This window comes from Agromyces sp. GXS1127 (genome assembly GCF_050565425.1).
GTDB lineage: Bacteria > Actinomycetota > Actinomycetes > Actinomycetales > Microbacteriaceae > Agromyces.
In genome coordinates this window covers 1-57,671 of sequence record NZ_JBOCIG010000001.1, presented here as the reverse complement: position 1 = coordinate 57,671, position 57,671 = coordinate 1, and the positions used below count along the sequence as shown (strand labels likewise).

General features: G+C 70.9%; 47 protein-coding genes (1 of these 47 running past the window's edge). 22 read left to right on the top strand and 25 right to left on the bottom strand.

From position 1 onward, the window contains the following. The 3 genes in view from ACQ393_RS00235 to gabT are tightly spaced (at most 44 nt apart) and all read right to left on the bottom strand, a layout consistent with a single transcriptional unit that may run on beyond the window. Positions 1-1,009, bottom strand: the 5' portion of a protein-coding gene (locus ACQ393_RS00235; RefSeq protein ID WP_430644805.1) for an NAD-dependent succinate-semialdehyde dehydrogenase. Its footprint begins 458 nt before the window's first position; only the first 1,009 of its 1,467 coding nucleotides appear in the window; it begins with the start codon at positions 1,007-1,009; the stop codon falls past the left edge of the window. A 44-nt stretch (positions 1,010-1,053) separates the two neighbouring features. After that, the gene (locus tag ACQ393_RS00230) at positions 1,054-2,406 is read right to left on the bottom strand and encodes a Glu/Leu/Phe/Val family dehydrogenase (RefSeq protein ID WP_430644804.1); all 1,353 of its coding nucleotides are present in this window, start codon (positions 2,404-2,406) and stop codon (positions 1,054-1,056) included. Next, entirely contained in the window at positions 2,403-3,761 is a 1,359-nt protein-coding gene (gene gabT / locus ACQ393_RS00225) for a 4-aminobutyrate--2-oxoglutarate transaminase (protein WP_430644803.1), read from the bottom strand. The genes ACQ393_RS00230 and gabT overlap by 4 nt, the downstream gene beginning before the upstream one ends. A gap of 129 nt (positions 3,762-3,890) precedes the next feature. Here gabT and ACQ393_RS00220 point away from each other — a divergent pair, with 129 nt between their 5' ends. From ACQ393_RS00220 to ACQ393_RS00210, 3 genes are all read left to right on the top strand, one after another. Next, a complete protein-coding gene (locus ACQ393_RS00220) occupies positions 3,891-5,444 on the top strand; it encodes a PucR family transcriptional regulator (protein ID WP_430644802.1) in 1,554 nt (517 codons plus the stop codon). Between the two features lie 108 nt (positions 5,445-5,552). Then, on the top strand, positions 5,553-5,738 hold the full coding sequence (locus tag ACQ393_RS00215) for a DUF1918 domain-containing protein (protein ID WP_430644801.1): 186 nt from the start codon (positions 5,553-5,555) through the stop codon (positions 5,736-5,738). Between the two features lie 45 nt (positions 5,739-5,783). Then, a complete protein-coding gene (locus tag ACQ393_RS00210) occupies positions 5,784-6,551 on the top strand; it encodes an SGNH/GDSL hydrolase family protein (RefSeq protein WP_430644800.1) in 768 nt (255 codons plus the stop codon). 28 nt (positions 6,552-6,579) lie between these two features. Here ACQ393_RS00210 and ACQ393_RS00205 read toward each other — a convergent pair whose 3' ends face one another. Together ACQ393_RS00205 and ACQ393_RS00200 are read right to left on the bottom strand one after the other, a co-directional pair. Beyond that, positions 6,580-7,074 carry an FBP domain-containing protein gene (locus tag ACQ393_RS00205; protein ID WP_430644799.1) on the bottom strand — a complete coding sequence of 165 codons (495 nt, stop codon included), beginning with the start codon at positions 7,072-7,074 and terminating at the stop codon, positions 6,580-6,582. A gap of 100 nt (positions 7,075-7,174) precedes the next feature. Then, positions 7,175-8,548: an aminotransferase class V-fold PLP-dependent enzyme gene (locus ACQ393_RS00200; protein ID WP_430644798.1), complete on the bottom strand. Its 1,374-nt coding sequence runs from the start codon at positions 8,546-8,548 to the stop codon at positions 7,175-7,177. A 338-nt stretch (positions 8,549-8,886) separates the two neighbouring features. On the opposite strand from ACQ393_RS00200, the gene ACQ393_RS00195 reads away from it, so the two are divergent. Beyond that, positions 8,887-10,509 (top strand): stealth family protein, encoded by a 1,623-nt coding sequence (locus ACQ393_RS00195; RefSeq protein ID WP_430645325.1) that lies wholly within the window; start codon positions 8,887-8,889, stop codon positions 10,507-10,509. Between the two features lie 6 nt (positions 10,510-10,515). Here the strand turns inward: ACQ393_RS00195 and ACQ393_RS00190 are convergent, their stop codons facing one another. The 3 genes from ACQ393_RS00190 to ACQ393_RS00180 all read right to left on the bottom strand — a co-directional run bounded on the left by ACQ393_RS00190 (position 10,516) and on the right by ACQ393_RS00180 (position 13,146). Beyond that, positions 10,516-11,487, bottom strand: coding sequence for a phosphodiesterase (locus ACQ393_RS00190; RefSeq protein ID WP_430644797.1), 972 nt, complete (start codon positions 11,485-11,487; stop codon positions 10,516-10,518). A gap of 137 nt (positions 11,488-11,624) precedes the next feature. After that, positions 11,625-12,203, bottom strand: a complete 579-nt coding sequence (locus ACQ393_RS00185; RefSeq protein ID WP_430644796.1) for a hypothetical protein — start codon at positions 12,201-12,203, stop codon at positions 11,625-11,627. Between the two features lie 121 nt (positions 12,204-12,324). Beyond that, on the bottom strand, positions 12,325-13,146 hold the full coding sequence (locus ACQ393_RS00180; protein ID WP_430644795.1) for a universal stress protein: 822 nt from the start codon (positions 13,144-13,146) through the stop codon (positions 12,325-12,327). Between the two features lie 108 nt (positions 13,147-13,254). Between ACQ393_RS00180 and ACQ393_RS00175 the strand changes: the two genes are divergently transcribed. Together ACQ393_RS00175 and ACQ393_RS00170 are read left to right on the top strand one after the other, a co-directional pair. Next, on the top strand, positions 13,255-14,973 hold the full coding sequence (locus ACQ393_RS00175) for a GAF domain-containing protein (RefSeq protein WP_430644794.1): 1,719 nt from the start codon (positions 13,255-13,257) through the stop codon (positions 14,971-14,973). Next, complete coding sequence (locus ACQ393_RS00170) at positions 14,970-15,611, top strand: response regulator (protein WP_430644793.1); 642 nt, start codon at positions 14,970-14,972, stop codon at positions 15,609-15,611. Before ACQ393_RS00175 ends, ACQ393_RS00170 begins: the two co-directional genes overlap by 4 nt. Before the next feature lie 160 nt (positions 15,612-15,771). Here the strand turns inward: ACQ393_RS00170 and rhaS are convergent, their stop codons facing one another. From rhaS to ACQ393_RS00150, 4 genes are read right to left on the bottom strand one after another with little or no spacing between them, the layout of a single operon-like run. Continuing rightward, positions 15,772-16,812 (bottom strand): rhamnose ABC transporter substrate-binding protein, encoded by a 1,041-nt coding sequence (rhaS, locus tag ACQ393_RS00165; protein ID WP_430644792.1) that lies wholly within the window; start codon positions 16,810-16,812, stop codon positions 15,772-15,774. Between the two features lie 55 nt (positions 16,813-16,867). Beyond that, positions 16,868-17,944: an ABC transporter permease gene (locus ACQ393_RS00160; RefSeq protein ID WP_430644791.1), complete on the bottom strand. Its 1,077-nt coding sequence runs from the start codon at positions 17,942-17,944 to the stop codon at positions 16,868-16,870. Beyond that, complete coding sequence (locus ACQ393_RS00155; RefSeq protein ID WP_430644790.1) at positions 17,941-18,981, bottom strand: ABC transporter permease; 1,041 nt, start codon at positions 18,979-18,981, stop codon at positions 17,941-17,943. The genes ACQ393_RS00160 and ACQ393_RS00155 overlap by 4 nt, the downstream gene beginning before the upstream one ends. Beyond that, entirely contained in the window at positions 18,978-20,501 is a 1,524-nt protein-coding gene (locus tag ACQ393_RS00150) for a sugar ABC transporter ATP-binding protein (protein WP_430645324.1), read from the bottom strand. The genes ACQ393_RS00155 and ACQ393_RS00150 overlap by 4 nt, the downstream gene beginning before the upstream one ends. 135 nt (positions 20,502-20,636) lie before the next feature. Between ACQ393_RS00150 and ACQ393_RS00145 the strand changes: the two genes are divergently transcribed. Both ACQ393_RS00145 and ACQ393_RS00140 read left to right on the top strand, forming a co-directional pair. Continuing rightward, positions 20,637-21,653: a LacI family DNA-binding transcriptional regulator gene (locus tag ACQ393_RS00145; protein WP_430644789.1), complete on the top strand. Its 1,017-nt coding sequence runs from the start codon at positions 20,637-20,639 to the stop codon at positions 21,651-21,653. A 163-nt stretch (positions 21,654-21,816) separates the two neighbouring features. Next, a complete protein-coding gene (locus ACQ393_RS00140) occupies positions 21,817-22,386 on the top strand; it encodes a GIY-YIG nuclease family protein (protein ID WP_430644788.1) in 570 nt (189 codons plus the stop codon). A 98-nt stretch (positions 22,387-22,484) separates the two neighbouring features. Here the strand turns inward: ACQ393_RS00140 and ACQ393_RS00135 are convergent, their stop codons facing one another. Together ACQ393_RS00135 and ACQ393_RS00130 are read right to left on the bottom strand one after the other, a co-directional pair. Continuing rightward, positions 22,485-24,470: a DEAD/DEAH box helicase gene (locus ACQ393_RS00135; protein WP_430644787.1), complete on the bottom strand. Its 1,986-nt coding sequence runs from the start codon at positions 24,468-24,470 to the stop codon at positions 22,485-22,487. 70 nt (positions 24,471-24,540) lie between these two features. Further along, positions 24,541-25,503 carry an aldo/keto reductase gene (locus tag ACQ393_RS00130; RefSeq protein ID WP_430644786.1) on the bottom strand — a complete coding sequence of 321 codons (963 nt, stop codon included), beginning with the start codon at positions 25,501-25,503 and terminating at the stop codon, positions 24,541-24,543. 118 nt (positions 25,504-25,621) lie between these two features. Here ACQ393_RS00130 and ACQ393_RS00125 point away from each other — a divergent pair, with 118 nt between their 5' ends. Both ACQ393_RS00125 and ACQ393_RS00120 read left to right on the top strand, forming a co-directional pair. Beyond that, a complete protein-coding gene (locus tag ACQ393_RS00125) occupies positions 25,622-26,392 on the top strand; it encodes a hypothetical protein (protein ID WP_430644785.1) in 771 nt (256 codons plus the stop codon). A 121-nt stretch (positions 26,393-26,513) separates the two neighbouring features. Next, positions 26,514-26,801, top strand: a complete 288-nt coding sequence (locus ACQ393_RS00120) for an iron-sulfur cluster assembly accessory protein (RefSeq protein WP_430644784.1) — start codon at positions 26,514-26,516, stop codon at positions 26,799-26,801. Positions 26,802-26,905: 104 nt separating this feature from the next. On the opposite strand, the gene ACQ393_RS00115 is transcribed toward ACQ393_RS00120, so the two are convergent. Both ACQ393_RS00115 and ACQ393_RS00110 read right to left on the bottom strand, forming a co-directional pair. Further along, a complete protein-coding gene (locus ACQ393_RS00115) occupies positions 26,906-27,814 on the bottom strand; it encodes an alpha/beta fold hydrolase (protein ID WP_430644783.1) in 909 nt (302 codons plus the stop codon). A gap of 93 nt (positions 27,815-27,907) precedes the next feature. Then, entirely contained in the window at positions 27,908-29,296 is a 1,389-nt protein-coding gene (locus tag ACQ393_RS00110) for an MFS transporter (RefSeq protein WP_430645323.1), read from the bottom strand. 407 nt (positions 29,297-29,703) lie between these two features. Here ACQ393_RS00110 and ACQ393_RS00105 point away from each other — a divergent pair, with 407 nt between their 5' ends. Further along, the gene (locus ACQ393_RS00105) at positions 29,704-31,500 is read left to right on the top strand and encodes an acyl-CoA dehydrogenase (protein ID WP_430644782.1); all 1,797 of its coding nucleotides are present in this window, start codon (positions 29,704-29,706) and stop codon (positions 31,498-31,500) included. Positions 31,501-31,561: 61 nt separating this feature from the next. Here the strand turns inward: ACQ393_RS00105 and ACQ393_RS00100 are convergent, their stop codons facing one another. Beyond that, positions 31,562-33,172: an amidohydrolase gene (locus ACQ393_RS00100; protein ID WP_430644781.1), complete on the bottom strand. Its 1,611-nt coding sequence runs from the start codon at positions 33,170-33,172 to the stop codon at positions 31,562-31,564. After that, a complete protein-coding gene (locus tag ACQ393_RS00095) occupies positions 33,169-34,623 on the bottom strand; it encodes a purine-cytosine permease family protein (RefSeq protein ID WP_430644780.1) in 1,455 nt (484 codons plus the stop codon). Before ACQ393_RS00095 ends, ACQ393_RS00100 begins: the two co-directional genes overlap by 4 nt. Positions 34,624-34,705: 82 nt before the next feature. On the opposite strand from ACQ393_RS00095, the gene ACQ393_RS00090 reads away from it, so the two are divergent. The 6 genes from ACQ393_RS00090 to ACQ393_RS00065 all read left to right on the top strand — a co-directional run bounded on the left by ACQ393_RS00090 (position 34,706) and on the right by ACQ393_RS00065 (position 38,361). Beyond that, on the top strand, positions 34,706-35,359 hold the full coding sequence (locus tag ACQ393_RS00090) for a TetR family transcriptional regulator (protein ID WP_430644779.1): 654 nt from the start codon (positions 34,706-34,708) through the stop codon (positions 35,357-35,359). Between the two features lie 119 nt (positions 35,360-35,478). Then, complete coding sequence (locus ACQ393_RS00085; protein ID WP_430644778.1) at positions 35,479-36,048, top strand: dihydrofolate reductase family protein; 570 nt, start codon at positions 35,479-35,481, stop codon at positions 36,046-36,048. Between the two features lie 372 nt (positions 36,049-36,420). After that, positions 36,421-36,651, top strand: a complete 231-nt coding sequence (locus ACQ393_RS00080) for an NAD(P)-dependent oxidoreductase (protein ID WP_430644777.1) — start codon at positions 36,421-36,423, stop codon at positions 36,649-36,651. Then, positions 36,648-37,061 carry an NAD(P)-dependent oxidoreductase gene (locus tag ACQ393_RS00075; RefSeq protein ID WP_430644776.1) on the top strand — a complete coding sequence of 138 codons (414 nt, stop codon included), beginning with the start codon at positions 36,648-36,650 and terminating at the stop codon, positions 37,059-37,061. The genes ACQ393_RS00080 and ACQ393_RS00075 overlap by 4 nt, the downstream gene beginning before the upstream one ends. After that, positions 37,061-37,501, top strand: a complete 441-nt coding sequence (locus tag ACQ393_RS00070) for a MarR family winged helix-turn-helix transcriptional regulator (RefSeq protein ID WP_430644775.1) — start codon at positions 37,061-37,063, stop codon at positions 37,499-37,501. Before ACQ393_RS00075 ends, ACQ393_RS00070 begins: the two co-directional genes overlap by 1 nt. Next, a complete protein-coding gene (locus ACQ393_RS00065) occupies positions 37,498-38,361 on the top strand; it encodes an SDR family oxidoreductase (protein ID WP_430644774.1) in 864 nt (287 codons plus the stop codon). Before ACQ393_RS00070 ends, ACQ393_RS00065 begins: the two co-directional genes overlap by 4 nt. Before the next feature lie 74 nt (positions 38,362-38,435). Here the strand turns inward: ACQ393_RS00065 and ACQ393_RS00060 are convergent, their stop codons facing one another. Genes ACQ393_RS00060 through ACQ393_RS00035 form a run of 6 tightly spaced genes read right to left on the bottom strand, consistent with a single transcriptional unit; the run spans position 38,436 to position 46,963 of the window. Further along, positions 38,436-40,166 (bottom strand): SulP family inorganic anion transporter, encoded by a 1,731-nt coding sequence (locus ACQ393_RS00060; protein ID WP_430644773.1) that lies wholly within the window; start codon positions 40,164-40,166, stop codon positions 38,436-38,438. 16 nt (positions 40,167-40,182) lie between these two features. Beyond that, on the bottom strand, positions 40,183-42,057 hold the full coding sequence (locus tag ACQ393_RS00055; RefSeq protein ID WP_430644772.1) for an alkyl/aryl-sulfatase: 1,875 nt from the start codon (positions 42,055-42,057) through the stop codon (positions 40,183-40,185). A gap of 35 nt (positions 42,058-42,092) precedes the next feature. After that, positions 42,093-43,790 (bottom strand): SulP family inorganic anion transporter, encoded by a 1,698-nt coding sequence (locus ACQ393_RS00050; protein ID WP_430644771.1) that lies wholly within the window; start codon positions 43,788-43,790, stop codon positions 42,093-42,095. 5 nt (positions 43,791-43,795) lie between these two features. Further along, positions 43,796-44,419, bottom strand: coding sequence for a hypothetical protein (locus ACQ393_RS00045; RefSeq protein WP_430644770.1), 624 nt, complete (start codon positions 44,417-44,419; stop codon positions 43,796-43,798). Between the two features lie 52 nt (positions 44,420-44,471). Beyond that, on the bottom strand, positions 44,472-45,602 hold the full coding sequence (locus ACQ393_RS00040; RefSeq protein ID WP_430644769.1) for an AI-2E family transporter: 1,131 nt from the start codon (positions 45,600-45,602) through the stop codon (positions 44,472-44,474). Further along, a complete protein-coding gene (locus tag ACQ393_RS00035) occupies positions 45,599-46,963 on the bottom strand; it encodes a sulfatase-like hydrolase/transferase (protein ID WP_430644768.1) in 1,365 nt (454 codons plus the stop codon). Before ACQ393_RS00035 ends, ACQ393_RS00040 begins: the two co-directional genes overlap by 4 nt. An 89-nt stretch (positions 46,964-47,052) precedes the next feature. Here ACQ393_RS00035 and ACQ393_RS00030 point away from each other — a divergent pair, with 89 nt between their 5' ends. Continuing rightward, positions 47,053-47,922 (top strand): bile acid:sodium symporter family protein, encoded by an 870-nt coding sequence (locus ACQ393_RS00030; RefSeq protein WP_430644767.1) that lies wholly within the window; start codon positions 47,053-47,055, stop codon positions 47,920-47,922. Positions 47,923-47,970: 48 nt separating this feature from the next. Here the strand turns inward: ACQ393_RS00030 and ACQ393_RS00025 are convergent, their stop codons facing one another. After that, on the bottom strand, positions 47,971-48,564 hold the full coding sequence (locus ACQ393_RS00025) for a TetR/AcrR family transcriptional regulator (protein ID WP_430644766.1): 594 nt from the start codon (positions 48,562-48,564) through the stop codon (positions 47,971-47,973). A gap of 106 nt (positions 48,565-48,670) precedes the next feature. On the opposite strand from ACQ393_RS00025, the gene ACQ393_RS00020 reads away from it, so the two are divergent. The 4 genes from ACQ393_RS00020 to ACQ393_RS00005 all read left to right on the top strand — a co-directional run. Then, on the top strand, positions 48,671-50,032 hold the full coding sequence (locus ACQ393_RS00020) for an MFS transporter (protein ID WP_430644765.1): 1,362 nt from the start codon (positions 48,671-48,673) through the stop codon (positions 50,030-50,032). Beyond that, a complete protein-coding gene (locus ACQ393_RS00015; protein ID WP_430644763.1) occupies positions 50,029-51,687 on the top strand; it encodes a sulfatase family protein in 1,659 nt (552 codons plus the stop codon). The genes ACQ393_RS00020 and ACQ393_RS00015 overlap by 4 nt, the downstream gene beginning before the upstream one ends. 26 nt (positions 51,688-51,713) lie before the next feature. Next, entirely contained in the window at positions 51,714-54,062 is a 2,349-nt protein-coding gene (locus tag ACQ393_RS00010; RefSeq protein WP_430644762.1) for a glycoside hydrolase family 3 C-terminal domain-containing protein, read from the top strand. 259 nt (positions 54,063-54,321) lie between these two features. Then, positions 54,322-57,671, top strand: a 3,350-nt coding sequence (locus ACQ393_RS00005; protein ID WP_430644761.1) for a DUF6923 family protein, incomplete at its 3' end; no start/stop codon positions are given.

Genomic DNA, 57,671 nt, shown 5'->3' with positions numbered 1-57,671 from the left:
GCGGGCCGATCGAGATGCCGTCCTCGGTGCCGCGACCGACGCGCATCGACTGCACGCGCTCGGTCACCCGGCGCGCGAACTCGGCCGCGACCGACTCGTGCACGATGAAGCGGTTGGCCGCGGTGCAGGCCTGGCCGATGTTGCGGAACTTCGCGACGAGCGCGCCCTCCACGGCCTTGTCGAGGTCGGCGTCCTCGAACACGACGAACGGCGCGTTGCCGCCGAGCTCCATCGAGGTGCGGAGGATGCCCTGCGCCGACTGCTCGATGAGCTTGCGGCCGACCTCGGTCGAACCCGTGAACGAGAGCTTGCGCAGGCGCGGGTCGGCGATGATCGGGGCCGAGACCTTCGACGAGCTCGTCGTGGTCACGACGTTCACCACGCCCTTCGGCAGGCCGACCTCCTCCAGCAGCTGCACGAACGCGATGGTCGTGAGCGGCGTGAGCGCGGCGGGCTTGACGACCACGGTGCAGCCCGCGGCGAGCGCCGGCGCGATCTTGCGGGTCGCCATCGCGAGCGGGAAGTTCCACGGCGTGATGAAGTACGACGGTCCGACGGGGCGCTGCGCGACCACGATGCGGCCGGTGCCCTCGGGGTTCCAGCCGTAGCGGCCCGTGATGCGCACCGCCTCCTCGCTGAACCAGCGGAGGAACTCGCCGCCGTACTTGACCTCGCCGCGCGCCTCGGCGAGCGGCTTGCCCATCTCGAGCGTCATCAGGAGGGCGAAGTCGTCGGCCCGCTCCATGAGGAGGTCGAAGGCGCGGCGGAGGATCTCGCCGCGCTCGCGCGGCGCCGTCGCGGCCCAGGCGTCCTGTGCGGCGACGGCCGCATCGAGCGCGCGGATGCCGTCTGCGGCCGACGCATCGGCGATGGTCTTGATCACGTCGCCCGTGGACGGGTCGCGGACCTCGAAGGTCTTCCCGCCCTCGGCGGCGACCCACTCGCCGCCGATGTACAGGCCGTCGGCGACCTGGTCGAGGAGTGCGGATTCCTGCGTTGCAGTGGTCATGCTCGGAGTGTCCGTTTCGTTCGGTGTGCGGTGGTGACGCGCGATCACGGGTAGAGGCCGCGGAGGCGGTGCGCCTCGGCGACACGCTCGACGGCCAGTGCCGTGGCGGCGGTGCGGAGCGAGAGGTCGCGGGCCTCGGCGTAGCCGAGGACGTGGCGCCAAGCGTTCAGCATCCGCTCCTCCAGTCTGCTCTCGACTTCGTCGACCCGCCACCAGTACGCCTGGTTGGCCTGGACCCACTCGAAGTACGAGACGATGACACCGCCCGCGTTGGCGAGGATGTCGGGGACGACCAGCACGCCGCGCTCCCGGAGGATCGCGTCGGCGGCGGGGGTGGTCGGGCCGTTCGCGCCCTCGACCACGACCTTCGCGAGCACGTCCGCGGCGTTGCCGCCGTGCAGCACGCCCTCGACGGCGGCCGGCACGAGCAGGTCGACGTCCTCGGTGAGCACCGCGTCGCGGTCGAGCGCGTCGCCGCCGGCGAAGCCGACGACCGAGCCGGTGTCGCGCACGTGGTCGGAGAGCGCCTCGATGTCGAGGCCGGCATCGTTGCGCACGGCGCCGTACTGGTCGCTGACCGCGACGACGCGGACGCCGCCCTCGGCGAGGAACCGCGCGGCATCCGCACCGACCTTGCCGAAGCCCTGCACGGCGGCCGACGCCCGCGAGGGCTCGATGCCGGCGTGCCGCAGCGCGGCGAGCGCGATGTGCGTGACGCCGCGGCTCGTGGCGGACGCGCGGCCGAGCGAGCCGCCGAGCGCGATGGGCTTGCCCGTGACGATGCCGGGCACCGTGTACCCCGAGTTCACCGAGTAGGTGTCCATCATCCAGGCCATGGTGCGCTCGTCGGTGCCGATGTCAGGCGCGGGGATGTCGCGCTCCGGCCCGATGATCGGCAGGATCTCGCTCGTGTAGCGGCGGGTGACGCGCTCGAGCTCGCCGACCGAGTGGTCGCGCGGGTCGATCGCGATGCCGCCCTTCGCGCCGCCGTACGGCACGTCGAGCAGGGCGCACTTCCACGTCATCCACATCGCGAGCGCGCGGACCTCGTCGAGGTTCACGTTCGGCGCGTAGCGCAGGCCGCCCTTGGCGGGGCCGCGGCTGAAGTTGTGCTGCACGCGGTAACCGAGGTACACCTCGGTCTCGCCGGTGTCGCGGCGCAGCGGCACCGCGACCGCCATCTCACGACGCGGGGTCGCGAGCATGCGGTGCAGGCCCTCGCCGTAGCCGAGCAGCTCGATCGCCTCGGCCAGCTGGGCGCGGGCGTCGACGAGCGGGGTGGGCTCGGCGTCGGCGACGGATGCCGCGTGGGCGACGGATGCCGCGGCCGCGAGGGGCGCGGATGCCGCGTCCGCGACGACCAAGGGCGACGCCGTCGTCGCCGTCACGGGGTTCATGCGTTCCGCAGCCCTTCCGCGACGACGTCGAGGCCCTCGATGAGCAGCTCGTCGGAGATGGCGAGCGGCGGGAGGAAGCGGATGACGTTGCCGTAGGTGCCGCACGTGAGCACGAGCACGCCGTTGGCGTGGGCGTACACGGCGACCTTCGACGTGAGCGCCGCGTCGGGCGCGCCGGTGGCGGGGTCGACGAGTTCGACCGCGACCATTGCGCCGCGGCCGCGGACGTCGCCGATGCGCGGGTCGGCGGTGCGGAGCGCGTTGAGGCGGCCGATGAGCACGGCGCCGATCTGCTGCGCGCGCTCGATGAGGCCGTCCTCCTCGTACGACTCGATCGCGGCGAGCGCGGCGGCGCATGCGAGCGGGTTGCCGCCGTAGGTGCCGCCGAGGCCGCCGGCGTTGGCGGAGTCCATGATGGCGGCGCGGCCGGTGACGGCCGAGAGCGGCAGGCCGCCGGCGATGCCCTTGGCGGTGACGATGAGGTCGGGCACGATGCCCTCGTGCTCGCTCGCGAACCAGGCGCCGGTGCGGGCGAAGCCGGTCTGCACCTCGTCGGCGATGAAGACCACGTCGTTCGCGTTCGCCCACTCGACGAGCGCCGGGAGGAAGCCGGGGGCGGGCACGATGAAGCCGCCCTCGCCCTGGATGGGCTCGATGATGATCGCCGCGAGGTTCTCGGCGCCGATCTGCTTCTCGATCTGGCTGATCGCGCGGGCCGCGGCCTCGGCGCCCGACAGGCCGCCGTCGCGGAAGGGGTAGCTGAGCGGTGCGCGGTAGACCTCGGGCGCGAACGGGCCGAAGCCGTTCTTGTAGGGGATGTTCTTGGCCGTGAGGCCCATCGTGAGGTTCGTGCGTCCGTGGTAGGCGTGGTCGAACGCGACGACCGCCATCTTCCCGGTGTGGTGACGCGCGATCTTGATCGCGTTCTCGACGGCCTCGGCGCCGGAGTTGAAGAGCGCGGAGCGCTTCTCGTGGTCGCCGGGGGTGAGCTCGTTGAGCTTCTCGGCCACCGCGACGTAGGAGTCGTACGGCGCGACCGTGAAGCAGGTGTGCGTGAACGCGTCGAGCTGCGCCTTGACCGCGTCGACGACGCGCGGGTTCGAGTTGCCCACGCCGGTCACGGCGATGCCTGAGCCGAGGTCGATGATCGAGTTGTCGTCGGCGTCGACGATGACGCCGCCGCCGGCCGCGACGACCGAGACGGGGATGGTGTGCCCGACGCCCTTCGCGACGGCCTGCGCCTTGCGCGCGAGGAGCTCCTGCGAGCGCGGGCCCGGGATGCTGGTGACGAGGCGGCGCTCCTGCGGAAGGGCGGGTCCGCCGACGGCGGTGGCCGTGGGTTCGACGATGGTCATGCGATGCTCCGATGCGGTGACGACGGTGGCGATGTCGGGCAATGGTAGGCAGCCCGAAACGGATGCCACCCCCTCCCCGATGTACACTCGAACCCACTCTGCTCGACGCGGCGTACAGAAGGAGGCCTCGTGAAGCCCACCGTGCGCACCCTGCTCGCCCGAGACGACCTCGCGCTCACGCTGCTGACCGACGAGGCGGCGCTCCCGGGCGACGCGCTCGACGCGCCGGTGCCGTGGGTGCACAGTTCCGACCTCGAGGACCCGGCGCCGTTCATCGAACCGGGGCAGGTGCTCCTCACGACCGGAACCCAGTTCGGCGCCGACGCCGGCACCGACGACCCGGCCGGCTTCGAGGCGTATGTCGCGCGGCTGGCCGACGCCGGCATCTCGGCGCTCGGCTTCGGCACCGAGGTCGTCCGCGCGGGTACGCCCGCGCTCCTCGTCGAGGCGTGCGCGACGCACGGCGTGCCGCTCTTCGAGGTGCCCTACCGCACGCCCTTCATCCGCGTCGCGCGCACGATCGCCGAACTCAACGCGGCCGACGCGAACGCACGCCAGGCCTGGGCGCTCCAGGCGCAGCGCGCGATCTCGCTCGCCGCGCTCCGCCCAGACGGCCTCGGCGCGACGCTCGCCGAGCTGAGCAACCGGCTGGGCACCTGGGTCGGGCTGGTGGATGCCGCGGGCGCGCTCGATCGCGAGGCCCCGGTCGGCGGGCTCGGCCAGCCGGCACTCGGCGAGGTCGTCGGCGAGGCCCGCTCGATGCTCCGCCGCGGGCAGCGCGCCAGCCGCACGCTCGAGGCCGGCGCCTCGGTCGGCCGGGCGCAGCGGATGACCCTGCAGACGCTCGGCGCCGGCGGCGCGCTCCGCGGCGTCCTGGCCATCGGCGACTCCCCCGAGCTCGACCAGGCGGGCCGCGAGGTCGTGACCGCGGTGATCGCACTCGCCGGCCTCGCGCTCGAGCAGAACCGCGACCTCGACCGGGCGCGCGGGCATCTCCGTTCCGGGTTGCTGCGCTCGATGCTCGCCGGCGACGTCGAGCTGGCCGCCGAGGTCTCCGCCGAGATGTGGGGCCCGCTTCCCGCCGATCCCGTGCGCGTCGCGGTCGCCGACCTGCCGCCCGAGCACGCCGACCGGCTCACGGAGTTCCTCGAGCTCCGCGTCGACGACCGCGACGGCCGCCTCTTCTTCGGTCGCGACGGCGAGTCGATCGTCGTCGTCTGCGAAGACGCCGACCGCGAGGTCGCCGACGAGCTCGCCGGCGAGTTCGACGTGCCGGTCGGCGTGTCCGACGCGGCATCCGTCGCCGAACTCGGCCGGTTGCACGAGCAGGCGCTGCGCGCCGTCGAGCGCGCCCGCGAGACCGCCCCCGGCGTCGTCTGGTTCGACGACATCAGCCGACAGGGCGTGCTCGCGTTCCTCGCCCGCACGGACGCGCGCGCCGTCGCCCGGGCGACGCTCGAACCGCTCATCGAGTACGACCGCGAGCAGGGCACCACGCTGCTCGACACCACGCGGACCTGGCTCGAGCACGGCGGCCAGTTCGACGCGACCGCGCAGGAACTCGGCGTGCACCGGCACACCGTGCGGAGCCGCATCGCGCTCGCCGAGAAGCTCCTCGGCCGCGACCTCTCGGGCTTCCACGCGCGCGCCGACCTCTGGGCGGCGCTGCTCGCGACCGACTGATCGGGGCGCCGGGCGGTCGGCGCTCGAGCGGGTGCCCGGCGGGGCCCGTCGGGCCTACCGGGCGCGAGTGCGTCGGCGTACCCTGACGAATGGACGGGGAGGTTCGCGATGCAGGCGACGGTCGGCGACCGATTGGTCATCCACGGCAAGCAGGTGGGCAGCGCCGAGAAGCACGGCGAGGTCCTCGAGGTGCGGGGGGCGGATGGCGCGCCGCCCTACTGGGTCCGATTCGACGACGGGCACGAGGCACTGCTCTATCCCGGTGCCGACTGCGAGCTCGAGCACGCGCACTGAACCCCGGAGCGCGAGCGACGCACGGCGCCCGATAGCGTGGAGGGCATGTTCCACACCTACGCGGCGATCGGCGACAGCTTCACGGAGGGCGTCGGCGACGAACTGCCCGACGGCGTCTCGCGGGGGTGGGCCGACTTCGTCGCGCTGGGCCTGGCGAAGGCGGCGGCGCCCGAGCCGGTGCGGTACGCGAACCTCGCGATCCGGGGCCGCAAGCTGGGGCCGATCATCGACGAGCAGCTCGACGCGGCGATCGCGCTCGGTCCCGAGGTGATCAGCTTCAACGGCGGCGGCAACGACATGCTGCGCCCGCGCATGCCCGAGGAGATGGTGGCGAACCGGTTCCGCCAGGCGATCCACCGCATCCGCGACAACGGCATCCACGTGCTCATGCTGAGCGGCGCGAACCCGACCGACCACCTGCCGCTCGGCCGCGTCTTCGACGCGCGCGGCGCGCGCCTCACGGCCGCCCTGCAGGACCTGGCGCAGCTCGACGGGGTCACGTTCGTCGACAACTTCAGCGACCGGACGCTCCGCGACATCCGCTACTGGTCGGCCGACCAGCTGCACCTGAACTCGCTCGGCCACGCCAAGGTCGCCTCGAACGTGCTCACGGCGCTCGGCGTGCCCGTGCCTCCGGAGTGGGGCGTCGCCGAGGTCGCCGCGGCTCCCGCCGGCCGGAAGAGCCGCAACACCGCGACCTACTACCGCGAGTACGTGCTGCCGTGGATCGGCCGGCGGCTCACCGGTCGCTCGTCGGGCGACGGCCGCACGGCGAAGCGACCGACGCTCGAGCCCGTCGCCCTCGACGCCTGACCACGCTCGCGGGCCGAGTCCGCATTGCTCAGTCGGCGAGCACGCCCCGCACGAACGCGCGCGTGCGCCGCGCGAGCCCGTCGATGCGGGCCCAGGCGTGCGATCCGCTGCGCACCTCGGCCGGCGCGAGCGGCGCGTGCAGGCGCACGTTCTCCTGGCACGACAGGTCGCTGCAGACGTAGGTGCCGACCGTGCTCCCGTTCCGCCCGGCCTCGCCGGCACGCCGAGCGGAGAACATCGTGACCTGGTTCGCGGGCTGCTGGGTGTGGCAGAGGTTGCACATGCCGGCGCGGAAGCGCGAAGCGGGCGGGTCGGCCGCCCGCAGCACGATCCCCACGGGTTCGTCGTCGATGAGCGTCACGAGGTAGCCGCGCCGTCCGGCCCTGCGGTCGCGCCAGGCGAGCGCGTCGACGTGCTCCCAATCGACCAGCAGGTACTCCAGCGGCAGCTCGAGCTCCTCGAGCTCCCGATCGGTCGCGTTCACGAACGACGACCTGAGTTCGTCTTCGCTGAGCGGACGCATCCGACCCCCTTCCGACCCGAACCAGTGTAGGCGCGTGGTCGGATGCCGCGGCCGCCCGCCGTCGGCACCACCGCGTCGCAGCGCGCGAGCCGGCCCGGCCTCAGGCGAAGCTCGGTCGCGGCCGGTCGTCGGTGCGCGGGCACCATCCGGCGGGCGTCCGGTCGTACGCGAAGGCGGGTCCGTCGGCGATGAGCCCGGCGAGCGCGTCGAGGAACCGGTCGACGTCGTCGGCCGAGGACCCGGCGCCGAGGCTGACCCGCAGTCCGTTCGCCCGGGTCGCGAGCCGGTCGAAGAACGGGTGCGCGCAGAAGCGCCCGGCCCGCACCGAGATGCCGTGCTCGGCCGCGAGCGCGGCGGCCACGAGCCCCACCGAGCCGCGTTCGAGTTCGAGGGTGGCGATCCCCAGCCGGTCCTCGAGGTCGTCGAAGCCGCGCAGCACGCGCACGCCGGGCTGCGCCGCGAGTCCGTCGTGGAGGCGCGCGGCGAGCGCATCCTCGTGCGCGCGGCGGGCGTCCTCGCCGATCCGCTCGAGCTCGGCGAGGGCGCGCGCGAGCGCGACCGCGCCGATGAGGTTCGGCGTGCCCGCCTCGTGCCGCTCCGGCCCCGTCTTCCACTCCGCGGCGTCGACCGTCACCGACTCGACCGCCCCGCCGCCGGCGAGGTGCGGGGGCGCCGCATCGAGCCAGTCGGCGCGCCCGACGAGCGCCCCGGCGCCGAACGGCGCGTAGGCCTTGTGCCCGGAGAACGCGAGGTAGTCGATGCCGGATGCCGCGAGGTCGACCGGCCGGTGCGGCAGCAGCTGCGCGGCGTCCACCGCGAGCCGGGCGCCGTGCGCGTGCGCGAGGTCGGCGAGCTCGGCGAGCGGCAGCACCTCGCCCGTGAGGTTCGAGGCGCCCGTCACCGAGAGCAGGGCGGCGGGCCGGCGTGCGAGCTCCGCGGCGAGCGCGTCGAGGGTCGCCCCGAACGTCGGGCCCGCGACCACGACGCGCCGTCCGCGCCGCTGCCAGGGCAGCAGGTTGGCGTGGTGCTCGATGTCGAGCACCACGGTCTCGCCGGGCACGGCGCTCGCGAGCAGGTTCAACGCATCGGTCGTGTTGCGGGTGAAGACGACGAGGTCGTCCAGCCGCGCCCCGACCCGGCCGGCGACGGCGACGCGGGCGTCCTCGAGCAGCGCGGTCGACGCCTGCGAGGCGTACCCGGTGCCGCGGTGCACGCTCGCGTAGTACGGCAGCACGGCGCCGACATGGGCCGCCACCGCGGTGAGGGCCGGGGCGGATGCCGCGAGGTCGAGGTTCACGTGCCGCACCGTCCGCCCGCCGAGGACGGGGACCTCGAGTCCGGCGTCGACGAGGTCGGCGAGCGGCACGGGCGCCGGACGGGCGGACGGTGCGACGGACGCGCCCGTCGCGGCGGACGCGGCCGTCGCGGCGGGTGCCCCGGGAGCGGCGGGCACGGTGGTCGCGGTGCTGGTCATGACGCCTCCTGGCTGGCGGGTGCGTCGAGGCTACGGAAGCCGCGCCTGAGCCCTCAACGGCGTCGCGTCACCGGCCGTCACGGCGCGACACGTGACGCAACAGAGGCCCGGCGTCAAGCGCCCCGGCGTCCGTCGCGCACGGTCGTACGATTGACCCACCCGGCGCGATCCGCGCCGCCCGGCGCACTCCAGCCCCGCCCGGCGCACTCGCGCCATCCGCCCACCGAACCGGAGCACCCCACGACGTGACGACGAACGAGCCCGACCAGTCCCGCGACGACCGCACTCGCCTCGAGGGCGACGCCTTCCACCGGCGCGTGCCCGACGTCGATCGCGGACTGCAGCTGAGCGGTGCGCCCGAGCTCGTCCTCGTCGAACCGGATGCCGAGCACGCGCGGTTCCGCCGTGACGACCTCGTGGTGCGCCGCGGCCAGTACGCGCTGCGGAACGGGCACGCGACGCCGCACGAGTCGATGGTCGAGGACCTGCTGGCCGTGGCATCCGCCCTCGACGACGCGCGGGTCGACTACCTGCTCGTCCGCCGCGACGGCGGCCGCCCGGTGATCGCGGTCGACCGGGCCGATCGCAAGCGCGTGGTCCGCGTCCTCGCGGCGGCGTTCGCGAACGAGCCGTTCTACGCGGCGACCCTCATCCCCGAGAAGGCCGCGAGCGCCCGCGACGTCCTCGTGGCCGACGGCGCGCTGTCGACGGCGCGCAAGCCGCTCGCCGTGCGCCTCTACCGCCCCCGCATCGAGCCCGTCGGCCGCCTGCGGTACGGGTCGGAGTCGGCGGTGCAGCTCGAGTTCTGGCGGTTCGGCGACGACGTCATCGAGGCGCCGATCGAGAACGCGCTGATGCGCCGCACGCTCCCCCGCGGCGAGGCCGTCGAGGCGACGGTGCACCTGCACGGGCGCGACTGGCGCACGCTCGAGCACATGTGGGAGCCGCTCGCGAGCGACGTCGACTTCGAGATCGACATGGTCTTCTCGTGGGTCGACGGCTCCGACGTGGAGTTCCTGCGCGAGCGAGCGCGCCGCATGCAGACGTACGTCGTGGGCGAGGGCGACGACTCCGAGGCGCGCTACCGCCAGATCGACGAGCTGAAGTACGCACTGCGGTCGGTGTACCTGTTCGCGCCCTGGGTGCGTCGCATCTTCATCTGCACCGATTCGCGGCCGCCCGCGTGGCTCGCGAAGCACCCGAAGGTCACCATCGTGCGCGCGGAGGACATGTTCGCCGACACGTCGGTGCTCCCGACCTACAACTCGCACGCGGTCGAGAGCCAGCTGCACCGCATCCCCGGCATCGCCGAGCACTTCCTGTACTCCAACGACGACATGTTCTTCGGCCGGCCGATCTCGCCCGACCTGTTCTTCTCGCCAGGCGGGGTCACGAAGTTCGTCGAGGCGGGCACGCGCATCGGCCTCGGCGAATCCGACCCGAGCCGCTCGGGCTTCGAGAACGCGGCGCGGGTGAACCGCGCGCTGCTGCGCGAGAGGTTCGGCAAGGTCACGACCCGCCACCTCGAGCACTGCGCGGCGCCGCTCCGCCGGAGCGTCATGGCCGAGCTCGAGGCGACCTTCCCCGAGGAGTTCCGCCGCACGGCGGCGAGCCGGTTCCGCTCGGCGACCGACATCTCGGTCACGAACTCGCTGTACCACTACTTCGCGCTGCTCACGGGCCGCGCCGTCGTGCAGACCGACGCCAAGGTCAAGTACATCGAGACGACGCTGCAGCGCGCGCTCCCGGCGATGAAGCGCTTGCTGAAGCGCCGCGACATGGACATGTTCTGCCTGAACGACGGCAGCTTCCCCGAGATCTCGGTCGAGGAGCGCACCGAGGCGGTCATCGACTTCCTCGAACGGTACTTCCCGTTCGCGGCGCCGTGGGAGAAGCCCGAGACCACGGATGCCGCGGGACGGCCGGGCGCGACCGAGGATCGGCCGAGCCTCACGGCCTGAGGCGCCTCAGGGCCGCAGTGAGAGCGTCGTCGGCGGAACGAGCAGGGACATCGACTCGACGATCGGCCGCGGCGCCGCCGACGACACCCGCGGCGCGGCATCCGGGATCACGATGCCGTCGGCCGCGAGCCGGCGCGCCGACTCCTCGGCGTCGATGACGTCGAGCGGCGCGTGCGCGCCGACCGGCACGACCGAGTGCAGCACGGTCGTCGGGTAGACGTGCACGAGGTTGAACGCGCGGGCGCCGTCCCAGCCGCGCGTGCCGCCGACCGGCACCGTGAGGTCCTGGGTGTAGCAGCTCGCCGACGCGACCGACACCGGGATGCCGGCGAACGTCGCGGTCGACGAGTAGTGCAGGTGGCCGGCGATGATCGAGCGGATGTCGCTGCCCGCGACGACCTCGGCGAGGGCCGCCTGGTCGCGCAGCTCGACCGAGACCGCGAGGTCCAGCACGCTGGGCACCGGCGGGTGGTGCATGGCGAGGATCGTGCCGTGCGGAGCCGGGATGGCGAGCTCCTCCGCGAGCCAGTCGAGCTGCGCCCCGGTGACCTCGCCGTGGTGGTGCCCCGGCACCGTGGAGTCGAGCGTGATGACGCGGAGGCCGTCGACGTCGTCGACCCGGTCCACCGGGCGCTGGCCGCCGATGCCGTCGCCGAGCAGCCCGCGCCGGAACGCGTCGCGCTCGTCGTGGTTGCCCATGACCCAGATGACGCGCGTGCCGAGTCGCGCCGCGACCGGGTCGACGATTCGCCTGAGGTGCTCGTACGCCTCGGCCTCGCCGCGGTCGGCGAGGTCGCCGGTGAACACGATGGCGTCGGGGCGGCCCCCGGATGCCTCGAACTGCTCGAGGAGCTCCTCGAGGTGTCGGTCGGCCGCCACGCGGTCGTAGAGCCGCCCGCCGCCCGCGAGCAGGTGGGTGTCGCTGACGTGCAGGAGGAAGTGCGACGGCCGCGGATGCTCGGCCAGCCGGGTGTTCACGTGTGCTCCGATCGTTGCGGGGTGACGTCCGGGTGGACTCACGCTAGCGCAGCACATCGGGCCGAACGGCCGGTGACCGCGGAGTGTGACGAAGCTGAACGACCGCGCCGCGGAGCATCCGAGCCCGGCGTCGGAGCTCAGTCCTTCGGCTTGTCGGGCCGGTTGGTGGCGCCGGGCGGATCCGGGCGGCCGTTGCCGGTGTCGGGCTCCTCGGTCGGCTCGACGGGATCCGTCGTCGGCTCGGGGTCGGCCGTCGCCTCGGGTTCGGCGGTCGGCTCGTCGGCCGAGCCGGTCGGCTCGGGCGTGGCCGAGACGATCGGCGGCGCGGTGGTCGCGTCGGGCGCGCCGCCCACCGGGCTCGGCATGACGAACTCCGATCCCGGCCGCGGGCGCGACGCCTCCTCCGTCGACCCCCCGCCCTCGGCGACCGGCGGTTGCGCGATCACCGCCGCGGTCGCGGCGAACGCAGTCCCCGACACGACGAGCGCGCCGACCACGAGGACCAGCATGCGGTGCGCTGCGATCCAGGGCGGCACCGGGCCGGACCGGAACCGTTCGGCGGCTCCGGCGACGGAGGCGAGCGCCACGGCGAGTGCGGCGGTGGTCGCCGACGCCGCGCGGCTCAGCGGCCCGGTGGCCGCGGCGGGAGGGGCCGCGTGACGGCCTCGTCGCCCGTCGCCCGGGCCCGCCTGTCCCGGGTCCTGCATGCCGTCCATCGCCTCGTCCGTCGTTCCGTCGCAGTGCAGCAGCATACCTGCGGATCGACGGAACCACCTCCCGAACGGGGGGTCTTGACGCGGGGGCCCGGATGCAGCATGCGGCGCGGTCCCGATGGGGTCAGGCGACCGACCAGCCGACGAGGACCGCCTCGACGGCGACCTGGGGCACGACGACCACCGGTCCGGCGAGGTTCATCAGGAGGTCGGAGTTCGTGCGGCCGAGCGGCAGGAAGCCGCGGCTCGCGACGCGCCGGCCGGTCACCGTCAGGACGGCGCGACGCGACACCGCGATGAGCGCGTCGGCGGCGTCGCCGCCGGTGCTGCGCACGTCGAGCTGGAGGTCCGGGCCGAGGGCCGAGGCGAGCGCCGCCGCTCGCTCGAGCGCACGCTCGTGCACGTCGTCGCCGTCCGCGGCGCGGAGCAGCACGAGCGGCTCGCCCAGGCGGTCGGCCTCCGCTGCCGCGAAGCGCACGGCCTCATCGCTCTCCGGCCCCTCGGAGACGCCGACGGCCACGCCCGATCGACCCCGCCACGAGGTCACCGGGACGACCGCGCTCGGTGACGCCGCGACCGCGGCGAGCTGCAGGCTGCGCGAGCCCATCGCGCGACCGTGGAAGTAGCCGACCTTGTGGGTGCCGACCACGACGAGGTCGGCGTCGCGCGACGCCTCGGCGAGGGTGAGGATGGGACTGCCGACCGCGACGATTCCGCGCACGTCGACCTCGGGGGCCGAGCGCCTCGCGACGTCGACCTCTCGCTCCGCGCGCTCTTCGGCGGTCGCGCGCAACTCGACGAGCGCAGACTCGCCGAGGCTGCCCCATCCGTCGTCGACGACCGTGACCAGGACGAGCGCGTCGTCGGTGCGCTCGGCGCGTCGCGCCGCCCACTCGACGGCGGCACGGCTCGCGACGCTTCCGTCGGCCCCGACCACGATCGTCATGGCACCAGCATCCGCGCCGGATGCCCCCCGTCCGGGGCCTTTGGTCCCGCCTCGCCCGCGACACGCCGGGTGATAGATTCGGCAGCAACCGCCTGCCATGGAGGTGGCATGGAGCACCCCGCGCCGTTGTCGTTTCCCGAGGGCCCCAGGGCCGAGCTCGATCGCGCGCTGACCGACCTGGTCGAACGCGCCGGCGAGGTCATGCGCACCCAGGGGCGACTGCGGGCCCTGCTCGACGCGACCCGCTCGATCGTCGGCGAGATCGAGCTCGCCGACGTGCTGCGGAGCATCGTGACCTCGGCCGTCGAACTCGTCGACGCGCAGTACGGCGCGCTCGGCGTCCTCGCCCCGCAGGGCGGACTCGAGGAGTTCGTGCACGTCGGGATGCCCGACGACACGGTCCAGCGGATCGGGCACCTCCCCGAGGGTCGCGGGCTGCTCGGCGCGCTCATCGACCATCCCGACGCCATCCGGCTCGAGGCGATCTCGGCGGACCCGAGGTCGGTCGGGTTCCCGGCGGGCCACCCGCCGATGGGCTCGTTCCTCGGCGTCCCCGTGCGCGTCCGCGACGAGGTCTTCGGCAACCTCTACCTCACGAACCGGCGCGGCGGCGGATTCAGCGACGAGGACGTCGAGCTCATCTCGGCGCTCGCGACCGCGGCGGGGCTCGCGGTCGACAACGCCCGCCGTTACGCGGAGGCCCGCACGCGCGAGGCGTGGGCCGCGGCATCCGCCCAGGTCGTGTCGGCGCTGCTCACGTCGTCGTCCGAGGGCACGGCGGCGCTCCTCGCCGACGAACTCGTCGATCGCGGTGCCGCCGACCGCGTCGCGATCCTGGTGGGCGCCGACGAGACGGCGGTCCGCGTGGTCGAGGTCCGCGGCGCGAGTGCCGACGACTGCGTCGCCGGGGCCGTCGTCGACGCCGACCGCACGCTCGCCGCCGTCGTCCTCGAGGGCGGCGAGACGCGCGCGACGCCCGGCGGACGGATCGAGCCGCCCGACGCGCTCGCCCTCCACCACGACGGCTCGTGCGGGCCGGTGCTCTTCACCGCACTGCGCCGCGACGGCGCACCGAACATCGTGATCGCCGCCGCGCGGCACCCGGGCGCCCCGCACTTCACCTCCGCCGAGATGCGGATCGCCGAGGACCTGGCCGAGCGCGTGTCCCTGGCCGCCGAGCTCGCCGAGGCGCGCGAAGCGCAGCAGCGCGGGCTCCTGCTCGAGGACCGGGCGCGCATCGCGCGCGACCTGCACGATCACGTCGTGCAGCAGCTCTACGGCGCCGGACTCGACCTCGCGGCCGCGGCCGCCGACTCCCCCGACCCGGTGGCCGAGCGGCTCGGGTCGGCGGTCGACGCGATCGACGAGGCCATCGCGCAGGTCCGGACGATCGTGTTCGCGCTGACCCCGCAGGACGGTGGCGCGCCGACGCTGCGGCACCGCGTGCTCGACCTCGCCGGGTCGGCGTCGCGGCACCTCCCCCAGCCCGTCGCGGTCTCCTTCGCCGGACCGGTCGACCTGCTCGCCGAGGGCGCGCTCGCGGACGAGCTCACCGCGTCGGTCCGGGAACTGCTCTCGAACGCCGTGAAGCACTCGGGCGCGGCATCCGTCACGCTCACGATCGTCGCGGCCGACGGACGCGTCACGGCCGAGGTCGCCGACGACGGGCGCGGCATCGGCGACGCCGCCCGCCGCAGCGGACTCGAGAACCTGCGCATCCGGGCCGAACGGCTCGGCGGCGCCTTCGAGCTCGACAGCAGCACCGCCGGCACCCGTGCCCGGTGGTCGGCCCCCATCACCCCCACCGAAGGAGACCCGCCGACATGACCCGAGTGTTCCTGGTCGACGACCACGAGATCGTCCGGCGCGGCGTCGCCCAGCTCCTCGATCGCGAGCACGACCTCGAGGTGGTCGGCGAGGCGGGCACCATCGCGCAGGCGCTCTCCCGCATCGAGGCGACCCACCCCGATGTCGCCGTGCTCGACATGCGCCTGCCCGACGGCGACGGCATCGACCTCTGCCGCGAGCTCCGGTCGCGGCATCCGGAGCTCGCGTGCCTGATCCTGACCGCCTACGACGACGACCAGGCCGCCATGTCGGCCGTGCTGGCCGGCGCGGCCGGGTACGTGCTGAAGAACGTGCGCGGCACGACCATCGTCGAGGACGTGCGGAAGGTGGCATCCGGTCGCTCGCTCATGGACCGCTCGATCGCGGCGCGCGTCTCGCAGCAGGCGAAGGCCGACGAGCACGACGACCCGCGCTTCAGCGCGCTCAACCTCCGCGAGCGGCAGGTGCTCGCGCTCATCGCCGACGGGCTCACGAACCGGCAGATCGGCGAGCAGCTCGGCCTCGCCGAGAAGACCGTGAAGAACTACGTGTCGGGGCTGCTGTCGAAGCTCGGCTTCGAGCGGCGCACGCAGGCCGCGATCTACCAGATGGAGCGGCGCGCGCACGGCGACGCCTGACCCGCCGCCCCCCGCGCTGCGCACATCCAAGTGCCGTTTCTGCGGTTGAGCGCGGTTTCGGAGCGTACTCCACCCCAGAAATCGCACTTGGATGGCGCCGGGTACGCGGGACGGGCCCGGGGCGTTCGCCCCGGGCCCGTCCGTGCGGTGCGGTGACTCCTTAGAAGTCGAAGTCGCCGATGTTGTCGGCGTCGAAGACGTAGGGGTCGCCGAGCAGGACCGTGCCGTCGGCGCCGACCTCGTAGTCGCCGAGCTTGCCGGCCTCGAACGTGTCGCCCTCCTCACCGGTGATCTCGCCGGTGATCAGCGCCTGCGCCGCGTACGCGGCCAGGTAGCCCAGGTCGGCCGGGTTCCACAGCGCGAACGCGGTGACCGTGCCGTCCTCGACGTACTCGCGCATCTGGTTCGGGGTGCCCAGCCCGGTCAGCGCGACCTGGCCCTGGTACTCCGAGGTCGAGAGGTAGCGGGCCGCGGCCGCGATGCCGACCGTGGTGGGCGAGATGATGCCCTTCAGCTCCGGGTAGGTCTGCAGCAGCGCCGCGGTCTTGTCGAACGAGGTCTGGTCGTCGTCGTCACCGTAGACGACCTCGACCAGCTCGATGTCGGGGTGGCTGGCGGCCAGCTCCTCCTCCATCATCTCGATCCACGCGTTCTGGTTCGTCGCGTTCGCCGACGCCGACAGGATCGCGATCTGACCGGCATCCCCGATCTGCTCCGCGATCAGGTCGACCTGGACCTTCGCGATGCCCTCAGCGGTGGCCTGGTTGATGAACAGGTCACGGCACTCCGGGTTGGTGTCCGAGTCGAACGTGACGACCTTGACCCCGGCGCTGGATGCCTCGTCCAGGGCGTCGCAGATCGCCTCCGGGTCGTTCGCCGACACCACCAGGGCGCCCACGCCCTGCTGCGCCGCGGTCTGGATGAACGACACCTGCGACGTCGGCGACGCCTCCGAGGGGCCGACCTCGGCGAAGGTGCCGCCGAACTCCTCAACCGCCTCCTCGCCGCCGGCCGACGAGGTGTCGAAGTACGGGTTGCCCAGGTTCTTCGGCAGGAACGTGACCGACAGGTTCGCGTCATCCCCGCCCCCGTCACCCCCGCCATCCCCGCTCGAGGCGCAGCCCGTCAGGGCCAGGACCGTCGCGGCAGCCGCCGCAGTGATCGCCACGCCGAAACGGCGCGAACGGTGCTTGGTGAACATCGTTGTTTCCTTCCTTGGTGCCGATGAGGCGACTGTGTGATTCCAGGTGGAGCGATCAGGACGACGCGGATGCCGCCAGCTCGCGCTCCTTCTTCTTCCCGATCGCCGAGATCCGCCGACGGCGGAGCCAGGCGAGGAGGCTTGCCGACACCACCGAGAGCACGAGCAGCACTCCCGTGATGACGTTGATGATGTCGCTGGTGACCCCGGCGAGGCGGAGCGCGCTGCCGAGCGTGCCGATGAGCAGCACACCCGCGATGACGCCGTGCAGCGCGCCGCGTCCGCCGAAGATCGAGACGCCGCCGAGGAGCACCGCGGCGATGACCTGCAGCTCCATGCCCGTCGCGTTGTCGCCGCGGGCGTTGTTGTAGAGCAGCGTGAAGTACACCCCGGCGAAGCCGGACACCGCGCCGCTCATCACGAAGAGCAGGAACTTGGTGCGGCCGACGTCGACGCCCGAGAAGGCCGCGGCCTCCTTGTTCAGGCCGATCGCGTAGAGCGAGCGACCGAACGGCGTGAAGTGCAGCAGGATCGCGAACGCGATCGCCAGCACGACGAACGGGATCATGATGCCGGGGATCGGCGTGCCGGGGATGTTGTCGCGCGCGAGGTCGGACCAGAACTCGGGGAACTCCGTGACCGCGGTCGTGCCGAGCAGGCCGACGGCGATGCCGCGGAACAGCGCGAGCGTGCCGATCGTGACGGCGAGCGACGGCAGGCCGACGACGGTCACGAGGAACCCGTTGATGACGCCCGCGACCGTGCCGACGAGGATCGCGGCGATGGCGGCGACCGGGAACGGCAGGCCCGCCTGGGTCAGGATGCCGGTCATCACGCTCGAGAGGCCCACGATCGAGGCGACGGAGAGGTCGATCTCCTCGGTGATGATGATGAGCGTCATCGGCAGCGCGATCAGCAGGATCGGTGCGATGTCGCGCAGCAGGTAGGTCACGGTGAGCGGGCTGTCGAAGTTCGGCACGACCGCGAGCGAGACCGCGATCACGATGACGAGCAGCCCGATCACGGCGGACTCGCGCGTGAGCAGCACGCGCCGCCAGAGCGGGTTGCTGTACGCGGTGTAGGTGCGGGTGGTCCGGGTGTCCGGCTCGGACGCCGGTGCCGTGGCGGTCATCGGCCTTCCTCCCTGATCTCGAGCAGCTTGCGGGATTGTCGGAGCGCGAGCACCCGGTCGAGCACGATCGCGCCGATGATCAGGGCGCCGACCACGGCGCGCTGCCAGAAGTCCTGGATGCCGAGGATCGGCAGCGCCCGATTGATGGTCAGGAGCAGGTAGGCGCCGATCGCGGCACCCCACAGCGTGCCCACGCCGCCGGAGATCGCGACGCCGCCGATGACGGCCGCGCCGATCGCCTGGAGCTCCCACCCGGTTCCGGCCTGCGAGCTCACCGTGCCGTACCGCGCCGCGTAGAGCACGCCGGCGAGGCCGGAGAGCGCGCCGCTCAGGAGGAACGCGGTGAGGATGCGGCGCGTCACGCGGAGGCCGTAGAGGTGCGCCGCATCCGGGTCGGAACCGATCGCATAGAACTCGCGGCCGCTGCGGAGGTTGCGAAGCACCCACGCCGCGATCACGAGCACGACGACCGCGATGATCGTGAGGATCGGGATGTAGAGGATCTGCCCCGTTCCGAGACCGCGGAACGCGGCGGGCAGGTCGGAGGCGTTGATGCGGTCGCTGCCCGTCCACGCGACGTTGATGCCGCGGTAGACGTAGAGCGTGCCGAGCGTGATCACGAGGGCGGGCACCTTCGCGAACGCGACGAGCGCGCCGTTGATGAGGCCGAGGACGGCGCCGAGCGCGATGCCCGCGATGAAGACGACGATGATCGGGATGCCGGGCACGTCGATGAACAGCCGGCCGGTCAGGTAGGCCGTGAGGCCCAGCACGGATCCGACCGAGAGGTCGACGTTCCGGGTGATGATCACGACCGCCTGGCCGACGGCGACGAGCAGCAGAAGCGACGGCGTCAGCAGCAGGTCGCGGAACCCGTCGCTGGAGAACAGGAAGTTCGGGTTGACGATCGTCGCGACGACGATGACGAGGAGCAGCGCGATGACGATGCCGGTCTCGCGCGCCTTGAACAGGTGCGAGACGGCGCGAGAGGCCGCGGATGCTCCGGGCTTGACGGGCGGGGCTGCGGTGGCGGTCACTTCGCCTCCTCCTTGTCAGCGGTGGCGGCGAACATGACCGTCTCGGGGGTGGCCTCGGAGCGGGGGAACTCGCCGGTCAGCCAGCCCTCGCGCATGACGAGGACGCGGTCGGCCATGCCGAGCACCTCGGGAAGCTCGGAGCTGATCATGAGGATCGCCATGCCCTGCTGCGCCAGCTCGGAGAGCAGGCGGTGCACCTCGGACTTCGTGCCGACGTCGATGCCGCGGGTCGGCTCGTCGACGATGAGGACCTTCGGCTCGGTCGCGAGCCACTTGCCGAGCACGACCTTCTGCTGGTTGCCGCCCGACAGGGTGCCGGTCTCGGCGTCGAGCGACGCGGTCTTCACCTCGAGCCGACTCGCCCAGATGGCTGCCGCGGCGTTCTCGGTGCGGTTCGTGATGAGGCCGGCGGTCGCGAGCGAGTCGCGGATGGCGAGGGTCACGTTGCGCGACACGCTCTCGTCGAGCACCAGGCCCTGCTTGCGGCGGTCCTCCGGGACGAGCGCGAGGCCGCGCGCCATGGCGACGCGCGGGTTGCCCTTGGGCAGCGCGGCACCCGCGAGCGTGACGCGCCCCGACTCGTAGGGGTCGACGCCGAAGATCGCCCGCGCGACCTCGCTGCGACCGGCCCCGACGAGGCCCGCGAGCCCGACGATCTCGCCGGCGCGGACCGAGAAGCTGACGTCGTGGAACACGCCCGTCCGGGTGAGCCCCTCGACGACCAGGACCTCGTCGCCGACCTCTGCCGGGAGCTTCGGGAAGAGCTCGGCGACATCCCGCCCCACCATCTGGCGGACCAGCTCGTCGACGCTCGTCTCGCTGATGGCCTCGGTCGCGATGTAGCTGCCGTCGCGCATGACCGTGACGGTGTCGCAGAGCGCGAAGACCTCGTCGAAGCGGTGCGAGATGAACATGAGCGCGCGGCCCTCGTCGCGGAGGCTGCGCGCCACGGCGAAGAGCCGCTCGACCTCGACGCCCGAGAGGGCGGCGGTCGGCTCGTCCATGATCAGCACGCGCGCGTCGAGCGAGATGGCCTTGGCGATCTCGATGATCTGCTGGTCGGCGATCGAGAGACCCTCGGTGATGCGGTCGGGGTCGATCGAGACGCCGAGTCGGGCGAAGATCTCCTGCGCCTCGGCGCGCATGGCCTTGCGGTCGATGCGGCCGAACCGGTTCGTGGGCTGGCGGCCCATGAAGATGTTCTCGGTCACCGACAGGTCGGGGAAGAGCGTCGGCTCCTGGTAGATGACGGCGATGCCGGCGGCCTTCGACTGCGCGGTCGAGTGGAAGTCGGCCTCCTCGCCGCGGAGCTTGAAGGTGCCCGCATCGCGGCGGTAGAGGCCGGCGATGATCTTCACGAGCGTCGACTTGCCCGCGCCGTTCTCGCCGATCAGCGCGTGGATCGATCCCTGCTCCAGGGTGATGGTGCCGGAGCGGAGGGCGACGACGGCGCCGAACGACTTCACGACCTTCGACAGCTCGAGCGCCGGGGGCGCGGGGGTCGTGGGGGGCTGGGCCACGGTCACGTCCTCCTCCTTGAGGTGAAAACTTTATGAATCGATTCAGGCTCGATTCAGGCATACTCTATGGAGGACATCGGCGAGGGTCAAGTCCGGCCCGGACGGATGCCTCCAGATCGATTGCGAAGGAGCAGGATGGCCGCGGTCAGCATTCGCGACGTCGCCCAGCACGCGGGCGTCTCGGTGGGCACGGTCTCCAACGTCCTCAACCGCCCCGGCGAGGTGTCGGCCGAATCGGTCCGCCGCGTGCAGGAGGCCATCGATACGCTCGGCTACGTGCGCAACGACGCCGCCCGCAAGCTCCGCGCCGGCGTGAGCACGACCGTCGGCTTCGTCGTGCTCGACGGGCAGAACCCGTTCTTCGGCGACGTCGTCCGCGGCGCGGAGGACGAGGGCTCGAAGTCGGGCATCGCGATCCTCTACGGCAACACCGACGAGGACCCGAAGCGCGAGCGCATGTACCTCGACCTCTTCGAGGAGCAGCAGGTCCGCGGCGTGCTCATCTCGCCCTACGGCGACATCAACCCGCGCCTCGAGCGGCTCCGGTCGCGCGGGATCGCCGCCGTACTCGTCGACCGGTTCAGCGGCGACGGGCGGTTCAGCTCGGTCTCCGTCGACAGCGTCGCGGGCGGGCGGATGGCCGTGGAGCACCTGATCGCGACCGGACGCCGCCGCATCGCCTTCGTGGGCGGTCCGTTCGAGATACGCCAGGTCACCGACCGGCTCGCCGGGGCGAGGGCGGCCGCTGAGAACGCCGGGGAGCACATCGACCTCGAGGTCGTCGCGACCGACGCACTGACGGTCGCCGACGGCGCGGCGGCCGGTGCCCGCATCATCGCGCGCCCGCGCTCGCAGTGGCCCGACGCGATCTTCGCCGCGAACGACCTGCTCGCCCTCGGGCTGCTGCAGTCGCTCATCGTCGGCGGCCGGGTGCTCGTGCCCGACGACATCGCCCTCATCGGCTTCGACGACATCTCGTTCGCCGCGGCGGCCGCCGTGCCGCTGTCGTCGATGCGGCAGCCGAGCCGCATGATCGGGCGCACGGCGCTGCGGATCCTGCTCGAGGAGACGGCCGACCCCGAGCTCATCCCCCGGCAGACGGTGTTCCAGCCCGAGCTGGTGGTGCGCGCGAGCACGACGCCGCAACGCTGAGCGCGCGTCCCGGTCGTGCAGCCCGTGCCCTGCTCCCCCATCCAAGTACGGTTTGTGCGCCGGAGGCCGGTTCGAACGCGCACTCCACCGCAGAAGCCGTACTCGGCGGGGCGTCAGCTCCACGGGCGGCCTCGCGTCGGTGGGGCGGCGTAGCGTGCGGGGCATGGCGACGGATGCCGCGGCCTGCACGGCCGTCGACGAACGCGGGCCGTGCGGCGCGCCCGCCGAGCCCGGCGCTCCGCTCGCGCTGTGCACGACGCACCTGCTCGCGGCGCACGACTGGGTCGCCCGCGAGCACGGCGTGGCCGACGTGCTGCCCGGCGCGTGCCTGGTCTGCGGATCGCGGGTCGGCGTGCGGTACCCGTCGGGGTGGGTGTGCGCGGTCTGCGAGTGGCGGGTCGGCGAAGTCCCGGATGGCGAGCTCCCGCCGCCGCGCGTCGACGTCGTCTACTACGTCCGCTGGCGCGAACGCGTCAAGATCGGCACGTCGTCGAACCCGCGGCGGCGCCTCGCGGCGATCCCGCACGACGAGGTGCTCGCGTTCGAGCGCGGCGGGCGGGCTCTGGAGCAGCGCCGGCACGCCGAGTTCGCGGCATCCCGCTGGCCCGGCGGCGAGTGGTTCCGGTTCGACGAGCCGATCGTGCGGCACGTCGCCGAGCTCTCCGCCGGCGACGAGGACCCGTGGGACCGCTACGACCGCTGGCGCAGCGAGGAGCTCGCCCGCCGCACCTGAGCGCGCCCGCGTTCGGTCCTGGCGCATGAGGATCCCGCCTCCGCCCCGCCGTGCGGGGGCATCGACCGGATCCTCATGCACGGGTGAGGATCAGCGGGTCAGGACTTGCCGTGCCGCGGCTTGCGGGGCTTGCGGTCGGCCGAGTCGCCGCCCGGCGCGCGGTCGCGGTCGCGGTCGTACCCGCGGTCGCGGTCGTACCCGCGGTCGCGGTCGTACCCGCGTCCGCCGCCGCCCTGGCCGCGGTCGCGGTCGTAACCGCCGCGTCCGCGGTCGTAGCCGCCACGGTCGCGATCGTAGCCGCCACGGTCGCGATCGTAGCGACCGCCGCCGCCGCCGCGACGGTCGTCGTACTGGCGGCGCGGCCGCCCGCCCGTGTCGAGGCGGAGGTCGATGGGACGTCCGGCGATCCGCGTGTCGGCGAGGCGCTCGAACACGTCGGCCGGCAGGTTCGCGGGCAGCTCGACCAGCGAGAAGTCGCCCTGGATCCGGATGGCGCCGAAGTCGTCGCGCGCCAGTCCGCCCTCGTTGGCGAGCGCACCGACGATCTGGCCCGGCATCACGCGGTGCCGCTTGCCGACGTCGAGGCGGTAGGTCGCCATGCCCTCGCGCGAACGACGCGGCCCGCGATCGCCCCGGTCCCGGTCGCCGTAGCGGTCGTCGCGCCCGCCGCGGTCGTCGCGGTCGAACCGGTCCCGTCCGCGCTCGCGCGGCGCGGGCTCCGGCTCGGGCTCCATGAGCAGCGGCGAATCGCCCTGCGCGACGACGGCGAGCGCCGCGGCGACATCCGTCTCGGGAACGTCGTGGTGCCGCACGTAGTGGGCGATGATGTCGCGGAAGCCCTCGATGCGCTCGGACTGCTCGAGCGCGGCCGAGATGCGGTCGTCGAACCGCGAGAGCCGCGACTCGTTGATCTCGTCGACGCTCGGCAGCTGCATGGGCGTCATCTGCTGCTTGGTCGTGCGCTCGATGCGGTTCAGCAGGCCACGCTCGCGCGGCGTGACGAAGCTGATCGCGTCGCCGGTGCGCCCGGCGCGACCGGTGCGGCCGATGCGGTGCACGTACGGCTCGGGGTCGGTGGGGATGTCGTAGTTGATCACGTGGGTGATGCGCTCGACGTCGAGTCCGCGGGCCGCGACATCCGTGGCCACCACGATGTCGAGCTTGCCCGACTTGAGGGCCTCGACCGTGCGCTCGCGCTGCGCCTGCGCCATGTCGCCGTTGATCGCGGCGGCCTCGTAGCCGCGCGCGCGGAGCTTCTCGGCGAGCTCCTCGGTCGCGTTCTTGGTGCGCACGAAGATGATCACGCCCTGGAACTCCTCGACCTCGAGGATGCGCGTGAGCGCGTCGACCTTGCGCGCGTGCGCGACGACGAGCACGCGCTGCGTGATGTTCGCCGAGGTCTGGGTCTTCGTCTTGACCGTGATCTGCTCGGGGTCGTTCAGGTACTGCTCCGACATCCGTCGGATCGCCGCGGGCATCGTCGCCGAGAACAGCGCGACCTGCTTCTCGTCGGGGGTGTCGGCGAGGATCGTCTCGACGTCTTCCGCGAAGCCCATCTTCAGCATCTCGTCGGCTTCGTCGAGCACGAGGTACTTGAGGCCCGACAGGTCGAGCGTGCCCTTGTCGAGGTGGTCGATCACGCGGCCGGGCGTGCCGACGACGATGTGCACGCCGCGGCGCAGCGCCGACAGCTGCACGCCGTACCCCTGGCCGCCGTACACGGGCAGGATGTGGAGGTCGGGCAGGTGCGCCGCGTACTTCTCGAACGCCTCGCAGACCTGGAGCGCGAGTTCGCGCGTGGGGGCGAGCACGAGCGCCTGCGGGCTGCGGTCGGAGGTGTCGAGGCGCGCGAGGATCGGCAGCGCGAACGCGGCGGTCTTGCCGGTTCCGGTCTGCGCGAGGCCGACGACGTCGCGCCCCTCGAGCAGGGTCGGGATGGTCGCGGCCTGGATCGCGGAGGGCGTCTCGTAGCCGACGTCGTCGAGCGCCTCGAGCACCGCCCCCTCGAGTCCGAGATCGGCGAAGGTGGGCGTCGTGGGCTCCTCGGGAGCCTCTGCCTCGGTGGGGATGTCGTCGGAAGTCACATTTCAGGGTAGACCTCGGCCCTGTGCAACCGCCCCATGCGGTGACGGATGCCGCGGCGGCGCGCCGCACCTACCCCCAGGTCCGTGCGCTCCGCGCCGCCCAGTACGCGACCGGATCCTCCGCGAGGGCCGTGGCGGCCGCGACGGCCGCGGCATCCGTCGCCGGCGCCCGCGACGCGAGGTTCGCGTCGAGCTGCCCGGCCGTCATCGCGCCGGAGAGCACGACGTCGGCCCACGGCTGGGCGCGCGCGGCGCCGATCGCGAGGGCGTCGATGCCCTCTCCATCGGCCGCGGCGAGCGCAGCGGCATCCGCCTCGGACCCGGCGGGCGTGAGCCGCCCGTTCGCGACCGCCTCCTTCACGACGACGAACCAGCCGGCGTCGTGGGCGCGCGCGAGCGCGGGGCCGACCGAGGGCTCGAGCAGGTTCCACGTCGCCTGCACGGTGCCGAACGGCGAATCGGGCAGCGTGCGGGCGGCGTCGAGGGCGTCGGCCTGATGAGGTCCGCTCGTGGAGATGCCGACGGAGACGCCGGATGCCGCGAGCTCGCGCAGCCGGTCGAGCAGCGCCTCGTCGGCGAGCGCCGGGCTCTCGGGGGTCAGCGAGTGCACGAGGTACCGGTCGGGTGCGCCGCCGAGCGCGGCGAGCGTCTCGGGCCACTGGCGCTCGAGCATGGCGAGCGAGTGGTCCTTCCGCTCGTGCACCTCGGCGTCCATGCGCCATCCGCCGACGTACGCGTAGCCCCACTTCGACTCCAGCTCGAGCTCGCCGCGGCGCCCGGGGTGCGCGGCGAGCCACGATCCGAGGAACTCCTCGGCCCGCCCGTACGACCGGGCGGCATCGACGAAGCGGATGCCGCGCTCCCACGCAACGTCGAGCATCGCGTGCGCCCGGCGCCGCATCGCGTCGACGCTGCGGTCGTCGCCCAGGCTCGCGTCGCGGCCGGTCGTGATGTACGCGGGTCGGCCGAGCGCGGCGAGGCCGAGGCCGAGCCGAGCGAGCCCCGATGTCGCGGATTCCGGAGGTTCCTGCACGGTGGGCGAGCCTACGCGGCCCCGACGTCCGGCGCATCGGCGGCGGAGTACGCTCATCGGGGATTCGACGAGACGGAGAGCGGGGTCGGGCGTGAGCCGAGGGAGCGAGCAGCGTCAGGTGACGATCGACCGGCTGACGCGCGCGGCACGCGTCGCGCTCGGCTCGGGGCGCGAGCTGGACGACCGGCTCATCGCCGACATCTGCGAGCAGAACGGCGTGGACCCCAAGGCCTTCCGGCGATTCTTCGCGACCGACGACGAACTGCTCGACGCGGTGAACGAGCAGCTGGTGCACGACTGCGTGAGCCGGCTGAGGTCGGCGGTCGACGCGTTCGACGCGGTCGAGGTGACGGATGGCGCGGCCGCCGCGGATGCGGATGCGGACGCCGACGCGGCTGACGGCGGGTCCGACGAGCGCGGCGCGGCGGAGGGCAACGGGTCCGACGGATCGGGCATCCCCGAGGCATCCGGCATGCCCGAGGCATCCGTCACCCCGGCCCCGGACCCCGTCGAGGTCGCCGCCCGCATGCTCGCCGACTCGTGGCCGCTCGACCGCGGCGGGCTGATCATCCGCTCCCAGCGGCGCTTGCGCGCCCTGACCTCGCAGGCCGGCGGGGGCGACGCGGCGGCCGCCGCGGAGCGGTCCTTCGTCGAGCGGCTCGTGCCCGTGTTCGAGGACCTCATGGAGAAGCTCGATCGCCGGTTCACGTGGTCGCCGACGCTCGCGGTGCGCGTGGTCGTCGACACGTACGAGCGGTCGTTCGAGAGCTGGTTGCTCATGGGCAACCGCGAGGAGGACTTCGACGCCTCCCCCTACGCGACCCGGACCCTTCCCGTGCTGCTCCGCGGCACGAGCGAGCCGGTCGGAGCGGATTCCGACGCGGCGTAGACGCGATCGGCGCGACGCGCGGGAGCGCGCGCGTACGCGATGAGCGAAACCGCCGCAGCGAGGTGGCGGTCGACCGAACGATCTGGAATCGTGGCCGACTCGCGATCAGAGGAGGACGAACATGCTCACACTGACCGATACCGCGGCCACGGTCGTGAAGGAGATCGTCGCCGGCAACGGCGCCCCCGAGGGGTCCGGCCTGCGCATCGAGGCCGAGGACCCGGACGGCACCCAGTTCGGCGTGGCGATCGCGCCCGCGCCCGAATCCGGCGACGCCGTCATCGAGCGGTCGGGCGCCCGCGTCTACCTCGGCGAGCGCGCGACGATCGCGCTCGACGACAAGATGCTCGACGCCAGCGTCGCCGAGGACGGACGCGTGGCCTTCGACATCCTGCCGCAGGCCGTCTGACGAGCGACCTCGCGTCCGCGCCTCCGGCGCGGGCGCCGACCGGCCCCGCTGCGTTCCGACGCGGCGGGGCCGTTCCGTTTCCCGGGGCCGCCGGCGCGGGGTGCTCAGCCGTCCGTGGCGGTCGGATGGTGCACGCCGCGGTGGATCTCGACCACGCGGGCTCCACCCGTCGACGTCGGGTCGTCGATGATGGAGCGGTCGTCCATGAACCGGCGGATGATGTGCGCGAGGGCCCGCGCGTGGCTGAAGTTGATCGCGTGCGCGGCGCCTTCGATCGTGACGGCGAGCACGTGGTTGTCGACCTCGCCGGCGACCTCCTGCACCCGGGCCGGCCCGGGCATCAGGGGGTCGCGATCGCCGAGCACGACGAGGGTCGGCAACTCGAGCTCGAGCAGTCGCTGGAGCGACGGGTACTGCGTCAGCGCGCGGAACAGCTTCAGCGTGCTCGGCACCCCGAACCGGGCGTAGTCCGGCACTGCGACGCCGGCCATGCGCGGGGGCTCCCGCGTGCCGTCGCGTGCGAGCTGGCCGATGGCGCGCGTGAGCGGCCGGTTGAACGCGCCGCCTGCGGGTGAGACGAGCACGGCCCGGTCGATGCGGTCGGGGAAGCGTCGGGCGAACTCGAGGATCACCGGGCAGCCCATCGAGTTGCCGACGAGGGTGGCCCGCTCGACGCCCCGGACGTCGAGGAAGCGCGCGGCGGCGTGGGCGAGGTCGGGGATGTCGAGCCCCTCGGGGTGCCGGCCGCTCCGGCCGAAGCCCGGCAGGTCGGGCACGAGGGTGTGGAAGTCGGCGGCGAGCAGCTCGGCCGTCGGCAGCAAATACCTGCCCGACATCCCGAACCCGTGCACGTGCAGCATCACGCGCGCGTCCGCTGCGGGCCCGGGCGACTCCCGGAAGAACACGTCGACCCCGTCGACGACCGTCCACTGCTCCGACAGCCGCGACGCGGGTCGGCGCGGGGTCCGGCGGGCGCGCCACCGCTCGGCCGCTGCCGCGCTCGTCTTCGCCATCGACGCACCCCCTCGTCGGCCACATCTGACCACGGAGGCGGCCGGATCGGCAAGACCTTCGGCCCGTCGCGGTCGCGGCGCGTGCGACCGGCGTCAGGCCGAGGCGGCCTCCGCGGGCTCCGCCGGCCGGTGCTCGATGTCGTCGACGTGCGCGCGCGGCATGGCCACGGCGCCGGCGATCGTCGCGACCGCCGCGATCGCGACGCCGATGAAGACCGCGGCCGAAGCCGACCGGATGGCCGCCGCCGAATGCGCGCCGAGCCCAGAGTCGGCGATCACGCCGTTCGCGACCGCGCCGAAGACGGCCACGCCCACGGCACTGCCCATCGAGCGGAGGAACATGTTCGCCCCCGTCACGACCCCGCGCTCCGACCACGGCACCGAGGACTGCGCGGCGATGAGCGTCGGCGAGGCGACGAGCCCGAGTCCGAGACCCACCACGAAGCACGCGATCGCCGTCGTGACCGGGTGCGGCACGAAGGTCGCGGCGACGAGGCCGAGCGAGCCGAGCACGGCGATGCCGAGGCCGAGGAACGCCGTGTTGCGGAACCCGATGCGGAGGTAGAGCCGACCCGACTGCGAGGCCGAGATCGGCCACCCGAGGGTGAGCGCGGCGACGGCGAGCCCCGACACGATGGGCGTCGCGCCCGCGGAGATCTCGAGGAAGGTGGGGACGTACGACGTGAGTCCGATGAGCACCGCGCCCACGCCGAGCGAGATGAGCGAGGTCGTCACGATCAGCCGTCGCGAGAAGACCCAGAGCGGCAGCACCGGCTCGGCCGCCCGTCGCTCGATGAGCACGAACGACAGCAGCAGCAGCGCGGCGACGGCGAACGCGCCGACGCTCTGCCACGAGGTCCACGCCCAGGCCTGGCCGCCCTCGAGGATCGCGAGGATCAGCAGCGTCAGCCCGACCGTGAGCACGGCGGCGCCCGCGATGTCGACCTTGTGCTTCGTGCGCTCGACCTGCTCGTGGTAGTTGCGGATGAGCATCCACGCCGCGATGAGGCTGAGGGGGATGTTGACGAAGAAGATCCACCGCCACGAGAGGAACTCGGCGAACAGGCCGCCGAGCGAGGGTCCGATGACGGATGACGCGGCCCACACGCTCGCGATGTACCCCTGCACGCGCGCGCGTTCCCGCACGGTGTAGATGTCGCCCGTGATGGTGATGGAGACCGGCAGCACGGCGCCCGCGCCGAGGCCCTGGATCGCGCGGAACACGATGAGCGAGGTCATGTCCCACGCGAAGCCCGCGAGGACCGAGCCGACGAGGAACGCGCCGATGCCCACGAGCATGATCGGCTTGCGACCGATGGTGTCGGCGAGCTTCGCGTAGACCGGGACCGACACGGCCTGCGCGAGCAGGTAGATCGAGAACAGCCACGGGAACTGCGCGAACCCGCCGATGTCGGCCACGATCGACGGCACCGCCGTCGCGAGGATCGTCGCCTCGATCGCCACGAGCCCGGTGCACAGCATCAGTGCCGCCAGCACGGGCCCGCGCTCGGATCGCAATCCCACCGCGGTCTGCTCGGTCACACGTCCTCCTCGCCGGGTCGTCCTCGGCGCGAGACCCCCTCAGGGTCAACGCGGCTCGGCGCGCTGCATTCCCGCAGCCGAGGATCCGCTCACTCCGACGGCGACGTCCGATGGATGACGGGCCGGGTAGTTCCGCCCGGGCACGGACCGGTTCCTCCGACGGAGGTACTTCGCCGGGGTGTAGCGGCGCGCCGACGCCATCCCATTCGCACCCGGCCGGCCGCTCCGGAGACCTCACGACGCGCCGACTGGCGGGAGGTACAAGCCTGGCCCCGCTTCGCCCGACACGCTTCGTGGATGGCGACAGATTCGGCCCGCACGCGGGTGCCCGCGCCTACAGTCCGAAGATGACTGATTTCCGTCCGCCCGTCGCCGACCTCGCGTACGCCCTCGAGCATGTCGTGGGCTACGAGCAGGTGGCCGAGCTTCCGGGCTTCGAACACGCAGACCTCGACATGGTCACCGAGATCCTCGAGGAGGTCGGCGGCTTCATGGCCGAGGTCGTCGCCCCCACCAACCGGGCGGGCGACCTCGAGGGCGCCCGCCTGAACCCCGATGGCACCGTGACGACGCCGACCGGGTTTCGCGAGGCGTACGCCGCCTACGTCGAGGCCGGGTGGGGTTCGGTGCCCTTGCCCGAGGCGTACGGTGGCGGCGCCTTCCCGCGCACGATCGGGCTCGCCATCCAGGAGCTCATGATGGAGGCCAACATGGCCTTCTCGCTCGCCCCGCTGCTCACGCAGGGCGCGATCGAGGCCCTCCTGCACTACGGCAGCGAGGAGCAGAAGCAGGCCTGGCTGCCGAAGATGGTGACCGGCGAGTGGGCGGGCACCATGAACCTCACCGAGCCGCACGCCGGCTCCGACGTCGGCGCCCTCACCACGAAGGCCGTGAAGCGTCCCGACGGCACGTACGGCATCACGGGCCAGAAGATCTTCATCACGTTCGGCGACCACGACCTCAGCGAGCAGATCGTGCACCTCGTCCTGGCGCGCACGCCCGACGCGCCCGCGGGCACGAAGGGCATCTCGTGCTTCATCGTGCCGAAGTTCCTCACGAACGACGACGGCTCGCTCGGCGAGCGCAACGGCGTGCACACGGTCGGCGTCGAGCACAAGATGGGCATCCACGGCTCCCCCACCTGCGTGCTGTCGTACGAGGATGCGACGGGCTACCTCATCGGCGAGGAGAACCTCGGCATGCGCATCATGTTCGTGATGATGAACAGCGCCCGCCTGTCGGTCGGCACGCAGGGTCTCGCCGTCGCGGAACGCGCGTACCAGCAGTCGCTCGACTACGCGACCGAGCGCGTCCAGGGTCGCGCGATCGGGGCCGCGCAGGACTGCGCGATCATCGACTTCCCCGACGTCCGCCGCATGCTCATGACGCAGAAGGCGTACATCGCCGCGCTCAGACGCATGATGCTGCTGAACGCCGTCCACGTCGACATCTCGACCCACCACCCGGATGCCGCGACCCGCGCCCGCGCGGACGAGATCGCGAGCCTGCTCACCCCGATCTGCAAGTCGTTCGGCACCGACCTCGGCAACGAGCTCACGTCGCTCGCGCTGCAGATCCACGGCGGCATGGGCTTCATCGAGGAGACCGGCGCCGCCCAGCACTACCGCGACGTGCGCATCGCCGCGATCTACGAGGGCACCAACGGCATCCAGGCCGCCGACCTCGTCGGCCGCAAGCTGGGCGTCCGGGGCGGCGCCTCGGCCCTGGAGTTCATCGCCTCCATGCGCGAGCTCGACGCCGAGCTGGCGGCCGCGGGCGAGGAGTTCACGTCCATCCGCTCGCAGCTCGCCTCCGGTCTCGACGTGCTCGAGCAGACGACCGGCTGGATGCTGCGCACCGGCGCCGCCGACCCGAACTCGGTCCTCTCCGGTTCCAGCCCCTACCTGCGCATCTGGGGCCTCGTCGTCGGCGGCTGGCTGCTCGCCACGTCCGCGCTCGCCGCGCGTGGCCTCGACGACGACGGCATCGCCGCAACGCAGCTCCCGCTCGCCCGGTTCTACGCCGAGCAGCTGCTGCCCGCGGCATCCGCCCTGGCCCCCGCGGCGACCGCCGGCTCGCGCGACCTGTACGCGCTCGACGCCGACGCGCTCGGCGACGTGGTCCGGCGCGCGGCCCGCGTCTGACGCACGACGATCGGGGGGTCGCGCCGGACGGCGCGGCCCCCTCCGTCGTCGTGCCGCGCGTTCAGCGAAGGTGACGGGTCCGCCCGGCGACGATCGTCTCCACGACCCGCGTCTCGAGGAGCGAGCGCGCACCCCGCTCGAACGGATCGGCATCCAGCACCACCACGTCCGCCGCGAAGCCCGGCGCGATCCGGCCGCGCCACTCGCCGTCGCCGACGGACGCCGCGGCGTCGCGCGTCGCGTGCCCGAGCGCACGATCCAGCGGCAGGGCGTACTGCGGATGCGTCGCCGGCACCGACGGATCGAGCGCCGACGCGCGCGTCGAGGCGACGTACAGGTTCGCCAGCGCGGCGTGCGGCGCGGTCGGCGCGTCGGTGGAGAAGGCGAGCAGCGCGCCCGCGTCCTCGTACTCCGGCCACGGGAACGCACGCTCGACACGCTCATCGCCGAGCATCTCCGCCCAGTTCGCGAAGATCGCCGGGTCGGCGTGCACCGGCTGCATCGACGCGGTCACGCCGAGTCGCGCCATCCGCTCGGCGGTACCGGGCTCGGCGTACTCGAGGTGCTCGATGCGGTGCCGCCGTTCGCGCTCGCCGTTGACGTCGATCGCGTGCTCGATGGCGTCGAGCGCGAGGTCGACCGCGAGGTCGCCGATCGCATGCTGCGCGACCTGCAATCCGGCCGCGTCGGCGGCGACGACCACCGGTTCGAGCCGCTCTCGCGACCAGATCGGGTCGGCGTTCGAACCGTCGGCGTACGGATGCCGCAGCGCGGCGGTGCACCCGTCGATCGTGCCGTCGAGGATGAGCTTGATGCCCACCACGCGCAGCCAGGGCGTCGACGCGGCGCCCGCGAGTTCGGCCGCGCGGGCGACCTGCGCGAGGTTCGCGGCGTCGTCCCCGGTGTTGGTGATGAGCCAGTGCGCGGCGACGCGAAGCGGCAGCTCGCCGCCGTGGCGCACTCGAGCGCGCTCGAACGCGGCGAGGCCGTGCTCGTCGAAGGCCATGTCGACGACGCCGGTGACGCCGGTCGCCAGGTACGCGTCGATCGCGCGTTCGACGTCCTCGTCGCGGGCGTCGTCGGTGGTCGCCGCGTCGCGCTGCGCCCACGCGTACTGCATCGCCGCCGTCTCGTACAGCATCCCGGTCGGCTCACCGTGCTCGTCGCGCGCGATCGCTCCCCCGATCGGGTCGGGCGTGTCGCGCGTGATGCCCAGCTCGGCGAGCGCGGCGGAGTTGACCCAGCAGGAGTGGTAGTCGTTCGCGTCGAGGTACACCGGGATGTCGGCCACGGCGGCGTCGATCATCGCGGCCGTCGGCGCGCCGCCGGGCACCGAGTCGAAGAGCCAGCCTCGTCCGCGCAGGACGGTCGCGTCGGGGTCCTCCTCGCGCGCGCGACGCAGCCGGGCCTGGATCTCGTCGAGCGAACGGGCGTCCGTGAGCGGGACCTGCCCCAGTGCGGCACCCATCATGAGGAGGTGGGTGTGCGCGTCGGTGACCCCGGGCAGCACCAGCCGACCCTGCAGGTCGACGACCGTGTCGGCGTCCGGCGCCTCCTCGCGGTCGCCCGCGAACACGATGGTGTCGTCACGGACGGCGAACGACTGGGCCCAGGCGCGCTCCGGATCCGGATGGGCGGTGAAGACGCGTCCGTTGGCGTACAGGGTGATCACGGGCGGCCCTCCTTGGCGAGCGGCGTGCGGAGCAGGATCGCGTAGAGCGCGGCCGCGACGAGCATCCCGACCGGCACGGAGAGGTCGATGTAGCCGGTCGCCTCGGCGATCGGCCCGGCCCACACGCCCGTCGCCAGGCAGAGCGCCGTCGTGAGCCCACCCGCGAGGAGCGCGACCAGGCCGGGGATGCCCCATCCGCCCGAGTACCAGAACCGTCCCCCCGGATGGTCGTCGAACAGCTCCGCCCCGTCGTAGGCGTAGCGGCGCAGGAGGACGTCGACGACGAAGACGGCCATCGCCGGCCCCGACACGATGACGAGGAACTGCAGCATGAGGTTGGCGGCCTCGAGCAGGCTCGACGACAGCACGAGGTAGATGGTCAGGGCGGTGCCGACCACCCCGACGATGATCGCCGCCGGGATGCGACGGAGGCGGAAGCCGATGGCCTGCAGGGCCATGCTCGACGTGTAGGTGGTCATCGCGTTCAACGCGATCGTGTTGATGACGACGCCGACCACGAGGACGGGACCGAGCCAGGCCGGCAGCAGGTCGAGCAGGGCGACATCCAGCCCCGCATCGAACGCGGCCCCGCTCAGGCCGGTTGCGAGCAGCACGCCGACGGTCGTGAACACGATGAACGGGATGGCGCCGCCGAGCCCGGTCGCGAGGGCGATGCGCGACGGCTTGGTGGAGCGCGGCAGGTAGCGCGCGATGTCCGGGCTGTTGATGAACGACAGCGGCGTCGAGGCGAGGATGGTGAAACCGATCGTGAGCGACGACCACAGCGCCGTCCCGCTCAGGGGCTCCGGAGCGGCGTACTGCCAGTCGACGGTCGGCAGGATGAAGGCGGCGACCGCGAGGAAGATCACGAAGAGGGCCGCGGCCATGTAGGAGTAGGCGCGGACGATGAGTCCGTGGCCGAAGATGGCGACGAGGATCGTGATCGTGGCGACCACGACCGTCACGCCGATGGGAACCCAGACGGGGTCGTCGATCCCCATCCGCCGCAGCAGGTCGGCTCCCATGAAGGATGACGCGAGCCAGGTCAGCGACAGGAACACGGCCCCGATGAACCAGCCGACGACGGCCACGAACAGCTTGTTCCCGAGGATGCCGTACATCGCTCGCGTCACCACCGACCCGGAGGTGCCCGCCGCGGGCCCGCTGCCGGCGATGAGGCCCGGGAGGACCCACAGCAGCGCGGCGGCGACGATCACCGCGATCGCCTGCCACACCTCGAGCCCGAGCAGGATCAGGGTGGCGCCGATGGTCAGGTTGAGGATGCTGACGTTGGGCGCGGCCCACACGAGGAGCAGGTCGCGGGCGCGTCCGTGGCGCTCGCGCTCGCTCACGAGCTCGATGCCTCGGGTCTCGGGCCGGGATGGCGTGTCGACGAACTCGTCGAGCAGTGGCTCGGGCTGGGGCGGGGTGCGGGGCGGCGTCTGGGTCACTGGCGTGCCTTTCCGGGAGCGTCGTTGCTATTGGTCACATGCCCAATGGACTATTGGTCAGTCATTCAATAGGCTGGGAGCCGTGGCGTCAAGTCCTGCAGCAGTGCGAACCCGCAAGCGACCGGAGGAACGGCGCGAGGAGATCGTGTCGCAGGCCGCGGCGATCGCACTCGAGAGCGGCCTCGAACGCATCACGCTGCGGGCGGTCGCGGAGCGGCTCGGCGTGCGCCCCGGCCTCATCACCCACTACTTCCCCGCCGCGGAGGACCTGGTCATCGAGGCGTTCGTCCGCGCAGCGGTGCGCGAACGCGATCAGTTCTTCCCCGCATCCGGCGATCCCCTCGATCGGGTGGCGCACTTCATCGCCCATGTCGAGAGCGGCGCCTCGACGCCCCTCGCTCGGCTGTGGCTGAACGCGCGCCACCTCGCCCGCTTCAGCCCGGCGCTCGACGCGGCGCTCCGGGAGCAGGATGCCCTCGACCGGGCGCGCCTCGTCGAGATCGTGGAGGACGGGATGCACGCCGGCCGGTTCCCCATCGACGACGCGGAGGCCGCCTGCGTCCGCATCCTCATCGCCGTGGACGGCAGCGGCTCGTACGTCAACAGCGCGCCGGCCGCCACGCACCCGGCACAGCAGCACGTCGTGGCCGACATGACGGATTGGGCGCTCGGACTCCAGGCGGCCACCATGCGCACGGCCGTTGCGGCTCGGGTCGCATCGAACGCCGACCGGTGAGTCGGGTGGTCCGGGCGGTTCGCACGCCGAGGCGCGATGGGGTGCCGCAGAGCGACGTCGCCGACGTAGTCTGAGCACGGTCCGGTGAGCACGCGCTGCGCATCAAGGGAGAGCGACGGATGAGACCGCTTCGATACTCGATCAACGTCACGCTCGACGGCTGCGTCCATCACGAGGCGGGAGTCGCGCCCGAGGAGGAGTCGATGCGCTTCTGGACGAACGAGATGGAGGGTGCGGATGCCCTCCTCTACGGCCGCACCACCTACGAGATGATGCAGTCGGCCTGGCGCCGACCGCCCACGGGCACCTGGCCCGACTGGATGCGCGACTGGGAGATCCCGTTCGCTGAACGCATCGACCGGACGCGGAAGCACGTCGTGTCGAGTTCGCCGGGTGCGGTCGACTGGAATGCCGAGCTCGTGCAGGGCGACCTGGAACTGGAGGTCCGGCGGCTCAAGCAGGAGCCGGGCGGGGCCCTGCTGACGGGTGGCGTCACGCTCCCTCGCGCGTTGGCCGATCTGGGGCTCATCGACGAATACGTCTTCGTGGTGCACCCGGTCCTCGCCGGGCACGGGCCGACGTTGCTCGCCGGGCTCCGCGAGCGCATCCGGCTCGAACTCACGGACCGCCACGAGTTCCGGTCCGGGGCGGTCGCCCTACGGTATCGGCCCTCGCCGAACCCGGAGTGACGTCAGCCGTCGAGCGCTACTTCGGTAGCGAGGGCGGGACTCGAACCCGCGACACCACGGAGGTGACGAGGTCGTTCTCGTGTCTTTCCTCGCGATACGGAGATCTCGTGTCGTCTCGGACTGGCCCGGGATTCCTTGAGAGAACGGATGCTGCAGGGACGATGCTACTCGGATGGGCTGGGAACGTCTCGCATGGGATCGAGTGCATATTCGTTGAATAAGCGTGCGCGCATCAGGTCTCCCGCGGTCTCACCCGCCTGCGCAATCGGCACCCAGCAAGCGTTCGACCATGCGCACCCCGCCGCTTCCGCAGAAGACGGCTCACGCCTACGACTGCCCGCAAGAATTCACTTTAGTTGCTAAAGTACCGGGATGACGACCATCGCACTCTTCGGCGGCACTGGGAAGACCGGCCGCCGGGTCCTCGAACGTGCGCTCGCCGCGGGGTACGACGTGCGTGCGCTCGTGCGCGATCCCGACAAGCTGGGTGACCCGGCCGGGCACCCCGCGCTCACGGTGATGGTCGGCGACGTCCTCGATCCGGTCGCGGTCGATGAGACCGTCGCCGGCGCCGATGTGGTGCCGCCCTGTTCGGGCAGGTGAAGGGTTCCCCGAAGACCCTGCAGGCCGATGGCACGCGCAACATCGTCGCGGCGATGTCGGCGCACGGGGTCCGGCGAATCGTGACCCTCTCCGGCGGTGGCCTCAGTGCCACGGGCAAGGACCAGCCCAAGGCCCCCGACAAGATCATCCGCTTTCTGCTGAAGACCCTCTCCGGTCAGGTGCTCGCCGACGCCGAGCGGCACCTCGAGATCCTCGAGGCCAGCGGACTCGACTGGACGGTCGTCCGCGGGGCGCGCCTGACCGAACGCCCCGGCACGGGCGCGTACCGCGTCGGGTGGGTGGGGGTCGATGCGAGCACGCAGATCAGCCGCGACGACCTGGCCGATTTCATCCTGACCCAGGTCGATGACCGCGGCTTCGTGCACGAGATGCCCTTCGTGAGCAACTGATGACCGACCTCGCGGGCCGGACCGCGCACGTCGCCGCCGTGCTCGAATCGGCGACCGTGCTCGGGCGCACCATCGGGGCCGGGCACCATGTCCCGCTCGGCGACCACGACCTCACCCGATCCCAGCTGCAGGCACTGTTCACCGTTGCACACGATCGTCGACCGGTTACCCCGAGCCGGCTCGTCGCCGTCCTGGGCCTGACCGCCGGCGCGGTCACCCAGCTCGTCGACCGCCTCAGGAGCGCGGGCCTGGTCGAGACCGCACCGAACCCGGACGACGCCCGATCCCGGATCATCCGGTTGACCGCGGACGCCGCCGACGAGGTCGACCGGTTCGAGCACGCGATCGTCGAACGCCTCCTCCCCCGGTTCGACGCGCTCGACGATCACGAACTGCACACGCTTGCCGACCTGCTCGAACGCGTCACGGAGGAACCATGACCGAACCGGCCGTCTTCGTCACCGGTGCCACGGGCATCGTCGGTTCGGCCGCGCTCGAACACCTGCTCGAACGCGGCACACCGGTTGTGGCCACCGTCCGCAGTGAGGCCGACACGGCGAAGCTCCCGTCGGGCGCTGTGCCGCGGACCTTCGACTTCGCGATGGCGCCGCGCCGGATCGAGGCGGCGCTCGACGGATGCGACCGGCTGTTCCTGATGCGTCCTCCGCCGATCTCCGACGTGGAGACCTACCTCTTCCCCGTGATCGACGCGGCGATACGCCGCGGTATCCGCCAGATCGTGTTCCTCTCGCTTCAGGGCGTGCAGGCCAATCGGAAGACGCCGCACCACGCGGTCGAGCAATACCTCAAGTATGTCGACGCGCCCTACACGTCACTGCGCCCGAACTTCTTCATGCAGAACCTGTCGACCACCTACGCGGACGACATCAGCGAACGCGATGAGATCTTCGTCCCGGCCGGGCGCGCGTTCACCGCGTTCATCGACGCGCGAGACATCGGCCGTGTCGCCGCAGCCGTCTTGACCAGCGACGGACACCTGCAGACGTCGTACACCCTCTCGGGCGAGCAGTCGCTCCAGTACCGGCGAGTTGCGGCCATCCTCAGCGAGGTGCTCGGCCGCACGATCCGCTACAGCCGCCCAGCGGAACGGGACTACCTCGATCGACTGCGCGAACAGGGTCGGCCGGAGGACTACATCGACGTGCAAAGGATGATCTACCGCGTCGTCCGACTGAACGTCTCCGCGTTCCCCAACCGGATGGTGCGCAAGCTCACCGGCCGACCGGCGACGACGTTCCGCGAATTCGCCGAACGGGAGCGGGCGGCCTGGGAGCGGTGACGCTGGGCGTTGGGCAGCCGACCACGCACTCCGAGTCCCGCCTCCACGGCGGATTCCAGCGTCTCCCGCAGAGGTCACCGTCGATCCGACACCCATGCCGCCGCGTCCTCGAAGGCGGTTCGGACGGTTTCGCCCTGCCACTCCGTTCCCCGGTACACGGCGTGCTCTCCGATCAGGGCGATGATGCCGCCGTGTCGGAGTTGCGCGATCACGTCGTCGCTGCTGACCACGAACCTGAGCTCCGACGAGTGATCGTGCAGCGCGGCGGCGTACCTTCGGAGCACCTCGACGAGCGCGAGGCCGAGCTGGTCGACGCCACGCAGGCGGAGGATGACGACCGAGCCGCGCGAGGTCGCGGTCACATCCGGCAGCCGCGCTTCGAAGACGGGCGCGCTCGCGAAGAAGAGGCTCCCGTATGGCTGGAGGACGACCACTTCGCCGCCCGGGATCGTCGGGTCGGGGTCGATCTCCTTCATCCGGCCGTCGGGTTCGATGCTGAGCCGTCGAATCCGGATCCGGTTCGACTGCTGTACGACGAAAAGGATGATTCCGAGGCCGACCCCGACCAGCACCGCGAACTGCAGCGGCACGATCAGGGTCAGGACGAACGTCACCGCCATGACGGTCGTCTGCAGCGGCCCGGTCTTGATCACCGAGAGCACCTTGGCCGGCTTGATCGCTTGGATTCCCACGACAATGAGCAACGCGGCCAGCGACGGCATCGCGACGAACCCGACTGCGTCGGAGAGGAAGAGGATGACGAGCATCATGACGCCGCTGGCGACCACGAGCGCGAGCCGGGTGCGGGCTCCGGCAGCGGCGATGAGCGCTGACGCGGACATCGATCCGCCGACCGGCATCCCGCGGAACACGCCCGCGACGACGTTCCCGACGCCTTGGCCGATGAAGTCGCGGGAGGCGTCGGCGGGTCGACCATCGAGGTTCGGCACCCCGGCCGAGACGGCCGCGCCCTGGATGAGGCCGACGAACGCGAGTGAGATCGCCGGGAGCGCGAGGAACCAGAGATCGTCGAGGGAGGGCAGCGCCGGGGCGGGGAGTCCGCTCGGCACGTCGGTGATGTCGCTCACCGTCGCGACCGGGAATCCCAGCCACTCGGTGCTCGCGAACGCGAGCACCGACCCGACCACGACGGCGACGACCAGGCCGAGGGATGCCAACCGTGTTCGGGTCAACCAGACGATCAGGGCGAGGCTCGCGAGGCCGACGATCGTGGTCGGCAGGTCGATGCGGACGATGTTGAACAGCAGGTCGAAGGTCCGCGTGATCCGGTTCGCTTCGCCGCTCTCGTAGCCGGTCAGATTCGAGAGCTGCCCGAGCACGATATTGACCCCGACCGCGGTGACGAACCCGGTCATCACCGCGGTCGGCACGAATCGGAGCAGGCGTCCGCCGCGCAGCAGGCCGGCGATGATCATCACGACACCGGTCAACATCGCCAGCGTGAACAGCGCACGGTCCGGGTCCGGACGCGAACCGAGGTCGGTGTCCGCGACGACCAGCGCCATCGCCCCGGTCGCCTGGACGGCCATGAACGAACTGCTGGTGAAGAACGCCGCGCCGAGCATGCCGAACAGGTAGCCGTAGAGGCCGGCGATCGGGTTCACCCCGGCGAGCAGGCCGCTGGCCAACCCGTCCGGCACGCTCTCGATGCCGAGCACGAGCCCGGCGACGCCGTCCTTGCCCAGCGTGTCACGACGGAACAGCCCGCGGAACCGCGTCCAAGCCGCCCGGCTCCTGGAAACGGGCGGCGAGGACCCGGCCCCGTCGGATGTCGCGTCGTTCACACTCCGGCCCCGCGCCTCAGGGGAGCACGATGTCGAACGCGGGGTCGCCCTGCCCGAGCGCACCGAGGAGCTGGTCGAGCACGTTCCGGTCGCCGTCCACCTGCAGTCCGTCCGCGTCGACGTCGCCGCCCGCCAAGGCGAGCAGGCGCGGTTTCGTGAGCGTCAGCGTGACCCCGGCGGTCTCGGGGTCGGCCGCCTTCGCGACGTACACGAGCACGCCGTTGCGGAGCGTGACCCGGTAGTTGCGGTCGAGGTCGCTGAGCGTGATGTCCAGGGCGAGGTCAAGATCCCACGCGCGTGGTCCGTCGACGCGGATGGCGACGGAGTCCAGCAGCTGCTCGACCGTGAGCTGGGCGACGATCTCGGGCGCGTTGGTCGTGGTCGGGGTGCCGAAGTTCTCGCCGCGGAGTTCCGTCGCGCCCGAGAGGAAGAAGTTGCGCCAGGTGCCGTTCTCGGCGCCGTACGCGAGCTGCTCGAGCGTGTCCGCGTACAGCGCCCGGGCAGCCGGGTGGCCGGCGTCGGTGAACACGGCGTGGTCGAGCAGGGTCGCGGCCCACCGGAAGTCGCCCTCGTCGTACGCCTGCCGCGCGAGCTCGACCACCCGGTCGATGCCGCCGATCGCCGCGACGTACCGCTCGGCGAGCGGCTTCGGCGGGTGCGGCCACAGCCGAGCGGGATTGCCGTCGAACCAGCCCATGTAGCGCTGATAGATCGCCTTCACGTTGTGACTGACCGTCCCGTAGTAGCCGCGTGCGTGCCAGGCGTTCTCGAGTGCCGGAGGCAGCCGGATCTCCTCCGCGATCTCCGCACCCGTCATTCCGAGGTTCAGCATCCGCAGTGTCTGGTCGTGCAGGTAGGCGTACAGGTCGCGCTGCAGCCCGAGGAACTCGCGGATCTCGTCGGAACCCCACGTGGGCCAGTGGTGGGAGGCGAACACGACGTCGGCACGGTCGCCGAACCGTTCGATCGCCTCCGTGAGGTATGTCGACCAGACGTGCGGATCGCGCACGAGCGCGCCGCGGAGCGTGAGCAGGTTGTGATGGGTGTGCGTCGCGTTCTCGGCCATGCACAGCGCCCGGTGCTGGGGGAGGTAGAAGTGCATCTCAGCCGGCGCCTCGGTGCCGGGCGCCATCTGGAACTCGATCTCGACCCCGTCGATGACGTGGGTCTCGCCGGTGCTTCGGATCTCCAGCGTGGGCACCATGATCCCGGCGCGACCGGTCGAGGTGGTCTGCCCGAGGCCGGCACCGACGGCGCCCTTCGGCCCGCGCTCGAGCGCGGCTCCGTACATGTACCCCGCGCGCCGGCCCATCGCGGTGCCCGCGTAGACGTTCTCGGCCACAGCCTCGGAGACGAGGTGCTCGGGGGAGATGATCTGCACCGATCCCGCGGTGACCTGGTCGTCGTCGACGACCCCGAAGACGCCGCCGAAGTGGTCGATGTGGCTGTGCGTGACGATCACCGCGGTGACCGGGCGATCGCCGCGGTGTTCGCGGTAGAGCGTGAGCGCGGCCGCCGCCGTCTCCCTCGAGATCAAGGGGTCGACGACGATCACCCCGGTCTCGCCCTCGATGAAGCTGACGTTCGACAGGTCGAAGCCGCGAGCCTGGTAGATGCCCTCCACCACCTCGAACAGCCCGATCTTCGCGACCAGCGTCGACTGCCGCCAGAGGCTGGGGTTCACCGTCGCGGGCGCGTCGCCATCCAGGAACGCATAGCTGTCGGCATCCCAGACGATCGAACCATCGGCGTCGCGGATGATCCCGGATTCCGGCGCGCCGAGGAACCCGCGCTCGGCCGCGTCGACGTCACGTCGATCTGAGAACGGCAGCGTGTCGCCGAGCCGCGCGTTGGCCTCACGAATCGCGTCCGTCGCTTCGTTGTGGTCCATCTTCTTCCCCTCCATCGGATGTGGTCCTTGCTTGGTCATGCCTGCGCGTTGGTCTCATCGGTCGCGGACGGCCGAGTGTTCCGCGCGACGGCGTCACGGTTCGTCTCGTACACGGTGACGCCGTCGAGCAGCTGGAACCGTTCGAACCGCTTCCGAACCTCCGGCCGCACCCGGCTCAGCCCGAGCGTCACGTCGTGCTCGGTGAGCCACTTCCGTGTCGAAGCGAAGGCTTCCGCGCCGGTGATGTCGACGTCGGTGATCGACTCGCAATCGAGCACGAGATGACGCACCGGAGACCGGGCGTGCTCGACGGCCGCCTTGACGGCATCTGCGAACGAGGACGCGTTGGCGAAGAACAGCGGAGCCCCGAGCCGAACGACGACGATGCCGGGCGCGGTGACGCTCCCCACCGGTGCCGGGTCGAGCAACGAGTCAGTGGGTCGGTCGTCATCGGCGAGCACGTCGAGGGCGGGTCGAGCCGCACGTCGGGCGAGATTGATCAGCGCCAGCACGAATGCGACGAGGATCCCGGGGATCGCCCCCACGAACAGCGTCACGGCGAAGCAGACCGCCGCGATCACGAACTCGAACCTCGACGTGCGCCAGAGCTGCAGGAACTCGGGGGCACCGAGCAGCGGGACCACCGCGACCGCGACGACGGCACCGATCGCCGGGGATGGGATGTCGGCGAGCAGCGCCGTCCCGAACAGCAGGAGCAGCAGCGTCCCGATCGCCGCAACGACGGCCGGGAGTTGGGTTCGCGATCCCGCCGCGTCCGTCGCGGCAGTGCGCGACGCGGATGCGCCGATGACGTAGCCGCCGCTGGCTCCCGCGGCGAGGTTGCCGAGACCGAACGCGAACAGGTCGCGATTCGGTTCGTCCCGATAGCCGTGCCGCTCGGCGTAGGCTCGCGCGACGAGCAGGCCCTCCGCGATGGTCACCAACACCAACGCGAGCGCGGACGGGACCAGGGCGAACCAGGTCGCCCAGTCGAGCACCGGCCAGGTGAGCGTCGGCGGGCCGGCGGGCACCTCGCCGAGCACGTCGACCCCGGCCCCGTCGAGGTCGAGCAGGACGACGGCGACGGTCGAGGTGACAAGGACGACGAGCGCCCACGGCACCAGTCGAGCGAACCTGCGGCCGACGACCAGCACGAGTACCGAGACGATCGCGATCACGACCGACCAGACGTCGGTCTCGTCGAGGTTCGCTCCCAGCTCCGCGAGCTTCTCGACGAACTCCTTGCTCGAGTCGATCGGGACGCCGAGCATCTTCGCCGCCTGGCTGACCAGGATGTCCAGCGCGAGACCCGCGATGAACCCCACGAGCACGGGCTTGGACAGGAAGCTCGCGAGGAACCCGAGCTTGAACACCGCTGCGAGGAGGAACACCACCCCGCAGATGATCGCCTGGGCGAGTGCCATCGTGGCGTAGTCCGCGTTCCCCGCCACCGCGAGCCCGCCGATCGACGAGGCCACCAGGGCGGATGCCGCGGCATCCGGAGACGCGACCAGTTGACGCGATGACGCGGTGAGCGCGAACACGATCGACGGCACGACCAGCGCGTACAGCCCGGCGGTGGGTGGCAGGCCCGCGATCTGCGCGTACCCGATGTTCAACGGAATCGCGATGGCGAGCAGGGTGACCCCGGCGCCGACCTCCTGGACGACGTTGCGCCGCGTCAGGCCAGCGAACGGACGGGTGAACCGCCCTGTGACGTGGTCGGTCGGCATGGCGTTCAGATCCGGATCGGGAAGGTCGCCATGATCACGGCGCCGACCGTCATGACGACGATCGCGAAGCCCAGGAGCGAGCGGGCGACCCATGGTGCGATCTCGCGCTGCGACATCGCGGTCAGGAACAGCACGAGCGCGAAGAGCACGGTCAGCAACGAGTAGTTGTCGCCGCGCTGGTTGTTCTCGAGCGCTTGTGCGAACTTCTCGTCGGCGCGGGCGTTCAACTCCTCTGCCTCGACGGCACCCTCGGGCACGTACTCCTCCCGGACGAAGGGGCCGTTCTCGACCTCGCCGTCGGCGACCCACGCCTCGTACGCCACGGCGAACTCGGGGGTGAACCGGGTGCGGATGTAGTCGGCCAGCTCCTCGTTGCCGTCGCCAACCGCTTGGACGTACGCGGCGTAGATCGTCAGGTCGAACGTGCGCGCTGACCGGGCCTCGCCCTCGGCGTTCGCCGCTTGAATGCGGGCGCTCGAGGCTTGGCTGAACGCGATCGACATCTCCCCGCCCCACTTCGAGGACTGGAATCCGCACCACGCGGTCAACACCGCGGTGACCGAGAGCAGGAACACGCCGATGATCTCCGTCGCGCGAGTCCACCGGTCGCGCTCCCCCGTCTCCCCCATGCCCACCCTCCCGTTGCGAGCCTACGAGCCGCCCTCGCGAGAGGACCAGTCGTCAATCCTGTGCGTTTGCCGGAGATTTCCCGTCGCGGTCGTCACGGCGTCCCAGGCCGGCGCGATCGGCGAGGGCGGGCCGCAACCACGTCCACCGCGGGTCGGCCTCGACCAAAGCCGCGCGGACCAGCAAGGTCAGCGGGATCGCGAGGAGCGCTCCCATCGGTCCGAGGATCGCCGCCCAGAACAGCACGGAGAGGAGGGTGATGGTCTGGCTCAGGTTGACCGTCTGGCCGACGATCCGTGGCTGGACGATCGACTGGATGACCGCGTTGATCAGCCCGTAGATCACGATCACCCACGCGATCATCGGCCAGCCACCGATGAGTCCCCCGAGGATCAGGGGCGGGATGATGGCGATGAAGTACCCGAAGTTCGGGATGAAGCTGCACAGGAACGACAGCAGGCCCCACAGGGCCGCGCCGGGAATACCGAGCAGCGACAGCGCCAACCAGTTGAGCAGCCCCTGGACGGCGCCGAGCACCAGCGTGACCGAGACGTATCGGCGGATTCCGACGACGGCGGAGCCGAGTGCCTCGATCAGCTCGCCCCGCCGGCGCCGGATGCTGACCAGTACCGGGTCCGTCCACGCCGCGTCGACTCCCATGGCGATGAGCATCGTGATCAGCACGAAGGTCGAGGTGACGATCCCGGTCGCCCCGGAGACGGCGGTCACGACGACGTCGAACAGACGAGCTGGATCGATGGCATCGACCAGGAACGCTGCCTGTTCGGGCCCGAAACCGATGCCGACCAGCCACTCCGCAAGCCCCACCAGCCAGCTCTGGAATTCGGACGCGTACTGTGGCAGGAGCCCCGCGAACTGACCCACGGCGAGAATGAGCCCATACCAGAAGGCGCCGAGCAGCACGACGAGCGAAAGGACGACGAGCCCGGTCGCGGCTCCTCGCGGCACCCGCAACTCCTCCAGCTTCTTCCGCAGCGGGTGCGAGCAGATCGTCAGGACGACGGCGAGCATCGTGGCGGCGAACACCGGCCGCAACGACGAGATGCCGAACGCGACGACCACCGCTCCGCCGAGCCCGACGAGGATGAACGCCGCTCGATGCGGCCTGCCTGGTGCCGTACCTCCGGTTCGGTCGGCTTCGTCGGCCGGGCCCGGAGCGCTCATGCGTCCAGGCCGGCGCCTGGGACGAAGTCGACGGGGGCGCCCTTGGGGACCGCGTCGCCCTGCAGCGACTTCTGATATTCGGCGGCGATGCGACCGTAGACCTTGTAGAGGACCCAGCTGTGCACCTGGTCGTAGTTGTACGGGGTGTCTTCATCCGGATTGACGGTGAGGTTGTAGACGTGTGGCGTGGCGAGGTGTTCGATCGGCGCCGTGCCGTCCTGGACGCGGTGGGTGAGGACCTTGAAGTTCCTCCACCGCAGGCCCACCTGGAGTTCGTCGAAGAACATCAGGAAGTGCTCGCGTTCGGAGTGATCCTGGTCGCCGCGGAGGAATGCGGACTGGTCGACGCCGTCGAGCACCCGGTCATCCGGCACGAGGTCGTCCGCGCCGAGGAGGGCGAGCAGGGTCGGGAACCAGTCGACGACGTGGAACATCTCATCACTGCGGCCGGTGCGGAGCTTGGCAGGCCACTGGACCAGCCCGGCCGTGCGATTGTTGCCCTCGTAGGTCGAGAAGTACCCGCCCCGCCAGTTGCCCTGCGAGCCGCGGTTGTTCGGCGCGTGGAACGTGGTGTCGCGCCCGTTGTCGCCGGCGAACACCACGATCGTGTCCTCCCGGATGCCGAGTTCGTCGAGGTGGTCGAGCAGGGCGCCGAAATCGGCGTCCAGCATCTGGATGCAGTCGGCCACCGGGCCACCGTTGGAACTGTCGACGAACTCCTCCCGAGGCAGCGTCGGGAAGTGGATGTTCGAGTGGTTGAAGTACAGGAAGAACGGCTCGTCCGCGGCGGCCGCATCCGACATCCACTGCCGTCCCTTGTCGAGGAACTCGAGATCGATGTCGCGGCGCACCTCACGATCCAGCACCTTCACGTTCCGCGCCTGACCCGGTGCATCCGACTCGATCACGTACGACGGCTCGAGCCCCGACGCCTTGAAGAACTTGTCCTCGGGCCACATCGCCTCATCCCAGGTGCCGAGGATCCCGTACCAGTAGTCGAACCCGTGGTCGGTGGCGTACCGCCCGGGTTCGGCGCCGCAGTGCCATTTGCCCATGATCGCGTTGCGGTACCCGATCGACTTCAGCTGGGTCGCGATCGTGACCTCCCACGCGACCAGCCCGCTGCCGGGCAGCGCCGACGTGCACCCCGTGCGCGTCGAGTGGCGACCGGTCATCAGGGCGGACCTGGTCGGGGTGCACTGCGCCTCGACGTTGTAGTTCGTCAATTGCAGGCCATCGGCCGCGAACCGGTCGATGTTCGGCGTCTGCGCGCCGAGCGCGATCCCGCCGCCATAGCAACCCAGGTCACCGGTGCTGATGTTGTCGACATGGAAGTACAGGATGTTCGGGCGCTGCGCCATGATCCCCCCAGGTTCGATGCCCGGGCTTCCCTGCCCGGTCCCCGATCGCTAGCGTAAGCGACACGTCACCGCTCGGGGGAAGGGTTCCGATGGAGATCGTCGGCCTGCTGTTCAACGTCATCCTGATGGTCTTCATCGTCACCACCATGCTCACCGCAGGGTTCGGCACCACCCTCGACCAACTCGGCGCAGTGCTCTCCCGGTTCGGCCTGGTCGCCATGGTGCTCGTCACCGGGTTCGTCATCCGCCCCCTCATCGGGTGGGGCACAGCGGAACTGCTCGGCCTGGCCGTACCCGCCTACCTCGCCATGGTGCTGCTCTGGAGCTGCCCCGGCGCGCCGTTCGGGGCGAAGCTCGTGATGACCGCGAAGGCCGACCTGCAGACCGGCGCCGTACTGCAGGTGCTCATGGCCGCGATCGGCTCGCTCACGTTCGCGCCGACCGCGAACCTGATCATCGGCGCCGCCGACCTCGGCGACGACGTCTCCCTCCCCGTCGCCGACCTCATCCGCACCGTCGCGCTCCTGCAACTGCTGCCGTTCGTCGTCGGTGTGCTCGTGCGCCACTGGACCCCCGACCGGGCGACCGAGTTCGGCGCGTTCACCGCGAAGGTCTCCGGGCAGACGTTCCTCTTCGTCCTCGCCGGCGCGCTCCTGGGCAGCTGGCGCGACGTCATCGACCTGCTCGGCTCGCTCGTGCTCATCGCCGCCGCACTCGTCTCGGCCGTCATGATCGCCATCGGCTGGCTGCTCTCGGCCCGCGAGCGCCGCACCCGCTGGGCGACCGCCCTGATCCAACCCTGCAGCAACTCCGGCCCAGCCTTCGCCGCCGTCGCGATCGCATTCGACAACGACCCCGCCATCCTCGGCGCCATCACCGCCATCCTGCTCCTGCAGATCCTCGTCGGACTGCCCACCGCGTCCTTCGTCGGACGCAGCCGCACAGCGGTGGCCGCCTAGCATCAGACGGATCGTCGATCAGCATCCGAGCAGCGGCGCCGGGCGGGATCAGCCCTTCGATCCGATCAGCCCCTGGCACGCGGCATCGAACGCGGCGATCAGGTCCATCTCGGGCCGAAGCAGGTGTTGCAACTGCAAGCCGTCGAGGATCCCGACGATCGCATCGGCGACCGCATCCGCATCGAGATGGTTCGGATACACCCCCCGCGCCACGCCGGACGCCACATGATCGGCGAAGAATGCGTGAGTCTCACGATAGCGCCGGCTCATGCGTTCGTGAGCCGGGTGCGCCGGGCTCGTGGCCTCGGCACTGATGACCACCCGCAAGCGCATCACGCCCGGATGACGGAGGTTGCGCCGCAGTATCGCTCGACCGAGATCGCGGATGTCTGACGACTCGAGCGAATCGACCTCATCGACCGCACGTTCCTGCCAACGGTCGAGCGTCGCGAGCAGCAATTCGGTCTTGCTGGGGAAGTAGTGCAACAGCCCCTGTTGGCTGAGCCCAGCCTCATCCGCCACGTCCTGGAGGGAGCCGTCTCGGAATCCGTCTCGCCCGAACACCTCCAGCGCGGCCTCGAGGATCTGGGTGCGACGCGCCTCGGCCGACAGTCGGGTTCGTCGCTTCGTCTCTACTGCCACGCGAACAGTCTCCCACGAGAACGCTTATCTACCGAGTACTCGGTAGATATGGTACGTTCGGGCGTCAGGGCGCCGACTGTGCGCCCCATCACGAAGGAGTGACAGCATGGAAGCCACACGGGAGACGGAACAGGTCGCCCCCGGGACCGGAACGACTGGGATGGACGCGACCGGCGCGAAGAAGGTCAAGGGCCGGAAGCGCAACGTTTGGATCATCGCCGGGACGATGGCGATCGACGGCGGTGACTCAGGGCTCATCAACTCCCTCTTCCCCGTGATCCAGGCGAGCCTCGGGCTCGCCTCCAGCGCACTCGGCGTCCTTCTCTCGGTCGGCCGGATGTTCGGAGTGATCACCGGCCCGATCCTCGTGTTCCTCACGAAATACTTCTCGCGCCGTACGATCCTGGCCGTCGCCGGCGGGTTCTGGGGAGCGTGGAGCATCCTCGCCGGCTTCTCGCAGGACTTCACCCAGTTGCTGATCCTGTACACGATCATGGTCGGCGGCGCGATGGCCGGTCACGTGTTCCTGCCGACCGTCGTCGGCGACTCGTTCGAGGACGGCAAGCGTGCACGTGTGATCGGGTGGGTCTACGGCGCCCTCGTCGGGACCGGGGCGGTCACCGCCCCGCTCATCGGTCAGCTCGCCAACATCGAGGACGGATGGCGGTACGGCTTCTTCATCTTCGGAGCGCTGAACATCGTGTTCGGCTTCCTGACGCTGTTCTTCTTCCGCGACCCGGGCATCGGCTCGATCGACGGTCGCGCAGATGGTGGCCAGGAAGGCGCCAAGACCGAACGAGACCTCACGCTGGCGAAGATCAAGCCCCTCTTCCGGATCCGCTCGTTCCAGATCCTCTCCCTGAGTCGACTCATCTCGCCCCACCCGGTCATGGCTTCGTTCGGCGTGATCATGCTCGTCCAGGCTCACGGACTCAGCGTCCCGGTCGCGGCCACGATCATGGCACCGTTCGGCATCGGCTACCTGCTGGGCAACATCCTCGTCGGATATCTGGGCGACTGGTTCAACCGGATCAGCCCCCGCTACGGCCGCATCGGCCTCCTCCAGTTCGCGCAGTTCGCATTCGGCGGGTTCGCGCTGCTGGCGACCCAGTTCACGTACGAGAACATCGCCTGGTACGCCGTCTTCTTCGCACTCATGGGTTCGGTCCAGGGGTGGAACCCGATCCTGAACCGACCGATCGTGATGGGCGTCGTCGCCCCCGAGCTCCGCAGCGCCGCGTTCGGCTTCATGATCTCCGTCGTCGAGTCCGTCAGCTTCTCGCTGCTGGCGCTCATCACGGGGTTCCTCGCGGACGCCGTCGGAATCCAGTCCGCGCTGTTCTGGACCGTCGTCGTGGTCGTCCTCGCCAACGGCGTCCTGCTCACCGCCCTGTACCCCGCGTACGTGCGCGACAAGGCGCGCCTCGAATCCCAGCTCCACCACAACCGCGAGGAGGCCACCTCATGACCGAGCGTCCCAACATCCTCTGGATCTCCACCCACGACATCAACCCGCACCTCGGCACCTACGCCGACGTCTGGCCGGGGGCAGAGCATGCGTTCACGCCGAACCTCGACGAGCTGGCCGGCGGCGGCATGCGATTCGACCAAGCCCTCGCGACCGCGCCCGTGTGTGCGCCGTCGCGCGCCTCGATCATCACCGGGTGCCAGCCGACGGCGATCGGTACCATGCATATGCGCACGCGAGCCGTACCTCCGCCCGAGGTCGTGCTGCTCCCGGAACTGTTCCGCCAAGCCGGCTACTTCACCTCGAACAATTTCTTCACGGACTTCCAGATGGAGGTTCCCGGGACCGTGTTCGACGACATCGGCACGGAGGCGCACTGGCGCAATCGCCCCGACGCCGACACGCCGTTCTTCGCCCAGTTCCACGGGCTCATCACCCACGAGTCGGCGATCTACCTGAGCGACGAGGACTTCAGCAAGGCGACATCCCATGTGCCCGCTGACCAGCGGCATCACCCCGACGACGTCGAACTCCCTCCCTACTACCCCGACACCGAGCCCTTCCGGATCGCCTGGGCCCGCTATCTCGACCTCATCACGGAGATGGACCTCTGGGTCGGTGAACTCCTCGGGCAGCTCGAGGAGGACGGCCTCGCCGCGAACACCATCGTCGTGTTCTGGAGCGATCACGGCGTCGGGATGCCCCGCGCCAAGCGTTGGGCGAACGAAGCTGGCACCCGCGTCCCACTCATCGTCCGCTGGCCGGACGTCATCGCACCCGGAACCGCCGCGGCCGACGTCGTCAGCCTCATGGACCTCGCACCCACCATGCTCTCGCTGGCCGGCCTCGAGGTGCCCGAACACATGCACGGCGCGGTCATGCTCGAACTCACTGGTCGCCCGACGGCCGCGAACGACTACGTCTTCAGCGGCCGCGACCGCATGGACGAGCAGGAAGACGCGTCGCGTACCGTGCGCGACAACCGGTTCCGATACACGCGCCACCTGCACCCCGACCGCAGCGGAATGCAGCACCACGAGTACGCCGACAAGTTCTCGACCTGGGCCGAGTTCCGCCGCCTGTCGTTCGAGGAGGCGAACCAACTCGCCCTCGGAGAGGAACCCTCGAAGCTCAGCCCGCTGCAACGCTCCGTGATCGCCCCGAACAAGCCCGCCGAGGAACTCTTCGACATCGCGGCGGACCCGCACGAGGAGCACAACCTGGCAGACGACCCATCGTTCGCCGACGACCTCTCCCGGCTTCGCGGCGCCCTCGACGAATGGCAGGCGCGGATCGGCGACCTCGGCACGATCCCCGAAGCCGAGCTCAACGCCTCCTGGCGCCCGGGCGGCGTCCCTCAGCAGACCGCGGCCGTGACGATCGAGATCGACGAGTTCGGGGCGGTGCACGCGTCCTGCCCCACCCCGGGCGCCCGGATCGGCTGGACGACCGTACCCGAACAACCCGAGCCTCACCCGATGACAGCCAACCCGATGTTCCGCATGCTTGGGGTCGAACTCGACGGCCGCCGATGGAAGCCCTACACGACGCCGATCACCGCGGAGGGCACGGTCTACGTCAAGGCGTGGCGGATCGGATTCACCCCGAGCAAGGTCGTCACGGTCGAGACCGCCCGCGTCGCGGCATCCGCCTGACCCGACCAGCCGACGAAGGAGAACCCATGCCGAAACTCGATACCGAGCGCGCCGCGCACCTGGTCGCCCGCCTGTCCACGAAGGAACGCATCAGGCTGCTTTCAGGCGCGACGATGTGGTCGACCGAGACTGTCGGCGACGTTCCGTCGGTCTCCCTCTCGAACGGACCGAACGGGCTCGGCAAACAGGCGTCCGACGCCGACCACGTCGGCGGCGGCGACCTGATCCCGGCGACGTGCTTTCCGTCTGCGAGCGTGCTCGCGTCGACGTGGGACGAGCCGCTGCTCGAACGCGTCGGCGCCGCGCTCGGGCGCGAGGCTCGAGCCGAGGGCGTCGGGGTCCTCCTCGGGCCGGGCCTGAACATCAAACGACACCCCGGAGGTGGCCGCGTCTTCGAGTACTTCTCGGAGGACCCGGTCGTCTCCGGCAGGGTGGCGGCGGCACTGGTGCGCGGGGTGCAGTCCGAGGGGGTTGGCACCTCGGTCAAGCACTTCGCAGGCAACAACCAGGAGACCGACCGGATGCGTCTGGATTCGGTCATCGACGAGCGGACCCTCCGCGAGATCTACCTTCGCGGCTTCGAGATCGTCGTGCGGGAGTCCGCACCATGGACGGTGATGACCTCCTACAACCGTCTGAACGGGGAACACACCGGCGAGTCGGAGTGGTTGATCACGCGAATCCTCCGCGAGGAGTGGGGCTTCGAGGGGCTCGTGATGTCGGACTGGATGGCGGTGCACGATCGGGTGCAGGGCCTACGTGCGGGCCTGGATCTCGAGATGCCGGGCGGGCCCGGCGTATGGGACGATCGGATCGCCGCGGCCGTCGACGACGGATCGCTCGCCGCGGATTCGATCGAGGCATCCGCGCAGCGCGTCGCGTCGCTCGCGCTACGCGCTCGAGCCGAAGCCGAGAGTCGCCCTCGCACCTACGACCGCGAGGCCCACCACGCCCTCGCCCGAGAGACCGCAGCCGCAGGGACGGTCCTGCTCACGAACGACGGGATGCTCCCGCTCCATCCACGCGCTTCCCTCGCGGTCATCGGCGCAGCGGCCGAGCACCCGCGCTTTCAGGGCGTCGGCAGCGCCGCGGTCAACCCCTGGCGTGTGGACACGCTCCTCGATGCGCTCCGCGACCGCGCGAACACAACCTACTCCCCCGCGTACGATCCGCGGACCAGCGAGGTCAGCGATACCGGCCTGGCCGAGGCGAGAGACGCCGCGGCCGCGGCCGACCAGGTCGTGCTCGTGCTCGGCGTCCCCGGGGGCGCAGAAGCCGAGGGCGTCGATCGCAGCGAGGTCACGATGCCGGAGTCGTTCACGATACTCGTGCGTGAGATAGTCCGAGCGAACCCGCGTACCGCGGTCGTACTGGCCAACGGCGCTCCCTTGGAGATTACGTGGGCCGATGAACCCGCAGCACTGGTGGAGGCGTACCTCGGCGGGCAGGCTTCGGGTTCTGCACTCGCCGACGTCCTCCTCGGCGACGTCGAACCCGGCGGGCGGCTCGCGGAGAGCTTCCCGATTCGGACCGCCGACCTTCCCGCAGCACGGAACTTCCCTACCAGCGGCGGATCGCGCACGCAGACCCAGTATCGCGAGGGACTCCACGTCGGCTACCGATTCCACGACACGTTCGGCGTCGCCCCGCGTTTCCCGTTCGGCCATGGTCTCGGCTACACGACGTTCGCCTGGGGCGTTCCCGTCGTGACCGTCACGGGAACCGATGTGATCGTGGAGATCGACATCACGAACACGGGCCACCGCTTGGGATCCGAGGTCGTCCAGCTCTACGTGCACGATCCCGAGAGCAGCGTGCACCGGCCGGATCAGACCCTCGAGGCGTTCGCGAAGGTGCACCTGGCACCGGGCCACACACGCTCGGTGCGTCTCGCACTCGATGAGCGAGCCTTCGCGATCTGGGATGTCGCATCGTCGCGCTGGCTCGTCGAAGGCGGCCGATACGAGGTGCGGATCGGAGCCTCGTCCCGCGACATCCGCGCCAGCGCTCACATCGAGATCGAATCCGCGGATCGCGTGACCGCCGTCCCCGGCCCGATCGGACCGGTCGCCGACGATCACGAGTTCGAGCGGGCCCTCGGTCGCCCGATCCCGGCAGCCGCCGGCATCCTGCCGTTCACCGTCGATTCCACCATCGACGACCTCAGGGCGACCTGGTTCGGCCGCCGCCTGCACTCGATGGTCTCGCGCATGCTCGAACGGCAGCTCCCGGCCGGGGACGACTCGATGTCGGCAATGATGCGCGCCGTGATCTCGGGGATGCCGCTTCGGGCCATGGTCGTCGCCAGTGGCGGCAAGCTCACGCTCGACACGCTCGACCGAGTGATTCGAGTTCTCAATGCCCTATCACGGTGAGCCGCCGCGAAGACGCCCAATTCACTCCCGCAATCGCCCGCGATACGGCGTGTCGATTTGCGGAATTCGGAGAACGGGGTTCCACATCGGAACGAGTTGACCTAATGTGACCCGTACGTTCGACTGGCGAGGGAGCCCGATCCGGGGGGGAAACGGGCGCACCCTCGCCCCTGGGGGAATCGTGCGCACTCAAGCGACCCGAACTCGCTCTGACAACAACGATCGGAATCGAGGGGGGCTCATACGCCGCGCGCTCGCGATGAGCGTCGTCGGGGTGCTGGTCGGTGCGTCAGCCGTCGCGCTGACCGCCCTCACCGCGGCAGTGCCCGCCGAGACCGCTACGGCGGTCCCCGGCCAGCCGGGAGTTCCGAGCGACCCCACGGTGCTGTTCCTCGAGGACTTCGAGAACCGAACCGACACCGATGCTTCGATTCTGCTGAGCGAGTACCCCTCGGTCACCGGGATCGGCTATGTGCCGAACGGCACGAACTGGGTCAATCGCTCCCGATGCAACGGCATCGTTCTCGACTACACCGATCCTTTCCTCGAAGGCGACTGCGCGGCTGGCGGCGTGAACGGCCCGAACGTCTACACGAGCATGACGGCGATCCCCAACGCGATCGGTCAGTACCGGGGCGAGTCGGCCACGAATGAGAACACCGCGGTTTCCTCCTACACGAGCGGCAACAATCTCGCGAACAACCTCGTGATGTTCGAGACCGATCAACCCATTCCGCTGCCGACGCCGAACCGGTTCATCACCTTCTCCGTCGTCGCGGGCGCGCAGAACTGCGACTCCTCCGATCCGCTGTTGCGGTTCTTCGTCATCGACGACGAGGGTTCGGCGATCCCGGTCACCGATTCGCCGATCAACCCGTGTACCGACCCCGATCGGGTCCTGTTCGACGGAACCACCATCGACGGGACTACCCGTCCCACCGTGGTCGTCGATGGCGTTTCGGACTCGTCCTATCTCCTCGAAGGGTCGAGCGTCGGCATCCGCTTGATCAACGCCAACGGTGCATCGGGGGGCAACGATGGCGCCTACGACGACATCCGCATCCTCGATGTGACGCCGCAGCTCGACAAGTCCTTCGACCCGTCGCCGGCCCCGGCGGGCGGCACGTCCACGCTGACCTTCACGATCACGAACACCTCGGAGCTCGCGGCCAAGGAAGGGTGGGCCTTCTCCGACACGCTCCCAGGCGGCTTGACGATCGCGAATCCCGCGAACATCGCCGAAACGTGCGATGGAGCGCCGACCGTGACGGCGAATCCCGGCGAATCGGCGATCGCAGTCAGCGGCGGCATCCTCGGCAGCGGAGATGTGTCGTGCACGATCTCAGTGGACGTCACCAGCGAGGCTCCCGGCTACGGCGAACCGAACGTGGTGTACGAGAACTGCCCCGACGTCAACGTCACCGACCTGGTCGGACTCGAAGCGCCCGCGTGCGCCGAGGTCGAGTTCTACAGCCCCCTCACCCCGACCGGTCCCGATTTCGGGCAGTGCGACGCCGGCGCATATCTCTTCCAGTCATCGAACACCTCGACGCCGTCCACCGTGTTCAACGTGAACCTCGTGACGGGCACCTACGAGGACCTGGGGCAGATTCCGGTCTTCCTCAACGCCACCGGATACAACCCGCTGGACGACTACATCTACGGAGTCGGAAGCAACGGTTCGATCTACCGGGTGAACTCCGATCTCAGTGCCCAGGAGCTCGGCATCCCCGATCTGACGCTCGCTGGACTCACCCCGTCGCAGTGGCAGCCCAGTTCCAGCGGTGAGATCCTTCCCAACGGGGAGTTCTGGCTGGTACAGGGCAGCGCCGACGCCCGTCGGTGGTATGTCGTCGACCTCGATCCGACCTCACCGACCTACTTCTCGGTCCTCAGCTCGGGCACCTCTACTCCGCCCGGAGGCGCGGGCGGCGCGCAGGCCGGCGGACAGGATTGGGCATACAGCACTGCGGACGGAAACCTCCACGCGCTCGGCCACAACGTCAACAACAACCAAGAGCTTCTCCAGACCTTCGATCTCACCACACAGCAGTACGTGACGCCCGCAGTTGCACTGAACCTGATCGCACCCAACGGCTCCGGAACAGGCAGCCAGAGCGCTGGAGCGGCGTTCGCCGACGACCTCGGCAACGTCTACGGGTCGTTCAACCAGTCGGGCCAGATCTGGCGTATCAACGCCGATGACCCGAGCACAGTCGACTTCTTCACGTACGGGCCCGCGGCGGACTTCAACGACGGAGCCCGCTGCGTGCTCGCACCCCTCGAGATCGACTTCGGCGACGCGCCCGACCCGACGTATCCGACCCTGCTCGCCAGCGACGGAGCACGTGCCGGGATCGTCTCGGACGACGCGGGCGCACCGACGCTCACGCTCGGCCCATCGGTCACCCCGGAGAGCGAAGGGCAGCCCGATCCGGCCGCCGCGCTCGACGAAGACGACGCCGTCACGCCCGGTCCGATCTCGATGAGCGAATCGACGTTCTCGCTCGAGGTGCCGTTCGTGAACACGACCGGCGACGGTGCGACCGTCGCCGGGTGGATCGACTTCGACGGCAACGGCGTGTTCGATGTCGGTGAAGCGGCCTTGGCAGAGGTGGCCGGCTCCGGCACCGCGACCCTCACCTGGAACATCCCAGATGTCGCCTACCCGGAGACCAGCTACCTGCGCCTCCGCATCGGGAACGTCGCGGTCGACGCGCTCGGTCCGTCCGGCCCGGTCGCGAACGGAGAGGTCGAGGACTACGTGGTCGAGCTCGTCGATGCGGCGATCACGGCCTCGAAGTCGGTGGACCCGGAGGACGGCAGCCCGGTCGTCGCCGGCGATGAGGTGACGTACACGTTGTCGTTCGAGTCGACGGGGTCTGCGGATGCCACGATCGACTACACGGACGACCTGTCGGGTGTGCTCGATGACGCGACGATCACGTCGGATCCGCAGTTCGCGGTGACCCCGGACGACGGGAGCGTCACCGCGGAAGTGGTCGGCGACCAGTTGGTGGTGACGGGTAACGCACCGCCGGGCACGACGGTGACGGTCTCGTACACGGTCACGGTGAATCCGGATGGTGAGCGTGGGGACGACGTGCTCGGCAACGTGCTCTATGAGACCGGCACCACCCCGCCTGAGGAGTGTGTCGAGGGTGACCCGCTGTGCACGACCAACCCGGTCGGGTCGGTCACCGTCGCAAAGGACGTCACGCCCGACGACGGATCGAGCGTCGAAGCGGGCGACGAGGTGACGTTCACCTTGACCTTCACCTCGAACGGGCCCGCCGACGCGGTTGTGGATTACACCGATGACTGGTCCGGTGTGCTGGATGATGCGTCGTTGGTGTCGGGTCCGACCGCGGATGCGCCGCTGGTGGTCACGGTCGCCGGTGACGGCAGCTCGTTCACGGTGACCGGCACCCTGCCGCCGGGCACGTACACGGTGACGTACACCGTGGTCGTGAATCCGGACGGTGAGCGTGGGGATGAGGTGCTCGGCAACGTGCTGTTCGGGACGGGCACCACTCCGCCTGAGGAGTGCGTCGAGGGCGACCCGCTGTGCACGTCGAACCCGGTCGGCTCGATCACTCCGGAGAAGTC

What these genes read in the sequence shown, in the direction of transcription:
- ACQ393_RS00050 (WP_430644771.1), bottom strand. Translation starts at nt 43,790, where the DNA reads ATGCCGACCGACCACGTCACAGGGCGGTTCACCCGTCCGTTCGCTGGC.
- ACQ393_RS00120 (WP_430644784.1), top strand. Translation starts at nt 26,514, where the DNA reads ATGCTCACACTGACCGATACCGCGGCCACGGTCGTGAAGGAGATCGTC.
- ACQ393_RS00185 (WP_430644796.1), bottom strand. Translation starts at nt 12,203, where the DNA reads ATGGACGGCATGCAGGACCCGGGACAGGCGGGCCCGGGCGACGGGCGA.
- ACQ393_RS00055 (WP_430644772.1), bottom strand. Translation starts at nt 42,057, where the DNA reads ATGGACCACAACGAAGCGACGGACGCGATTCGTGAGGCCAACGCGCGG.
- rhaS (WP_430644792.1), bottom strand. Translation starts at nt 16,812, where the DNA reads ATGTTCACCAAGCACCGTTCGCGCCGTTTCGGCGTGGCGATCACTGCG.
- gabT (WP_430644803.1), bottom strand. Translation starts at nt 3,761, where the DNA reads ATGACCATCGTCGAACCCACGGCCACCGCCGTCGGCGGACCCGCCCTT.
- ACQ393_RS00020 (WP_430644765.1), top strand. Translation starts at nt 48,671, where the DNA reads ATGGAAGCCACACGGGAGACGGAACAGGTCGCCCCCGGGACCGGAACG.
- ACQ393_RS00180 (WP_430644795.1), bottom strand. Translation starts at nt 13,146, where the DNA reads ATGACGATCGTGGTCGGGGCCGACGGAAGCGTCGCGAGCCGTGCCGCC.
- ACQ393_RS00110 (WP_430645323.1), bottom strand. Translation starts at nt 29,296, where the DNA reads ATGCTGTGCACCGGGCTCGTGGCGATCGAGGCGACGATCCTCGCGACG.
- ACQ393_RS00030 (WP_430644767.1), top strand. Translation starts at nt 47,053, where the DNA reads ATGGAGATCGTCGGCCTGCTGTTCAACGTCATCCTGATGGTCTTCATC.
- ACQ393_RS00070 (WP_430644775.1), top strand. Translation starts at nt 37,061, where the DNA reads ATGACCGACCTCGCGGGCCGGACCGCGCACGTCGCCGCCGTGCTCGAA.
- ACQ393_RS00010 (WP_430644762.1), top strand. Translation starts at nt 51,714, where the DNA reads ATGCCGAAACTCGATACCGAGCGCGCCGCGCACCTGGTCGCCCGCCTG.
- ACQ393_RS00065 (WP_430644774.1), top strand. Translation starts at nt 37,498, where the DNA reads ATGACCGAACCGGCCGTCTTCGTCACCGGTGCCACGGGCATCGTCGGT.
- ACQ393_RS00170 (WP_430644793.1), top strand. Translation starts at nt 14,970, where the DNA reads ATGACCCGAGTGTTCCTGGTCGACGACCACGAGATCGTCCGGCGCGGC.
- ACQ393_RS00210 (WP_430644800.1), top strand. Translation starts at nt 5,784, where the DNA reads ATGTTCCACACCTACGCGGCGATCGGCGACAGCTTCACGGAGGGCGTC.
- ACQ393_RS00160 (WP_430644791.1), bottom strand. Translation starts at nt 17,944, where the DNA reads ATGACCGCCACGGCACCGGCGTCCGAGCCGGACACCCGGACCACCCGC.
- ACQ393_RS00085 (WP_430644778.1), top strand. Translation starts at nt 35,479, where the DNA reads ATGAGACCGCTTCGATACTCGATCAACGTCACGCTCGACGGCTGCGTC.
- ACQ393_RS00035 (WP_430644768.1), bottom strand. Translation starts at nt 46,963, where the DNA reads ATGGCGCAGCGCCCGAACATCCTGTACTTCCATGTCGACAACATCAGC.
- ACQ393_RS00080 (WP_430644777.1), top strand. Translation starts at nt 36,421, where the DNA reads ATGACGACCATCGCACTCTTCGGCGGCACTGGGAAGACCGGCCGCCGG.
- ACQ393_RS00215 (WP_430644801.1), top strand. Translation starts at nt 5,553, where the DNA reads ATGCAGGCGACGGTCGGCGACCGATTGGTCATCCACGGCAAGCAGGTG.
- ACQ393_RS00230 (WP_430644804.1), bottom strand. Translation starts at nt 2,406, where the DNA reads ATGAACCCCGTGACGGCGACGACGGCGTCGCCCTTGGTCGTCGCGGAC.
- ACQ393_RS00205 (WP_430644799.1), bottom strand. Translation starts at nt 7,074, where the DNA reads ATGCGTCCGCTCAGCGAAGACGAACTCAGGTCGTCGTTCGTGAACGCG.
- ACQ393_RS00105 (WP_430644782.1), top strand. Translation starts at nt 29,704, where the DNA reads ATGACTGATTTCCGTCCGCCCGTCGCCGACCTCGCGTACGCCCTCGAG.
- ACQ393_RS00145 (WP_430644789.1), top strand. Translation starts at nt 20,637, where the DNA reads ATGGCCGCGGTCAGCATTCGCGACGTCGCCCAGCACGCGGGCGTCTCG.
- ACQ393_RS00040 (WP_430644769.1), bottom strand. Translation starts at nt 45,602, where the DNA reads ATGAGCGCTCCGGGCCCGGCCGACGAAGCCGACCGAACCGGAGGTACG.
- ACQ393_RS00140 (WP_430644788.1), top strand. Translation starts at nt 21,817, where the DNA reads ATGGCGACGGATGCCGCGGCCTGCACGGCCGTCGACGAACGCGGGCCG.
- ACQ393_RS00115 (WP_430644783.1), bottom strand. Translation starts at nt 27,814, where the DNA reads ATGGCGAAGACGAGCGCGGCAGCGGCCGAGCGGTGGCGCGCCCGCCGG.
- ACQ393_RS00015 (WP_430644763.1), top strand. Translation starts at nt 50,029, where the DNA reads ATGACCGAGCGTCCCAACATCCTCTGGATCTCCACCCACGACATCAAC.
- ACQ393_RS00175 (WP_430644794.1), top strand. Translation starts at nt 13,255, where the DNA reads ATGGAGCACCCCGCGCCGTTGTCGTTTCCCGAGGGCCCCAGGGCCGAG.
- ACQ393_RS00200 (WP_430644798.1), bottom strand. Translation starts at nt 8,548, where the DNA reads ATGACCAGCACCGCGACCACCGTGCCCGCCGCTCCCGGGGCACCCGCC.
- ACQ393_RS00045 (WP_430644770.1), bottom strand. Translation starts at nt 44,419, where the DNA reads ATGGGGGAGACGGGGGAGCGCGACCGGTGGACTCGCGCGACGGAGATC.